Below are 45,270 nucleotides of genomic sequence, written 5' to 3'. Positions count from 1 at the left end.
CGCCCCCCCCCCTCCCCCCGCCCCCACCCCAACCCCCCCCCCACCCCCCCCCCCCCCCCCCCCCCCCCCCCCCCCCCCCCCCCCCACGGCGCTACTCTCGCCCCCGACACTGGGGGAGGGGTCATGTTCCTGGTCACCGGCGCCACCGGAAACGTCGGCGCGGAAGTGGTCTCGGCACTCGCGGGGGCGGGCGAGCCGGTCCGGGCGCTGGTGCGCCGGGCGGACGCTGTCCTGCCGGAGGGCGCCGAAGCCGTCGTCGGGGATCTCAACGATCCCGGCGGCCTCGACGACGCGCTCAAGGGTGTCGAAGGTGTTTTCCTGCTCGCCGGCTACAACGACATGCCTGGCATGCTGCAGAAGGCGCGCGACGCGGGCGTGCGGCGGATCGTGCTGCTCTCCGGTGGTTCGGCCGCGCTGGAAGACCTCGGCAACGCGGTTTCGCGGTACATGACGCTCGCCGAACGCGCGGTGCGCGCGTCCGGGCTCGGCTGGACGTTCCTGCGGCCGCGCGCGTTCATGTCCAACGCGCTGCGCTGGCTGCCGCAGCTGCGCGAGGGTGACACCGTGCGCGCGCAGTTCCCCGAGGTGGCGGCCGCGAGTGTCGACCCGGCCGACATCGCGGCGGTCGCGGCCCGCGCGCTCGCGGGCGGGCACGAAGGACGCGCCTACGACCTGACCGGCCCGGTCGCGTTGCGGCCCGCGGAGCAGGTCGCCGTGCTCGCCGAGGTGCTCGGCCGGGACCTGGAGTTCGTCGGCCTGACGAACGACGAGACACGCGCGGAGCTCGAGGCGAGCCTGCCGGCCGAGTACGTCGACGCGTTCTGGAACTTCTACGTCGACGGCACGCTCGACGAGGCGACGGTCCACCCCGCCGTCCCCGAGGTGACGGGACGGCCGGCGCGCACGTTCGCCGAGTGGGCGGCCGCGCACGCGGACCTCTTCCGCTGAGTCGGGTCGTGACCGAGCGGACGCGCACCGACCTTTCCGCCGTGCTGGGGGTCGTCCTGGCCGTGCCGGTCGTCGCCAGCAGCCTGTTCGTGCTGGCGCTGCTCGGGAAGCTCGTCTGGCCGCCGTACTTCTGGGTGCTGCCGGCCGGGTGGGTGGTGGCCGGGGCGATCACGTTCGTGCCTGCCTTCGAGCACTTCCTGCTGCCGCTGCTGTTCGGCATGCGGTCGCCGACGGCGCGGGAGCTCGAGCGGCTCGGCCCGTGCTGGCGAGCCGTCTGCGAGGCGGCGGAGGTCGACGGCGGCAAGTACCGGCTGTGGGTCGAGCGGTCGCGCGAGCTGAACGCCTTCGCCGCGGGCGGGCACACCGTCGCGGTGACGCGGACCGCGCTCGAGCTCCCGCAGGCCGGTCTGGAGGCGATCCTGGCGCACGAGCTCGGCCACCACCTGTCCGGGCACACGCGCATCTCGCTCTACGTCTGGTGGCTGGAGCTGCCGGCCCGGGTCCTGACGCTCGTGGTCCGGCTGCTCGCGCTGGCCGTGCCGCACATCGGCCGCGCGTTCGCCGCCTTCGGCCGGTCGGTGGCGGTGCTCGTCACCGTGCTGCTGACGCTGGGCATCCTCACCGCGCTCGCGTTCCTCGACCCGTGGCTGCTGCTGGCGCCGCTGCTCGGCCCGGTGCTCGCCTGGTCGAAACGGCTCGGCGAGTACCGGGCCGACCTGATGGCGGCGCGGCTGGGGTACGGCCCGGAGCTGATCACGCTGTTCCGCGAGTGGATCCGGGTCAACGGCGGTGACGAGCGGCGGCTGTGGTCGCGCCTGCTGGCCGGGCACCCGGCCCACATCGACCGGATCAAGCACCTGAAGGACCGCGGGTTCAGAGCGTGAGGACGACCTTGCCCGCCGCGTGCCCCGCGTGGACGTGGGCGATCGCGGCGACGGCGTCGGCGAGCGGGTAGGTCCGGTCGAGCAGCGGCGTGAGCTGCCCGGCCTCGATCCTTTCGCGCAGGGCTTCGAGGTCCGCGCGGCGGACACTCGAGATGAGCCCGCGCAGCTGCTGCCGCACGAACGGGTTCAGCAGTGCCGCGCGGAACACGCGCTGGATCCCGCCCAGCCACCGGCCGCCTTCCCCGCCGACGATCACGAGCGTGCCGCGCGGGGTCAGCGCCCGGCGCAGGTGGTGCAGCGAGCGCAGGCCCGCGGTGTCCACGACCAGGTCGTACCGCCCGGTCGTGAAGTCTTCGCGGGTGTAGTCGACGACGTCGTCGGCGCCGAGCGTGCGGACGAGGTCCGTCTTCGCCGTGCTGCACACCGCCGTGACGTGCGCGCCGGCGGTCTTGGCCAGCTGCACCGTGAACGACCCGACCCCGCCCGCCGCGCCGATCACCAGGACGCGCTGTCCGGTCTCGACGTCGTGCAGCGCCTGGAGAGCGGTGCAGCCGGAGACCGCGACGGCCGCCGCCTGCTCGAACGAGAGGCGGGTGGGCTTCGCCACCACGAGGTCCTCTTTGGCGACGGCGTGTTCGGCGAACGCGCCTTCGCAGGTGCCGAACACTTCGTCACCCGGCCGGAAGCGCCGGACGCCGTCGCCGGCTTCCTCGACGGTGCCGGCAAAATCGAGGCCGCGCACCGGTTGCTTCGGCCGGCGCAGCCCGAAACCCAGCAGCCGCAGCAGGTACGGCTGCCCGGTGGTGAGGTGCCGGACGCCCGGGTCGACGCCGGCCGCGTGCACCCGCACGAGGACCTCGCCGGCTCCGGGCGCCGGTCTGTCGAGGTCGCGGAACACGAGCGTTTCGGGCGGGCCGTAGCGGTCTTGGACCAGGGCTTTCACGAGGACTCCTCCGGGTACTGGAACACTTCTTCGAGCGGGACGCCGAACACGTGCGCGAGCTGGAACGCCATTTCGAGCGACGGTGAGTAGCGGCCCTGCTCGATCGCGATGACGGTCTGGCGGGTGACGCCGATCCGGGTGGCGAGCTCGGCCTGGGTCATCTGGCCGTGCGCGAACCGGAGGGCGCGGAGCGAGTTGGTGACGCGGGTCGGTTTCACCACGGCTGGAAACCCCGGCGGTAGGCGAAGATCCGGGCGACCGACCCGAGGATCGCCGAGAGCGTGAACGCCAGGTACACGGCGTTGGCGATCCAGAAGTGCGGCGCCTCGGCCATCGCCAGCAGCAGCGCGGCGACGGCGCCGATGACGACGAACGAGTGGCCGACGTACTCGCCGAACCGGCCGATCTCGCGGTCGCGCTGGTCCTTGCCGCCGTCCTTCGAGATCACCGCGGCGAGGATGCTCGCCACGATCGTCGCGGCGATGGACGCGCCGACCGTCCACAGCAGCGTCCCGGCGTACGGGACGTCGGCCAGCGGTCGTCCGCCGGCCCGGCCGAGCACCACCACCAGGTACACCGCGTAGCTCACCATCGCGGCGATCCCGAGGATCCAGGCGCGCTTCTCTTCGTGGGTCACCTCCTCAAAGTAAAACAAACCAGACACCATGTCAAAGTTTCTTGACATGAGAAAATCTTCGGCGAGGGTGTCCAAGGCGGCGTCTGCCGTTCGTAGTCACCGCGTACGGCAACCGAGCCACAGGAGGATCCCCATGCAGTACCTGATGCTGATCAACGCTTCGCTCAACGCCGACGGCGAGCCCACCGGCTGCAGCACGCCCGAGGACTGGATGCTGTTCGACAAGGCGATGAAGGACGCCGGTGTCCACGTCGGCGGCAACTCGCTCGCCGACTTCACGACGGCCGCCGCGGTCCGCGTCACCGAAGGCGGCGAGCGGGTCGTCACCGACGGGCCGTTCGCGGAGTCCCGCGAGGTGCTCGGCGGTTACTTCGTCATCGACGTGCCGGACTTCGACGTCGCGCTCGACTGGGCGGCGCGCTGCCCGGGCGCCCGCGACGGCGGGCACATCATGGTCCGGCCGCTCGCGTCCTACGGGGGCTGACGGGTGCCGGGGCGGGCCGCGGTCGAGGCCGTGTTCCGGGAGGAGCGCGGGCTGGTGCTGGCCGCGCTCGTCCGCCGGTTCGGCGACCTCGACCTGGCCGAGGAGGTGACGTCGGAGGCGATCGAGGCCGCGCTGGTGCACTGGCCGGCCGACGGCGTGCCGCCGAAACCGGGCGCCTGGCTGATGACGACGGCCCGGCGCAAGGCCGTCGACCGGCTGCGCCGCGACCAGGCCTACGCGGCCCGGCTCGCGGTGCTGCGGGTCGAGGCCGAGCGCGCGCCCGCCCCGCCGCCGGACGCCGGCGGCGACCTGCCGGACGAGCGGCTGCAGCTGTTCTTCACCTGCGCCCACCCCGCCCTGTCGGCCGAGGACCGGACGGCGTTGACCCTGCGCTGCCTCGCCGGCCTGACCACGCCGGAGGTGGCGCGCGCGTTCCTGGTGCCCGGCGCGACGATGGGGAAGCGGATCGTGCGGGCGAAGAACCGGATCCGCACGTTGCGCATCCCGTTCCGGGTGCCGGACGCCGCCGAGCTGCCCGCGCGGCTGCCAGGGGTGCTCCAGGTCGTCTACTCGATCTTCACCGAGGGGTACGCGGCCAGCTCCGGGCCGGACCTGCAGCGGCTCGACCTGGCGGAGGAGGCGATCCGGCTGGCCCGGATCCTGCGCCGGCTGCTGCCGGGGGAGCGCGAGGTGGCCGGGCTGCTGGCCCTGATGCTGCTGATCCACGCGCGCCGCGACGCCCGCACCGGCCCGGACGGCGACCTGGTGCTGCTCGACGACCAGGACCGCGCCCGCTGGGACCGCGAGATGATCGACGAAGGGGCGTCGCTGGTTCTCGTGGCGCTCACGGGCGGGCCACCGGGGCTGTACGGCGTCCAGGCGGCGATCGCGGCCCTGCACGACGAAGCGGCGGACGTGGCGAGCACGGACTGGCCGCAGATCGTGGGGTTGTACGAGGTGCTGCGCGGGCTGGCGCCGTCCCCGGTGGTGGAGCTGAACCGCGCGGTGGCGGTGGCGATGCGCGACGGCCCGTCGGCGGGCCTGGCCCTGCTCGACGACCTGGCGGGCGACCCGCGGCTGAGCGCGTACAGCCCGTTCCCGGCCGCGCGCGGAGACCTCCTCGGCCGCCTCGGCCGCGACGTCGAAGCGGCGGCCGCCTACCGGGAAGCGTTGGAGCTGGCCGGAACCGAGCCGGAGCGCGCCCACCTGCGCCGTCGGCTGGCGGCGGTCGCAGGTCCGTGACGGCGACCTCGGGGTGGCCGTCACGGACGCGTCCGGAACTGTCGGTGGCCGCCGGTAAGCTGGAAACCGGGGGCCGGAGGCCTACGCAGGCGTCCGCAGCGCCGCGATCGCCGGGGCGAACATCGTCGCCTTGATCGCCCCCAGCGTCCCGCGATCCTTGCCCGCCAACACTTCGACCCGCTCCGAAGCGACCTGGACCACGGCGGACTCGGCCGCGATCTCGTCGACGAGGCCGAAGGAAAGCGCGTCCGCCCCACCGAACCGGCGTCCCGTGGTCATCGACGCGATCGCCGCCGACGGCGTCAGCTTCCCCTGGATCAGCGCCGCCATCCCCGGGGTGAACGGGATGTTGATGTCGGCCTCCGGAAAGCAGAAGTACCCGCGGTCCGAACGCATCACGCGGAAGTCGTGCGCCATCGCGAGCATCGCGCCCGCGCCGAACGCGTGGCCGTTGATCGCCGCCACCGTCGGGACCGGCAGCGTCAGCACGCGCGCGAACAGCTCCTGCACGTCGGCGACGTACTCGGAAGCCTTGTCCCCGTTGGCCATCAGCCAGTCGAGGTCGAGGCCGTTCGAGTAGAACTTGCCGCTCCCGGTCGTCACCAGCGCATCGGAGACACCGTCCAAAAAGGAATGCGCGCGCTGCAGCCAGTCGGGGGAGAAGCGGTTTTCGTCGTCGCCCAGGTCGAACACGGAGACGGTCACGGTCGGTCCTTTTCTCGAGGGGGCACGGTCAGCACGGCCCGCACGGCGGCGGCGAGCCGTTCCCGCACCAGGGGATCGGTGATGTCCCGCCGGAAGAACGCGGTCGGCAGGTCGACGACGCAGGTGGTGATCACCTCGACGGCCAGGCCGTCACCGCGGTCCCACACCAGGCGCGCGAGCCGCACGAGCAGCGCGACCAGGCGTTTGTCCAGCGCGTGCAGGGCGTCGGCCAGCTCCTCGGGCAGCTCGGGCCCGAAGAGCCGGTCGCCGCGGACCCGCAGCAGCATCCGTGCCCCGTCGGGACGCAGGGAAGCGAACACCGCCGGGGTGTCCGCCGCCGCGACGACGGCCTCCACCGGGGAGAACGCCGCGTCCACGTGCGCGGTCTGCAGGTCGAGGAACGCCGTCGCCGCGCGCAGCCAGACCCGGGCCAGCAGCGCGCTGAGCGAGCCGAACGCGTGGTAGATCGTCCCGTTCGGCACACCCGCGGCGGCGGCCAGCTCCCGCACGGTGACCTCGCCGGACGACGCCACGAGCCGCTCGGCGACGTCGAGGAGCTCGTCGAGGTCGTGGACGCGGGGGCGGGGCATGCCGTGACCGTAACAGAACGCGTGCTCCAAAACCAGCGCGGTAAGCTGCCGCCGTGGAGATCTGGGTCAACCCGGCGTGCGCGAAGTGCCGGTCCGCCGTGTCCCTGCTGGACGAGGCCGGCGCGGAGTACACCGTGCGCCGCTACCTCGACGACCCGCCGTCCGCGGCGGAGCTCGAGGCCGTCCTCGAGCGCCTCGGCCTCGAACCGTGGGACATCGCGCGCACCACCGAGGCGGTCGCGAAGGAGCTCGGCCTCAAGACGTGGGGCCGCACCCCGGACGACCGCTCACGCTGGATCGACGCGCTGGCCGAGTACCCGAAGCTGATCCAGCGGCCGATCATCACGGCCGACGACGGCACGACGGTCGTGGCGCGGACGCCCGAAGCGGTGCGTTCGGTCCTGCCTTAGGCTCGCAGGCATGCCGGACACGCAGTACGAAGACCTGCTCCGCCACGTGCTCGACACGGGCGCCCGAAAAGCGGACCGCACCGGGACGGGCACCCGCTCGATCTTCGGGCACCAGCTGCGTTACCGGCTCTCCGACGGCTTCCCGCTGGTCACGACGAAGAAAGTCCACTTCCGCTCGATCGCCTTCGAGCTGCTGTGGTTCCTCCGCGGCGACTCGAACGTCTCGTGGCTGCAGGAGAACGGCGTCTCCATCTGGGACGAATGGGCGTCCCCCGAGGGTGAGCTCGGCCCGGTCTACGGCGTGCAGTGGCGCTCGTGGCCGACCCCGGACGGCGGGCACGTCGACCAGATCTCCGAGGTGCTGCGTACGCTGCGGGAGAACCCCGATTCGCGGCGGATCATCGTCTCGGCGTGGAACGTCGCCGACATCCCGCGGATGGCGCTGCCGCCGTGCCATGCGTTCTTCCAGTTCTACGTCGCCGACGGCGAGCTGTCCTGCCAGCTCTACCAGCGCAGCGCGGACCTGTTCCTCGGTGTGCCGTTCAACATCGCGAGCTACGCGCTGCTGACGCACATGATCGCCGAGCAGGTCGGCCTGCGGGCCGGCGACTTCGTCTGGACCGGTGGTGACTGCCACGTCTACGACAACCACGTCGAGCAGGTCCGCACGCAGCTCGCGCGCGCGGCGCGGCCGTTCCCGGCGCTGAGCCTCAAGCCGGCGGAGAGCCTCTTCGACTACACCTACGAGCACTTCGCGCTGGAGGGCTACGACCCGCATCCGGGCATCAAGGCGCCGGTGGCGGTGTGATCGGGCTCGTCTGGGCCCAGTCCTCGAACGGGGTCATCGGCCGTGACGGCACCCTCCCGTGGCACCTGCCGGAGGACCTGAAGCACTTCCGGTCGGTGACCGCCGGCGCGACCGTCCTCATGGGCCGCCGGACGTGGGAGTCGCTGCCGCCGCGGTTCCGGCCGCTGCCGGGCCGGCGCAACCTCGTGCTGTCACGCACGCCGCAGCAGGGCGTCGAGACGTTCCCCGACCTGCCGGAGGCGCTCGCCGCGGTGTCCGGTGACGGCTGGGTGATCGGCGGCGCGGCCGTCTACCGGGCGACCCTGCCGTTCGCCGACCGGATCGTCGTCACCGAGCTCCGGGAGACCTTCGACGGCGACACGCTCGCGCCGGACGTCGGGCGCCCGCCGGACGCCGTCAGCGAGTGGCTCGAGTCGTCAACCGGGCTGCACTACCGGTTCCTGACCTGGGGCTGAGGGATCTCACCGGTCTTCGCGAGCAGCGGGACGTCGAGCGGGACCGTCTCCGGGTACTTGATCCCGGCGCCGGTGTTGAGAACCACGACGTCTTCGTCGCCTTCGAGCCAGCCTGACTCGCGAAGGTGCCTCAACGCGGCGAAGCACGCTCCGCCTTCCGGACAGACGAAGGTGCCTTCGTGTTCGGTGAGCTCCCGTTGCGCCGCAAGCAGTTCGTCGTCGGTGACGGCGACCGCGGTGCCGCCGGTCGCGTACACGGCGTCGAGCACGAGGAAGTCGCCCAGGGCCTTCGGCACGGTGATGCCGAAGGCGACCGTCCGCGCGTCGGGGAAGGGCTCGCTCTCGCGGGCGCCCTGCTCGAACGCCGTCACGATCGGCGCGCAGCCGGTGGCCTGCACGGCGACGAGCCGGGGCAGGTCGCCGGACACCCAGCCCAGCTCCCGCATCTCCAGCAGCGCCTTGTAGATGCCGATGATCCCGACCCCGCCGCCGGTCGGGTAGAGGATGACGTCGGGCAGCCGCCAGCCGAACTGCTCGGCGATCTCGTACCCCATCGTCTTCTTGCCCTCGATGCGGTAGGGCTCCTTCAGCGTCGAGACGTCCTGGACGCCCGGGCGACGCGGAACCGCCGCGGCGACGAGCTTTCCCGCGTCGCCGATCAGACCGTCCACGCGGTACAGCTCGGCGCCCGCGGCGACGCATTCGCGCATGGTGATCTGCGGCGCGTCGTCCGGCATGGCGATCAGGCTCGTCATCCCCGCGCGGGCCGCGTACAACGCCCACGCGGCGCCCGCGTTGCCGTTGGTCGGCATCGCGATCCCGCGCACACCCAGCTCGGCCGCCCGTGAGACGCCGACCGCGGCGCCCCGGGCCTTGAACGTGCCCGTCGGGACCAGGCCTTCGTCCTTCATCCACAGCCGCGACAGCCCCAGCTCACGGCCGTAGCGCGGCAGGCGCAGCAACGGCGTCATACCTTCGCCGAGGCTGACGACGTTCTCGGCCGCACGCACCGGCAGCACCTCGTGGTAGCGCCACAGCGTCGGCTCCCGCCCGGCGATGTCCTTCGGCGTCACGGCCTCGCGGACACCGTCGAGGTCGTACCGCGCGAGCAGCGGCGCGCCGGCCGGCGACAGGCCCTGGACGACGTCGGCGTCGAAGCGCTCGCCGGTCCGGGAGCAGTCGAGGTGGCTGAGGAACGAGTGCGGCACGGCGCCTCCGGGTCAGAAACGGCGGGTGAACGGCAGCGGCCTGCGCATCCGGACCAGCAGCAGGAGCGGGACCAGGACGTACGGCAGGTTGAAGGCGAGGAACTTCGCGGGGTTGCCGGTGCGCGTCGCCGGGTCGCCGAAGAACTCGACACCGAACACGACGACCCCGGTGAGCGTGACGATCATCGTCGCGTAGATCACCGACGGCAGCTGGATCCAGTTGCGGCCGGTCAGCAGCGCGAAGACGAGCACGACGTAGAACGGCATGTAGACGAACGCCGAGAGCCCGGTGACGATCCGCATCCAGTCCGGCGGGTGCATGAACAGCGGGTCGGCGTCGTGGGCGTACCAGTAGTTCGAGTTGACGAAGAAGTTGTCCGACGGCTTCGAGAAGTCGACCCCGACGGTCGGCAGCAGGTCGCTGATCAGCGACGTCACCGTGAAGGCCGAGAACAGCACCGCGAAGAAGACGTCGATCTTCCGGTCCCGCAGCGGCAGGTTCATGTGATCGATCCTAGGTCCTATTGTGAGGGGATGGACGCGCTGCGGGTCTGCCTGTACGTCTTCGCCGGGGTGACGCTCGGTACCTGGCTGATGTCGGTGCTGACCAGGGAGTACTCCTGGGTCGACCGGATCTGGTCGATCGTCCCGGTCGTCTACGTGGCGATCTTCGCCGGCGCGGCCGGGTTCGCCGACGCGCGGCTGGACGTGGTGTTCGCGCTGGTCACCCTGTGGGGGATCCGGCTGACGTTCAACTTCGCCCGGAAGGGTGGTTACGCCCGCGGCGGCGAGGACTACCGGTGGGCGGTGCTGCGCGAGCGGATGGCGCCGTGGCAGTTCCAGGTGTTCAACTTCTTCTTCATCTCGCTGTACCAGAACGCGATCCTGCTGCTGATCACGCTGCCCGCGTACACGGCTTTGCAGCACCAGGGTTCGTTCGGGGTGGCGGACGTCGTCGTGGCGGTGATCTTCGCCGGGTTCCTGGCCGGCGAGACGGTCGCGGACCAGCAGCAGTGGGAGTTCCACGGCGAGAAGCACGCGGGCCGGGCCTCGACGCGGTTCCTCCAGGAGGGGCTGTTCCGCTACTCGCGGCACCCGAACTTCTTCTTCGAGCAGGCCCAGTGGTGGGCGGTCGCGGCGTTCGGCGTTGTCGCCGCCGGTCTGCAGTGGACGGTCGTGGGCGCGGTCCTGCTGACGCTGCTGTTCGTCGGCTCGACGAAGTTCACCGAGAGCATCACGAAGTCGCGGTACCCGGAGTACGCGGACTACCAGCGGCGGACGTCCGCGGTGGTGCCGTGGTGGCCGCGACGCGAACCCGCCCGTTCGTGACGGTCGTCGCGGCACTCCAGGTCGGGACGGGCGTGCCGCTTTCCCGGATCCTGGAGTTCGAGGACGAGATCCGCGGCACGTCTCTGGTAGTCCTGCCGGAAGCCGTCCTCGGTGGCTACCCGCGCGGCGGGCCGTTCGTCGAGTACTTCGCCTCGTCGGTGACCGTGCCGGGCCCCGAGACGGCCGCGCTGGCCGGGCTCGCGGCGCGCACGGGCGCGAGCCTGGTCGTCGGCGTGATCGAACGCGACGGCTCCACGCTGTACAGCACGGTGGTGTTCCTCGACCCCGGCCTCGGCCTGGTGGCCAAGCACCGGAAGCTGGTGCCGACCGCCCGCGAACGGCTGGTCTGGGGCCGCGGCGACGGTTCGACGCTCCCGGCGGTGCCGACGGCGGCGGGCCTGGCCGGGGCGGCGATCTGCTGGGAGAACCACATGCCGCTGCTGCGCGCGGCGATGTACGCGAAGGGCGTGGAGATCTGGTGCGCCCCGACGGCGGACGACCGTGACGTCTGGCAGGCGTCGATGCGCCACATCGCCGACGAGGGCCGGTGTTTCGTGGTTTCGGCGTGCCCGTACGAAAGCGAGGGCGACGACCCGTTCCGCGGCGGAAGCGTGATCGTGGGTCCGCTCGGCGACGTCCTGGCCGGCCCGCTGCACGATCGCGAGGGCCTGCTCACCGCGGAGATCAACCTCGAGGACGTGGTGGCCGCGCGTCACAGCCTCGACGTCTCGGGGCATTACGCGCGGCCGGACGTCTTCGCGCTGACCGTGGACGAGCGGCCCCAGGACGGCGTCACCTTCCTCCGGTGACGCCGTCCGCAACGGCTCACACCGCCAGTCGGCCACCGTCCACCGGGAGGATCGCGCCCTGGACGAAGCTCGACTCTTCGCTCACCAGGAACACGATCGCCGCCGCGATCTCCTCTGGCGCGGCCACGCGACCGGCCGGGCCCGCCGCGGCCAGCTCGTCCAGGCCGTCGCCGAAGACCGCGGTGCCTTCGGTGCGGGTCGGGCCCGGGCTGATCGCGTTGACGCGGACCCCGGACGGCCCGAACTCCGCCGCCCACGCCTTGGTCATCAGCTCGACCGCCGCCTTCGACGAGCCGTAGAGCGCCATTCCCGCCATGCCGCGCGTCGCGACCATCGTGGACACGTTGACGATCGCGCCCTGCCCGCGCGAAGCCATCTCCGGCGCCAGTGAGGCGACGAGGAAGTACGGGATCTTCACGTTCGTCTCGTAGACGCGGTCGAAGTCGGCCTCGGCCGTGTCCGAAGTGGACCCCGTCGGGAAGATCCCGGCGTTGTTCACCAGCACGTCGATGGGCCCGCCCACCTCACGGGCCCGCGCGGCCAGCGAGCGCGCCGACGCGGCGTCCGTCAGGTCGGCCGCGACGAAGTCGGCCTTCCCGCCCGCCGCCCGGATCCGCGAGACGACCTCTTCGCCGCGGGTCGCGTCCCGGCCGGACAGCACGACGTGCGCGCCGAGCCCGGCCAGCGCGACCGCCGTCGCCCGCCCGATCCCGCTCGTTCCGCCGGTCACCAGCGCCGTCGACCCGGAAAGTTCCGAACTCATCACTCAACTCCTCGTACCCGTTGTCCTTCACCGGGTACAAGGACGAGCGCTCCGGCGGGCTTCCGGAGAGGCGTTCGGCGCTGCTTATGCCCGCGATTCGCCGGACCGATGGTCGTCGAGCGCCGCGACGAACTCCGCGACGTCCCGGCGGTGCGACGTCGCCGGCCACACGGCCCACGTCCGGCGCACGATCGGGTTGCCCGCCAGGGGCAGCCACCGCACGGTGTCCGGCATCGGGTACGGCCACTGCGGCGGCGCGAACGCGTACGCCCCACCGGAGCTGACCGCCGGGATCTTCAGCTCGACGATCAGCCGCTGCTCCTCGGGCACCTCGGGCCCGACGTCGAGGCCGTGGCTGCGCAGGATCGCGGCCAGCTCGTCGTACCAGGCCGGGCTGCCCGCCCGGGCGAACGCGAACCACTCCAGCCCGGCCAGCTCCTCCAGCCGGACCGGGGAGCCCAGCTTCTCCGCCAGGTCCGCCGCCAGCAGGACGCCGACGTTCTCCGCCACCGCGAGCACCGCGTCCAGGTCGGGGCCGGGCGGGCGTTCGCGGACCAGCCCGACGTCCAGCTCCCCGGCCCGCAACGCCGCCACCTGCGCGACCGACGACAGGTGCCGGGCCTGCACCCGCGTGTCCGGGAACGCCTCCGCCAGCCGTGCGAGCGCCGACGGCAGCAGGTCCGGCGGCAGCTCCAGGGGGATGCCGACCCGCAGGACGTCGGTCGTCGTGTGCCGCGCCAGCGCGGCGAGGGCCTGTTCGTGACGCGCCAGCACCGCGCGCGCTTCGCCCAGCAACGTCGTCCCGGCGTCGGTCGTCTGGACGCCGGTGCTGGTGCGGACCAGCAGCTGGACACCGAGCCGCCGTTCGAGCGCGGTCATCGTCTGCGACAGCGCGGGCTGGCTCACGTGCAGCTGCCGCGCCGCTTTCGACATCGCGCCCGCCTCGACCACCGCGACGAACGCCCGCATCTCCCGGATCTCCATCAGCGGCGCCACCGGATCGGCAGGGACTTCAGGCCGTTCTGGAAGTTCGACCGCAGCCGCACCGGCTCGCCGGCGAGCTCGGCTTCGCCCAGCAGGTCGAGGACGGCGGTGAACATCGCCCGCAGCTGGACGCGCGCGAGCTGGGCGCCGAGGCAGAAGTGCGGGCCGTGGCCGAAGGTCAGGTGGTCGTTCGGGGTCCGGGTGAGGTCGAACGCGTCCGGATCGGCGAAGACCGAAGGGTCGCGGTTGGCCGCGGAGAACCAGACCACCACCTTGTCCCCGGCCCGGATGTCCACATCGGACAGTCGCGTGTCCGCGGTCGCCGTGCGGCGGAAGTGCATCACCGGCGTCCACCAGCGGAGCATCTCTTCGACGGCGGCGGGCAGCAGCGACCGGTCGGCCAGCAGCCGCCGGTACTGCGCCGGGTGGGACAGCAGCGCCAGCATCCCGCCGGGCAGGCCGTTGCGGAGAGTTTCGTTGCCCGCCACGGAAAACAGCCAGAAGAGGTTCTCGAACTCGGCGAGCGAGACGCGTCCGCCGTCGTCGGCGACGTGCTGCATGAGGGTGCTCATGACGTCGTCGCCCGGGTGCTCGCGCTTGTGCTCGCCGAGGGCGTTCGCGTACGCGTAGAGGTCCGGCATCCCCGCTCGTGTGCGCGGGTCCGGCATCACCCCGTCCGGGCCCGGGGCCGGGCGGACGGCGAGCGCGGCCCGCGCCAGGTCGGTCACGTCCGCCTCGGCGACGGTGGCGCTGACCGCGTAGTCGGCGTCCTGGTAGCCGATGACGCGGTTGCTCCAGTCGTACATCAGCCGCCGGTCCTGCTCCGGCACGCCGAACACCGCGGCCAGCGTCAGCAGCGGCAGGTCCGCGGCCAGCGCGGCGAAGTCGCACTCGCCCCGGCCGGCGACCGCGGTGACGAGGGCACGCGCGTGCGTCTCGATCCGCTCGGTCAGCTTCGCGATCGCCCGCGGGGTGAACGCCTTCGTGAGCAGCCCGCGCAGCCGGCCGTGCTCCGGCGGGTCCATGTTGAGCATCATCCGGCGCACGTAGGCCAGGTCCGAAGCTGACGCCGGGTCGCGGATCTGCGTGCCGCCGAGCTGCGAGGAGAACAGGCCGGGATCACGCAGCACCGTGCGCACGTCGGCGTGCCGCAGCACCGCCCAGAAGTCGTCGACGCGCACCACCGGCGAGCCGCGCCGCAGCCGCGCCAGCTCGTCGTACGGGACACCCCGCACGTAGGTGTCCGGATCCGTGATCCCCACGAGCCGACCCTAGCCGCGAACGCCGTCGTCGGGCAGGCTGCTGCGGATGGACACGCTCAACATGCGCACCGGCGGCGAGGGCGAGCCGGCCGTTCTCCTCCTGCACGGCCTGGGCGCGACCGGCGCCGCGTGGGCCCACTTCCCCGAGCTGCTCGCCCGGCGCGTCCTGGTGCCCGACCTGCCCGGCCACGGCCGGTCGGCGCCGCTGCCGCACTACAGCTTCCGGACGATCGCCGCCGCGGTCGCGCGGGCGCTGCCGGACCGGCGTCCGCTCGTCGTCGTCGGCCACTCCCTCGGCGGGGTGATCGCGCTCGAGCTGGCGTCCGGCGAGTACGACGTCGAGGTCGCCGGGGTGCTGGCGGTCGGGGTGAAGGTCGAGTGGAGCCAGGACGACCTCGGGCGCGCGGCGAGCTTCGCGGCGCGGCCGGCGCGGGTGTTCGAGACCCGGGAAGACGCCGAGCAGGCGTACCTGAAGGTGTCGGGGCTGCTGGGGATCGCGCCCGCCGACCCGGCCGGGCTTCGCGAGACCGAGGGAGGTTACCGCCTCGCGATGGACCCGGCCGCGTTCGGCGTCGGCGCGCCGGACATGCCGGCGCTCCTGACCGCGGCGCGGTGCCCGGTCGTGCTGGCGGCGGGGGAGACCGACCCGATGAGCCGGCCCGAGCAGCTGCGGGCGCTCGACCCGGACGCGGTCGTCCTCACCGGCCTCGGGCACAACGCCCACGTCGAGGACCCAGCCGCCGTGCGGGCCCTCTTGGCACGCTTCGACGTCTAGGAGGCTCGGGTGCAGCCGTCGTACCCCACGCGACGGCTGCTCCGAACCCCTCGCCACCACCGGACCCCCAAAGCCTAGGAACCCGTGGTGGACGAGCGCCTGTACTCGCGGGATACGCCGTTGTCACCGTCGGTACCTGCGGAAACGGTTATCTTCGCCGTTCGGTGGTACTCGGGGAGCGGCACGATCGTGATGCTTGAGGGGTACGTTCCGCTCGGGGCACGCGGGAGAGGACACCAGTGGACGAAGGCCTGTCGTTCGCCGGCTGGCTGCGGGAACGCCGGGTGCTCGCCGGGCTCACCCAGGCCCAGCTGGCCGAGCGCGCCGGCGTGAGCCTGCGCGCGGTGCGCAACGCCGAGCTCGGCACCGTCCGGCGGCCCCGGCCGGGGACCGAACGGCGGTTGCGGGAAGCGCTTGCCGAGGCCCCGCCGGAGCCGGTGCGGATCGGCGTGCTGGGCCCGCTCGTGGTGCGGCGCGGGGAGACGCCGGTCGAGATCGGCGCGGAGAAGCAGCGGCTGCTGCTGGCGATGCTGGCCCTGCAGCCGAACCGGACCGTGCGGCGCGAGGACCTCGTCGACGTCATCTGGGCCGAGCCGCCGCCGTCGTGCCTGGACCTGCTCCACACCTACGTCGCGCGGCTGCGGCGGGCGCTGCGGCCCGCCGACCTCATCACCACGGACAAGGGTGGCTACCGGCTGTCCGCGGACGAGGACGTCCTCGACCTCCTGCGTTTCGAAGCGCTCACCGACCGAGGTGCCCACCGCGAGGCCCTGGAGCTCTGGCGCGGTCCGGTGCTCGCCGACGTCGAACGCCTCCGGCAGTACCCGGCTCGGCTGGGGCTGGCCATGAAGCGCGCGAAGACGGTGATGGCCTACGCCGACGTCGCGGATCCGGAGGACGCGGCGGTGCAGCTGCGCGGGCTGACCGCCGAGGAGCCCCTGAACGAGTCCGCGCACGCGCGGTTGATGCTCGCGCTCGCCGCGTCCGGACGCCAGGCCGGCGCCCTGGCCCTGTTCGAAGAGGTCCGGCACCGGCTCGACGGTGAGCTGGGCATCGAGCCCGGTCCGGAGCTGCGCGCGGCCCAGCAGCAGGTGCTCCGGCAGGACTTCGCCGGCCGGGAGCTGCCCTCCCGCGGTCCCGCGCAGCTGCCCGCGGACGTCGCCGGCTTCCGCGGCCGCGCCACCCAGCTCGCCGAGCTGGACGACCTCCTGAACCGCGACGGCACCGGCGCCCGCATCGCCGTCCTGTCCGGCACCGGCGGGGTCGGCAAGACCGCGCTCGCCGTCCACTGGGCCCAGCGTTCGCGGGCGGAGTTCCCGGACGGCCAGCTCTACCTCGACCTGCACGGCTACGGCACGGTCCGGCCGGTCGAGCCGGGCGACGCGCTGTCCGGGTTCCTGCGCGCGCTCGGGGTCGACGGCGCGGACATCCCCGCCGAGCAGGACGAACGCGCGGCGAAGTTCCGCACCGCGCTGGCGGGCCGGCGGATGGTGCTCGTGCTGGACAACGCCGGGTCGGTCGGGCAGGTCCGCCCGCTGCTCCCGGGTTCGGCGTCGTGCCTGGTGCTGGTGACCAGCCGGGACGCGCTGCCCGGGCTGGTCGCCCGGCACGGCGCCCGCCGGGTGCTCGTCGACCTGCTCACCGATGCCGAAGCCCGGGACCTGCTGCGGACGCTGCTGGGCCGGCGCGCCGACGACGAACCGGACGCGACCGCGGCGCTGATCGGCTACTCCGCCCGGCTGCCGCTGGCCCTGCGGCTCGTCGCGGAGCTGGCGCTGAGCCGGCCGGGGGAGCGGCTCGCCGCCCTCGCGGCCGAGCTGGCCGACGAACGCAGGCGGCTCGACCTGCTCGACGGCGGCGGTGACCCGCTGACCGCGGTCCGCGCCGTGTTCTCGTGGTCCTACCGGCACCTGGCGGCCGACGCCGCGCGCGTGTTCCGGCTCTGCGGCCTGCACCCGGGCCGCGACCTGACCCCCGCCGCGATCGCCGCGCTCGCCCACGTCCCGCTGCCGGAGGCGGAACGGCTGACCGGCGCCCTGGTGCGCGCCCACCTCGCGCAGGAGACCGGCGACGACCGCGTCCAGCTGCACGACCTGCTGCGGGTCTACGCCGCCGAGCTCGCGGCCGAATCGGCCGGGGAAAGCCACGAGGCGCAGGAGCGGTTGTTCGACTTCTACGTCCGGTCGGCCGCGCAGGCGATGGACGTCGTCCTGCCGCAGGAACGGCACCTGCGCCCGGAGGTGCCGGACCCCGACGTCAAGGTGATCGACGCGCAGGCGTGGCTGGAGGCCGAGCGCCGCAACCTGCTGGCGGTCGCCGCGCACGCGACGCGGCACGGCTGGGCCGACCACCTGCGGCTGCTGTCCGGGATCCTGTGGCACTACCTCGACGTCGGCGGTTACCACGAGGAATCGCTGGTGCTGCACTCGCACGCGTCGGCGCTGGCCCACGACGCCGGCGACCGGGTGGCCGAAGGCGAGCGGCTGACGCTCATCGGGCTGGGGCACTGGCGTGTCGGCCGGTCCCGGGAGGCGCGGCGGTACCTCGAAGAGGCGCTCGTCCTCGTCCGCGAGACCGGTGACCGCCGGACCGAGATCCACGTGCTCAACACGCTCGGCCTGGTCTGCCGGGCGCTCGGCCGGTTCGCCGAAGCGATCACGTACTCGACCGAAGCGCTGGCGCTGGCCCGCAAGAACGGCGACCGCACCAGCGAAGGCCTGGTCCTGGTGGTGCTCGGCTGTTCGTGCCGCGGCATCGGCCGGTACGGCGAAGCGATCGGCCACCACGAGGACGCGCTCGCTCTCGCGCGGGAGATCGCCGACCGCACGAGCGAGGGATACGCCCTGGTCAACCGGGGTGACGCGCTCTCGGCACTCGGCCGTCACGACGAAGCCGCGTGTTCGCTGGCCGAGGGGATGGAGCACTTCCGCGCGATGGGGGTGCGGGTGAGCGAGGGCTACGCGCTGGGCATCCTCGGCGACGTCGAACACGCGCGAGGCCGCGACACCGAGGCCGCGGCGCATCTGGAGCGCGCGCTGGAAATCGCCCAGGAGACCGGAAGCCCGACGAACCGGAGTGTCGCGTTAAAGCACCTGGGCGACGTCCGGCTGGCGCAGGGCAAGCACGCGGAGGCGGCCCAGCACCTCGAAGAAGCGCTGGGACTCGCCCGCGAATGCGGGGACCGCGGGGTGGAGTCCCGGGTCCTCAACAGCCTCGGCGCTCTGTCCGCCGCGCGCGGGATGGCTTCGGACGCACTCACGTACCACCGCGAAGCCTTGGCCGCGGCCAAGGAGACGGGCTGCCGTCCCGAGCAGGGCCGCGCCCACTGCGGGCTCGGTGAAGTCCACTGTGGACTCGGGGAGCCGGAAGCCGCGCGGGAGCACTGGGAACGCGCGATGGCCTGTTACGCCGGGGAGTGGGTGCCCGGGGCGAGCCGCGTCCAGGACCACCTGCTGGCGCTGGACCGCGTCGCCGGGTAGTGACGTTCGAGAGCGACGAGGTCGTTTTCGACGCGTTGGCGGTCGCGGTCGACGAAGTTCGTGCTGCCCGCGAGACGGCGGGTGCGGCGCCAGGTGATCACGATGTCCCTCCGGTGGCCTTGAAGAACGTGTAGTGGAAGGTGCCGTCCTCGGTGCGGCGCAGGTCCGCGACCCCGCGGGCCCAGGCGGCCTCGGTGCTGAGCCCGCTCGCGACGGCCGTCTCGCCGACGCCTTCGACCATCGCGGTGAAGGTGTCGCGGGTGAATCCAGTGACCAGCTCCGGCCGCGACCGGTCGACGTAGACCGTGCGGGGTTCGACCACGACGTCGCCGAACCCGGCGCCGTCGAGGAGCGGGAAGAGCCGGCGGCCGATGAGCGCGTCGCCGCCGGCGTCGGCCTGCAGGCGGACGAGGCAGTCGATCGCGGCCTGGGCGTGCTCGCTGCGCGGGTGGAAGAAGGCCGAGCCGTGGTCACCCTCGATCACGGTGATCGTGCCGCCCGGCCGCAGCAGCGTCCTCAGGTGCGACAGCGCTTTCTCCGGCTCCGGCAGGTGTTCCAGGACGAAGCAGACGAAGACGTGGTCGTAGCTGCCGTCGAGGTCGAACAGGTCGGCCTGGCGGAAGTCGACGCCCGGCACTCTCCGTCTCGCCTGGGCGAGGGAGTCCGCGGAGACGTCGACCGCGGTCAGCTGCGCGTCCGGGCTGCGGGCGGCGAGGTGGACGGTCTGCGCGCCGACGCCGCAGCCGACCTCCAGCACGCGGCTCCCGGCCGGGTAGGCCGTGCCGGCGTGGAGCAGTTCGGCGAGGGTGTCGGCCTGGTCGCCCAGGCGGCGGGCCTCGGGGCGGGTGTATCCGTGCACGTAGGTGGTGTCCATGAGTCCAGCGTGCTGCGACAATGGCCTGATGGACAGGGCCAAAACTTCGCTTCCGGAGGGGTCCATAGGCTCGGACTTCCTGCAGCTCGACGTCCGCGAGGCGCCGCCGGGCGGGCTCGCGGACTGGCTGGCCGGGCAGCTGCGCGCCGCGGTCGCCGACGGCCGCCTCCCGGTGGGCGGCCGGCTGCCCGCGTCCCGGGTGCTGGCCGCCGAGCTGCGTGTGTCGCGAGGTGTGGTCACCGAGGCCTACCAGCGGCTGATCGACGACGGCCACGCGGCGGGCCGCGGGCGGGCGGGCACCGTGGTGGTCGCCGCGCCGGTGAGCGCCCCAGAGCCTGCGCGCGTCCGGCCGCCGTCGAAGGTGATCACGCCGCTGCCGGGCGTCGAGGTCTTCGACGAGGTCCGCGCGGCCCCGGCCCGCATCGACCTCACCCCCGGCGTCCCGGACCTGACGGCGTTCCCGCGAGCGGCGTGGCTGAAGGCGGAACGCGCGGTGCTCGACGAGCTCGAGCCGGCCCACTTCGGCTACGGCGACCCACGCGGGGCGCCGGCGATGCGGCTGGCGGTGTCGCGCTGGCTGGCGCGCAGCCGCGGCATCCGCGCCGACCCGGGCGAGATCATCGTGGTCGCCGGCGTCGCGCAGGCGTTGACGCTGGTCGGGGCGGTGCTCCGGCAGCACGGGATCACCGAGATCGCGGTGGAGGACCCGAGCTCACTCGGCGCGCGCCAGCACCTGCACCACTGCGGCCTGGCGACCCCGCCGGTCCCGGTGGACGACGACGGCCTGCGCGTGGCGGAGCTCAACGCCCCGGCGGTGCTGCTGACCCCGGCCCACCAGTTCCCGATGGGCGTGGTCCTAGGAGGTGAGCGCCGTCGCGCCCTGATGCGCTGGGCGCACGACGGCGGCGTGATCGTCGAGGACGACTACGACGCCGAGCACCGGTACGACCGCGCGCCGGTGCCTGCGGTCCGGTCGATGGTGCCCGAAGTCTGTTACACGGGAAGCGTTTCGAAGCTGCTGGCCCCGGCGTTGCGCGTCGGCTGGCTGGTGGCGCCGCCCCGCTTCCGCGACGATCTGGTGGCCGCGAAGCGGTTCGCGGACCTGGGCAACGCGGTGCTGGCCCAGCTGGTCCTGGCCCGGCTCATGGAGTCCGGCGAGCTGGAGCGGCAGCTGAGGGTGGTCCGCGGGAGACACCGCCGCCGCCGCGACGCGATGATCCGCGCGTTGACATCGGACGTGCCTTCGGCGGTCGTCCACGGCGCGGCGGCGGGGTTGCACCTGACGATCACGTTCTCGTCGGAGGTGGATGACGTCACCCTGGCGGCGGCTGCGCTGGAGGAGGGGGTGAAGGTGCAGCCGCTGTCCTGGCATCGCCAGCGGCCGGGGAGGCCGGGGTTGGTGCTCGGGTATGCGGCCCGGACGGCGACGGAGATCGAGGAGGGGGTGGCGGTGCTGGGCCGGCTGCTGCGGTGACGGCGGCCCCGGGCCACTCCCACCGTGCGGTCTTGAGTAAAGACTCCACAAAGGACAGTCAAGCGACTGTGATCATGCTCTCCCAGGCAAATCCGGAACTTGGTTGCCATACGCAAGCAAGTTGCTTAGCCTAGCTAAGGGACTGATGAGCGGAAGGGTTGCACAGTGGCGGAACGCCGGACGTATTCGATCGCGGAACTGGGGCCGCGGTACAAGTGGATCGCGCTGTCCAACACGACGCTGGGCATGCTGATCGCCACGATCAACTCCTCGATCGTGCTGATCGCGCTGCCCGACATCTTCAAGGGCATCGGCATCAACCCCCTGGAACCGGCCAACACGAGCTACCTGCTCTGGATGATCATGGGCTTCCTCGTGGTCACCGCGGTGCTGGTGGTGAGCTTCGGCCGGCTCGGCGACATGTACGGCCGCGCGAGGATGTACAACCTCGGCTTCGCCGTCTTCACCGTTTCTTCCATCATGCTCGCCATCACCTGGTTCGACGGTGACGCCGCCGCGTTGTGGCTCATCGGCTGGCGGATCGTGCAGGGTGTCGGCGGCGCCTTCCTGATGGCGAACTCCTCGGCGATCCTCACCGACGCCTTCCCGGCCAACCAGCGCGGCCTCGCGCTCGGCATGAACGGCGTCGCGGCCATCGCCGGCTCTTTCCTCGGCCTGGTCGTCGGCGGGGTGCTCGCGCCGGTCGACTGGAACCTCATCTTCCTGGTCTCGGTGCCCTTCGGCGTCATCGGCACGATCTGGGCGTACCTCAAGCTGCACGACACCGGCGTCCGCAAGCACGCGCGGATGGACTGGTGGGGCAACATCACCTTCGCTGTCGGCCTGATCGCGGTCCTGGTCGGCATCACCTACGGCATCCAGCCCTACGGCTCCTCGCCGACCGGCTGGGGCAGCCCGATGGTCCTCTCCTGCCTGATCGGCGGCGTCGCGGTGCTGGTCGCGTTCGTGGTCATCGAGACGAAGGTCGACAACCCGCTGTTCCGCCTGTCGCTGTTCAAGATCCGCTCATTCACCTGGGGCAACGTCGCGAACCTGACGGCGTCGCTCGGCCGCGGCGGGCTGCAGTTCATCCTGATCATCTGGCTGCAGGGCATCTGGCTGCCGCAGCACGGCTACACCTTCGAGCAGACGCCGTTGTGGGCGGGCATCTACATGCTCCCGATGACCGTCGGCTTCCTGGTCGCCGCGCCGACGTCGGGCATCCTCGCCGACCGGATCGGCAGCCGCCTGCTCGCCTCCAGCGGCCTGCTGATCACGGCGATCACGTTCCTGCTGCTGATCATCCTGCCGGTGAACTTCGACTACTGGGCGTTCGCGGCGATCCTGCTGGTCAACGGCATCGGCATGGGCATGTTCTCCTCGCCGAACCGCGCCGAGGTGATGAACAGCCTGCCGGCGGACTCGCGCGGCTCCGGCGCGGGCATGATGACGACGTTCCAAAACGCGGCGATGGTGCTCTCGATCGGCTTCTTCTTCAGCCTGATCATCGCGGGCCTGTCGAGCAGCCTCCCGTCGACGATGCACGCGGGCCTGATCGCCCACGGCGTCCCCGACGCGGCGGCCACCCAGGTGGCGAACCTGCCGGCGGTGGCGGTGCTGTTCGCGGCGTTCCTCGGGTACAACCCGATCCAGCAGCTGCTGGGCGGCCAGCTCACGTCGCTGCCGCCGGACCAGGCTTCGTTCCTGACCGGACGCAGCTTCTTCCCGAACCTGATCTCGGGCCCGTTCCAGTCCGGCCTCGCGGTGGCGTTCGGCTTCGCGATCGCGGTCTGCCTGATCGGCGCGGTGGCGTCCCTGCTGACGAAGGACGCGCGCCCGAAGAACGGCGAATCGGTGGGCGAAGAGCTGGCGGCGGTCGCCGGAGAGTCCGGTGGCGGCCCGAGCGAATTGGTGTCGCCCGCGAGCGAACGCTGACGGTAGTTTCGAAACCGGGTGCCGCACCGCGCGGCACCCGGTTTCTCTTGTCCTGGGGGAGTGGTGGCGCGCGTCTACCGAGTTCTGTGCGGCCGGGAACCGGAGCTGCCGGTGCTGGCCCGGCTGGCGACGCCGGTGCTGCGTGAACTGACCGGCGCGGACGACGAAGTCGTGGCCGGAGCGCGGGAGTTCCGCTTCGGTCGTGCCTCCGTCCGGACCGGCGGAGGCACCCGGCTGGAGATGACTGCCGAACGTCCCGAGGACGAGTCCCTCGCGCTCGTGACGGCGGTCGTCGCGACCGTCGCCTACGACGGCTACTTCGTTGATGACCTGCGCCGCGAGGAGCGGCCTCTTGCCCACCGCACGTTCCGGTCGGGCAACGGCCCGAAGCTGACCGTCGAGCACCTCGGCCGGGTGCTGGCCGAGGCGGGCACCCAAGCGAGCGCTCTCGCCGCCGAGGCGCTGAGGGCCGGTATCGCGCCCGGCTGGCCCGAAAGCACCTGGCCGGTGTGGCTGGCGCGCTCGCGCTACGGCCTCCGGGAACGCCGCAGCCGCCAGGGCGGGCAGGGTTCCGTCGACTTCGAAACGGCGCTGCGGGCGCTGGGCGCGTACCCGGGTGTCGCACTCGCGCACGCGCAGATCGACGACCGCGCACGGGAGCGCTACTTCTTCGAGGTGTTCCTGACGCCGGACCTCGGCCGTGTTGTCGCCTGCTTCGGCGTCGCACGGCGGAGCGAGTCCCGGGCGCCGGACGCGCCGCCGTGGACGCGGCTCGAGGAGATCGTGCTCAGGCCCCTTCCGGAGGCCGCCGAGAAGGTCGCGCAGCTGCGCGAGGAGGGCGTCCCGGACGTGGCCGCCGGGCTCGTCGCCGGGCTGGAGAAGTACCTCGCGACCCGGCACTGGTCGAGCTTCGGGAAGTACGCCGAACTGGTGCCCGCGTTCCCGTCGCCCGAGGCCGCGCGCCACCTCACGGCCGCGCTGGACGATCCCTGGGTCGGCGACGGCCTGCTCGCGGTGGTGGAGAACGCCCTGGCGGCGGTGCGGGTCAGGCCGTGACGAGCGCGGGCTCGGTGACCTCGGCCGCCGGCGTCGCCTTCTTCGCGCGGCGCCGGGTGATGATCCGGCGGCCGACCTCGATCATGGGGAGCTCGACCCAGCGGTAGAGCAGGTCGGCGGCCATCAGCCCGACGATCGTCACGGCGACGGCCGTGAGCGTCCGGTGCGGGGCGAACTGCGGGATCGCGCCCGCGAGCCCGACCGCGACGACGATCTGGATCAGGTACAGCGAGTACGAGCGTTCGCCGATGAAGCGCATCGGACGCAGCGACAGCACCCAGGCGAGCGGCCCGCGGCCGGCGACCAGGGACGGCACCAGCAGCGCCACGAGCAGCACGTAGACCGTGCCGGTGATCGAGCCGCCCTCGTCGTTCAGCACCTGGGCGATCTCGCCGAACATGGTCTGGACCGTGACCAGAGCGGCGGCGACCACGAGCCCGACGACGGGGTGGGTGAACCCGCGCAGCACGGCGAAACCCTTGCGGTGGTGCAGGACGATCGCCAGCGTGCAGCCGATGAGGATCGGCGAGTACGCGCCCGCGTAGGGCATGAAGGGGATCAAGGCGAGCATGATGGCGACGAGGCCGACGGCGAGGCTCAGGCGCTTCACGAAGCCGAGCGCGCCGAGGCCGAACGCGAGCAGCGGCCACACGAGGTAGAACTTCTGCTCGACGCCGAGCGTCCAGGCCTGGCCGAACAGGGCCATCTGGTGGTACTCGCCGACGAAGGCGACGTTCCACGGCAGCGCCGTGACGATGCCGCTGTGCCGCAGGCCCATGCCGCGGAAGTAGGCGAAGACGACGACCACGCCGATGACGACGTAGTAGACGGGAAGGATCCGGAACGCGCGGCGGATGTAGAACTCGGCGAGGGAGACTCGGCCCGAGCGGTCCTCTTCGCGCAGCGCCAGCGTGGTGATGAGGTAACCGGAGAGCACGAAGAACAGGTGCACGCCGATCCAGCCGTTGGCCCGCTCCCAGGTGGGGCCCCCGTAGTGGAAGACGACGACGAGCACGGCGGCGATGGCGCGGACGCCGTCCAGAGCCGGGAATCTTCGGGTCGCCAGGTACTGGTCATGCGTCATCATCACGTGATTCCCCCACGAGGTGCTGCCGGCTGAACTCGCCCAATGTAATCGGACGATCCCGCCATTCACTCGGTGGGGTGACGTATCGGGTGGGCTACCAGCCGAGCGAGGCCCGCTGGATCTTCACCGGGTGCGCCGGTGCGCCGTCGAGGGGGCCGTTCGGGTCGGTCGGGATGATCCCGTCCGCCACCATGTGGTCGATCGCCGACATGCCGCGCACGACGGTTCCCAGCACCGAGTAGCTGGCCGGGATGTTCGCGAAGGAATGCACGATGAAGAACTCGGACCCGTTCGTCCCCGGCCCCTGGTTCCCCATGGCCACGGTGCCGCGCGGGTAGGTCTCCGCACCGGTGACCTCGTCCGGGAACTTGTAGCCCGGGCCGCCCTTCTCGACTTCGTAGATGTCGCCGCACTGCAGGACGCCGAGGCGGGCGGAGTTCGACAGCCGCCAGCACTGCGAGCGGTCGTAGAACCGCTGGGCGATCAGCGAAACCATGTTGTGCACCGCGCAGGGCGCCGCCCCGGCGCGGTTCAGCCGCACCGTCACCGGGCCGTAGTTGAAGCGGAACGTCACGTCGACGGTCCCGCGCGTCAGCGCGAACGGCAGCGGGCGCACGACCGGCCGGGCGGCGGGGTTGTCGGGTGTCGGGGTGAACGAACACCGGGTCACCACCGGAGACGCCGATGCCGTGGCCGGGGCCACCAGCAACGCACCCAGCACACCGACGAGGGCCAGACCCCAGCGCAGCTTCATGCCCCGGGACGTTAGCCGTTCACCGACTACTTGCGCCAGGCCGTGCGCTGCTTGCGGATGTCCAGCACGAGCAGCAGGATCAGGAACAGCGAGAGGCCGACGAGCCAGACGTTCTCGGTGTTGTTCTCGTGGTTGCCCTTGATCATCACGAGCAGGATGATCGCGCTGAGCCAGCCGGCGATCCGGGTGGCCTTCGGGAACGACCCGTGCCAGCCCCAGGCGGCGGACGGTTCGTCGCGGGGGTCGACCTCGGGCCGCTTCTCGACCGCCTTGCCTGCCACGATGAACTCCTCAAGACCCTTGAACCACGGACGCCCAGATGATCCCACACCTCCGGGCGCGCCGCGGACACGGCCCGCGTGGTGGTGGCCACTTGTGAGAGCCCGCGGATCGGGTGCCGCGGAGCGCTGAGGACTCCGGCCCGCTCGAGGCGCGCCGGGGGATGCCCCCGCGTGGTGGCGGCCAGCCACGAGAGCCGCAGACCGGGCGCGGGCGGGGTGTCGCTGACCGAGCGGAGACGGCCCTCCGCTGGCGTCGGCGATCCAGGCCCACCCGAGGGAACTCCGGGCGCACCGCGGACGCGGACGGGGTGCCGCGGACCGCGCCGAGGAGCGCCGAGGACCCCGGCCCACCCGAGGGCAACCTCCGGGTGCGCCACAGACACGCCCCGCGCGACAATGACCCGCGATGACTACCTCGCGAAGCGTTCTCGTGCTCGGCTCGACCGGGTCCATCGGTGTGCAGGCCCTCGACGTCGCCGCGCGCAACCCGCATCTCTTCCGGGTGGCCGGGATCGCCGCGGGTGGGGCCGATCCGGCCGCGCTCGCCGCGCAGGCGCTCGCCCATGGTGTCGAAGCCGTCGCCGTGACCAAGGCCACCGCCGCCGAGGACGTTCAGCTCGCGCTCTACGCCGAAGCGCAGAAGCGCGGCTACAACCAAGGCGACTTCAAGCTCCCGCGGCTCTTCGCGGGCTCCGACGCCGTCACCGACCTCATCGACGCCGTGCCCGTCGACACCGTCCTCAACGCCCTGCCCGGCTCGCGGGGCCTCGAGCCGACGCTCAAGGCGCTCGCCACCGGCGCCACCCTCGCGCTCGCGAACAAGGAGTCGCTCATCGCCGGCGGGCCGCTGGTGCTCGCCGCCGCGAAGCCCGGGCAGCTCGTGCCGGTCGACTCCGAGCACTCGGCGATCGCGCAGGCGCTACGAGCGGGGCACAAAACCGAGGTCGCCCGGCTCGTGCTCACCGCTTCGGGCGGCCCGTTCCGCGGCCGCAAGCGCGCCGAGCTCGCCGACGTCACCGTCGAGCAGGCCATGGCCCACCCGACCTGGTCGATGGGCCCGCTGATCACGATCAACTCGGCGACGCTGGTCAACAAGGGCCTGGAGCTGATCGAGGCGGCGCTGCTCTTCGACATCGCGCCGGAGAAGATCGACGTCACTGTGCACCCGCAGTCGATCGTGCACTCGATGGTGACCTTCACCGACGGCTCGACGATCGCCCAGGCCAGCCCGCCGGACATGCGGCTGCCGATCGCGCTCGCGCTGCACTGGCCCGACCGGGTGCCCGATGCCGCCCCCGCGTGCACCTGGGACAAGGCCGCGACCTGGACTTTCGAGCCGCTGGACGACGACGCCTTCCCGGCCGTCGAGCTCGCCCGGCACTGCGGCACCGTGGGCGGTTGCCTGCCCGCCGTCTACAACGCGGCGAACGAAGAGCTCGTCGCGGCGTTCCTGGCGCAGAACGCCCGCTTCACGTCGATAGTGGACACTGTTTCCGAGGTGGTGGGAGCCGCCGACGAATGGCGTCGCGAACCACGCGACGTCGAGGACGTTCTCGCGGCCGAGCGCTGGGCTCGCGCCCGGGCCGGTTCGATCATCGAGGGGAAGTAGCGGGTGCTCGCCTACATCATCGGTGTGGTGCTCTTCGCGCTGGGGATCTGCGTCTCCGTCGCACTGCACGAGGCCGGCCACATGGTCACCGCGAAGGCCTTCGGCATGAAGGTCCGCCGGTACTTCGTGGGCTTCGGCCCCACGGTGTTCTCGTGGCGCCGCGGGGAGACCGAATACGGCCTGAAGTGGATCCCGCTCGGCGGGTTCTGCGACATCGCCGGCATGACCGCGCTCGACGAGGTGACGCCGGACGAGGCGCCGCGCGCGATGTGGCGGTTCAAGACCTGGAAGCGCACGGTCGTCATGAGCGCCGGGTCGGTCACCCACTTCATCCTCGGCTTCGTCGTGCTCTACCTGATGGCCGTGACGATGGGGCTGCCGAACCTGGCGCCCGCCTCGACCGAGCCGATCCTGGCCTCGACGTCGTGCGCCCGGTCGACCACGACCGAGGAGCAGGCCAAGGACACCAGCTGCCCGGCGGGCGCGCCGACCCCGGCCAAGTCGGCGGGCCTGCTGCCCGGCGACAAGATCGTGTCCGTCGGCGGGAAGCCGATCGCGACCTGGGACGAGATGCTCGCCGCCGTGCAGGCCACCAGCGGCCCGACGCCGTTCCAGGTGCTGCGCAACGGCCAGACGCTGAACCTCACCGTCGACGTGCCCAAGGTGCAGCGCTGGACCAGCGCCGGCGTCAAGAGCGTCGGCATGATCGGCGCGTCGGCGCAGGCTCCGGCGCTGACCACGCAGTACGGCCCGGTCGCCGCGGTCGGCGCCACCTTCAGCTTCACCGGCACGATGTTCGCCGAGACGGCGCAGCGGCTCGTCGAGTTCCCCGAGCGCATCCCCGCCGTCGTCACGGCGATCTTCGGCGGCGAGCGCGACCCGAACACCCCGGTCAGCGTCGTCGGCGCGAGCCGGATCGGCGGTGAGGCCGTCGAGCGGGGCATCTGGGTGCTGTTCTTCTTCCTGCTGGCCAGCCTGAACTTCTTCATCGGCGTGTTCAACCTGCTGCCGCTGCTCCCGCTCGACGGCGGGCACATCGCGGTGGTCTGGTACGAGCGCATCCGCGACTGGATCCGCGCGCGCCGCGGCAAGGTGGCCGGCGGGCCCGTCGACTACACCAGGTTGTCCGGGATCACGATGGTCCTGGTGCTCATCGGCGGTGCGGTCACGCTACTCACGGTGACCGCGGACATCGTCAACCCGATTCGCTTGCAGTAGCGCCCCGCCACGGAGGGGTTCCGGCCCCTCTGTGGCGTGCCGCACACGCCGTAATGCTGCTCACCGTGACGGTTGACTTGGTGCGGGTGGCCCGGTCGGGGTAGGTACGCTGGAGGCCGTGACCGTCGCACTCGGTATGCCAGCCCTGCCCCCGCCCGTCCTGTCCGAGCGCCGCAAGACCCGCCAGCTCCAGGTGGGCCCGGTCGGTGTCGGCAGCGAGCACCCGATCTCCGTCCAGTCGATGACCACGACGCTCACCTCCGACGTCAACGCGACGCTGCAGCAGATCGCGGAGCTGACCGCGGCGGGCTGCGACGTCGTGCGGGTGGCGTGCCCGTCGGCCGATGACGCCGAGGCGTTGCCCGCGATCGCGCGCAAGTCGCAGATCCCGGTGATCGCCGACATCCACTTCCAGCCGAAGTACGTGTTCGCCGCGATCGAGGCGGGCTGCGCCGCGGTGCGGGTGAACCCGGGCAACATCCGCAAGTTCGACGACCAGGTCAAGGAAATCGCGCAGGCGGCGAAGGACCACGGGACGCCGATCCGGATCGGCGTCAACGCCGGTTCGCTGGACAAGCGGATCATGGACAAGTACGGCAAGGCGACCCCGGAAGCGCTGGCCGAGTCGGCGTTGTGGGAGGCGTCGTTGTTCGCCGAGCACGACTTCCACGACATCAAGATCTCGGTGAAGCACAACGACCCGGTGGTCATGGTCCGCGCGTACGAGATCCTCGCGGAGCAGTGCGACTACCCGCTGCACCTCGGCGTCACCGAGGCCGGTCCGGCGTTCCAGGGCACGATCAAGTCGGCAGTGGCGTTCGGCGCGCTGCTGCGCCAGGGCATCGGCGACACGATCCGCGTGTCGTTGTCGGCGCCGCCGGTCGAAGAGGTCAAGGTCGGCATCCAGATCCTGCAGTCGCTGAACTTGAAGCAGCGGAAGCTGGAGATCGTGTCGTGCCCGTCGTGCGGGCGCGCGCAGGTCGACGTCTACACCCTCGCCGAGCAGGTCACCGCCGGGCTGGAGGGGATGGAGATCCCGCTGCGGGTGGCTGTCATGGGCTGCGTTGTCAACGGCCCGGGCGAGGCCCGCGAGGCTGATCTGGGTGTCGCGTCCGGTAATGGCAAGGGCCAGATTTTCGTGAAGGGCGAGGTCATCAAGACCGTGCCGGAGCACGCGATCGTCGAGACGCTGATCGAAGAGGCCATGCGCATCGCCGAGGAGGCCGGGGAGTCCCTCGGCCAGGGCGAGCCCGTGGTCACCGCTGGCTGAGCTGCTGACGGACGACGCTCTGGAGGCGTCGTCCGTCGTCGCCAACCGCGCGATGAACCGCGAACGGCGGTTGGCCGGGCGCGACGGTTATTCGCGGGTCCTCGGGTTCGACATCCTGGGCCTGCCACCGGGCGCGCGCTGGCTGGATCTGTGCTGTGGCAGCGGGCGCGCGCTTCTGGACGCGGCCGCGGTCCGGCCCGACCTCGACATCACCGGCGTCGACCTGGTCGGGTACTTCGCGGCGGCCGGGCCGGTCCGGTTCGTGACGGCGTCGATCACGGCGTGGGAGCCCACCGCCCGGTTCGACCTCGTCACCTGCGTCCACGGGCTGCACTACGTCGGCGACAAGCTGGGCGCGCTGCTGCGGGCGGCGTCCTGGCTGAGCGAAGACGGCGTGTTCGTGGCGAACTTCGACGTCTCCGGCGTTCAGCTGGCCGGTGGCGCACGGCGGGTGCTGCCCGCCTTGCGAGAGGCGGGTTTCGCCTACGACTCGCGGACCCGCCGGATCCGGCGCACCGGCCCGTTCACCGGGACCCTGCCCTTCCGCTACCTCGGCGCGGACGACCGGGCCGGCCCCAACTACACGGGCCAGCCGGCCGTCCGCTCCCACTACTCAGCCCTGTAGGTGGTGCTGGGCGGCGTCGCGGATCTGCAGCCGGACGTTCTCCAGCGCGGCCGCGACCTCGTCGATCTGCTGGGAGGCCAGCTGGATCGAGCCTTGGATCGCGGTCGCGGTCGACGTCTCCCCGAGCAGGCCCATCACCTGGGCCTGCAGGTCTTCGAGGTCGCTCTTCGTGGCGAGCGCGATGCCGGTGGGCACCTGGTCGGCGAGCAGCTCCAGCTGCTGCGCCTGCTCCTGGATCGTCATCGGGGGTTCCTTCCGCGGGGGGACGCACCTTCCGTGTTAGCAGAAACCCGAACTGTCGGTGGTGACGTTTACGCTGGTTTCGTGAGCGTGACCTGGGCCGTCCGGCAGCCGCACCCGGTGGTGCGGCCCCTGGTCACGCGCTATGTCGGGTATGCGCAGGACGACGTGACGCTGCCGGTGCACCGCGGGCTGCCGTCCCGGCACGTGACGCTGGTCATCAGCCTGGCCGGGCCGGTGCGGATGGCCGGGCGCAGCCTGCAGGCGCTGGTCGGCGGGCTGCACACCCGCGCGGTGCTGATCCGGCAGGACCGCGTGCAGGAGGGGCTGCAGCTGGAGCTCGACCCGCTGGGCGTGCGCACGCTGTTCGGTGTCACCGCGGCGGAGCTGAGCGGCGAGGTGGCCGACCTCGCCGACTTCGGCCTCGGCTCGCTGGCGGCGCGGCTGGCCGAGCTGCCTACGTGGGCCGAGCGGTTCACGCTGCTCGACGACGTCCTGGCCGCCCGGGCCGTCGAGCCGGTGGCCGCGCCGCCCGAGCTGGGGGAGGCGTGGCGCCGGATGCGCGGCGCCGACGGGCAGGTGCGCGTCGCCGACCTCGCCGGCGAGGTCGGCTGGAGCCGCCGTCACCTCGGTGAGCGCTTCCGCACGGAGCTGGGCCTGGCGCCGAAGCAGGCGGCGCGGGTGCTGCGGTTCGAGCGGGCCACGCGGCTGCTGCGGCAAGGGCAGAGCGACCTGGCCGCGCTGGCCGTCGAGTGCGGGTTCTACGACCAGGCGCACCTGAGCAACGAGTGGCGCGCGCTGGCCGGCTGCACGCCGGGCACGTGGATCGCCGAGGAGCTCCCGTTCCTCCAAGACGAGGAGGTGGGCGCGGGACAAGACTCCCGGGTATGACTCCTGAACCGAACGTCTGGCCCGCCCTGCGTTACGACGACGCCCCGGCGGCCGTCCGCTTCCTCGTCGACGTCCTGGGCTTCACCGAAACGCTGGTGGTGCCCGAGGGCGACCTGATCGCGCACGCCGAGCTGCGCTGGCCCGAGGGCGGCGCGGTGATGCTGGGCAGCGTCCGCGGCCCGGACGGCGTCCACGACGCGATGAAGCCCGGCACGGGCGCGGTGTACGTCGTGTCGGACAAGGTCGACGAGATCCACGACCGCGTCAAGCGGTCCGGTGCGGAGATCACGGCGCCGCTGACGGACACCGACTACGGCTCCCACACGTTCAGCCTCCGCGACCCGGAGGGCAACGCGTGGACGATCGGCAGCTACCGCGGCGCCTGACCGGCCCCGCTACTGCACCGGCCGCTCGAAGGTGACCAGCAGTCCGTCGACGCCACCGGGTCCGACGCGGCCCTTCACCTCCGCCGAAGTGATGGCCTTCAGCTGCCAGCCGTCCTCCGCGTGGTCGTTGAGCAGTTTCTCGAGCTTGTCGCCCGACATCTTGCCGCCGAGGAGCTTTTCCCGGACCTCGACGACCTTGTACGTGTAGCGCTGCATGCCTCCGATTCTGCCCGCGCGACGCGGCGCCGGCCGTTCATCTGAGCGTGTCCGGGGCCTCGCGTTCCGTTTCGGCTGTTCATCTGGCACCCTGGACCCCGTGTTGCGGCTTGCAGGTGCACGGCTGCTCGATGATCGGGACTATCCGGCGGTCCGTGCCGCGCTCGCCGCCGACCCGGTGGGCAGCTGCATGGTCAGCGCCCGGGTCGAGGCCGCGGGCCTCGACCCGTGGCGGCTCGGTGGTGAGCTCTGGGCCGCCGACAGCCGTCCGGTCCGGGCCGGACGGCTCCAAGGGCTGTGCTTCGCCGGCCCGAACCTCATCCCGCTGCGCGGTAACGCGCCCGCGTTGCGCTCCTTCGCCGATCGCGCGCTGCGCCGGCAGCGGACCTGCTCTTCGCTGGTCGGGCCGGCCGAGCAGGTGCTCGGGCTGTGGGACGAGCTGGCCGACGAGTGGGGCCCGGCGCGCGAGATCCGGGGTGACCAGCCGCTGATGGCGCTGGACAGCACCCCGCTGGTCGCCGCCGATCCGCAGGTCCGCGCGGTGCGCCCGGACGAGCTCGAGCGCTACCTGCCCGCGGCCGTCGCCATGTTCATCGAAGAGGTCGGTGTCGACCCGCGCAGCGGGGACGGCGGGGCCAGCTACCGCGCGCGGGTCACCGAGCTGATCGGCGCCGGGCGCGCGTTCGCCCGGTTCGAGAACGGCGAGGTCGTGTTCAAGGCCGAGATCGGCGCGATGTCGGCGACCGTCGGGCAGATCCAGGGTGTCTGGGTGCACCCCGAACGCCGGGGTGGCGGTGTCGGCACCGCCGGCACGGCCGCGGTGGTGAACCGGCTGGTCCGCGGCCTGGGCCGGACCGCCAGCCTCTACGTCAACGCCTTCAACACCCCCGCCCTCGCGGCCTACCGCAAGATCGGGTTCCAGCAGGTCGGCCAGTACGCGACGGTGCTGTTCTAGCACTCTTCCGTGGCGGCGTTTCGGGGCTGGGACACCCCCGCTGACCAGGCATCATCCGGCCATGAGTGCACGTCGACGCCGCGGTGTGCTCGCGGTGCTGCTGCTCGTCGCCGCGACCACGGCCGGCTGCTCGGGCGACAGTCCCGAGGACGCCCTCTCCGCCTTCCTGGACGCCGTCGCGTCCGGGGACGTCGCCGCCGCGGCCGCCGGCACCGACTCGCCGGACGCGGCCAGGACCGTGCTGTCCCAGGTCCGCGCCGTGCTCGAGCCGGAGTCCCTCGACGTCGACGACGAAGAGGTGAAGGAGCCGGCGAACGGCGACACCGTCACCGCCGGCTACCAGCTCACCTGGCACCTGCCGCACGAGCGCACCTGGACCTACCGCGCCGACGCCCAGCTGCGCGCGGCCGAGACCGGCTGGCAGGTGCACTGGCAGCCGACCGTCGTGCACCCGCAGCTGGCCGTCGGCCAGACCCTCGGCCTGCTGCCGCAGCTGCCCGAGACCGCGCCGGTCCTCGACCGCGACGGCGTGCCGCTGATGCGCCCGCAGACCGTGGTGGGTGTGGTCGTCGACCCGCAGAAGACGGGGGACTCGACCGCCGTCGCGGGGTCGCTCGCGAAGGCGCTGCACCGGTTCGAGCCGTCGGTCACCGGCCGGTCGGTGCTCGACGGGATGAACAAGACCAAGCCCGGGGACGCCTACCCGGTGATCACCCTGCGCGCGGGCGACTACCAGCGCGTCAAGCCGGTGATCTACGACCTGCCCGGCGTCCGGTTCGCCAGCCAGGAGCGGCTGCTGCCGGTCACCCGCGGGTCCGGGCAGCAGGTGCTGCCGGGCATCCGGGCGCTGGTCGAGCAGGAGCTGGCCGGGGCGGCGGGCTGGCGGATCGTCACCCGGGACGTCACCGGCGGCGAGGCCGCCGAGCTGCGGGCCGAGCCGCCGCGGCCGGCGCCCGCGGTCACCAGCACGCTCAGCGCGAAGATCCAGGACGCCGCCGAGAAGGCCCTCGCCACCGAGGACTACCCGGCCGCGCTGGTGGCGATCCAGCCTTCGAGCGGGGACATCCTCGCCGTGGCGCAGAACACCGCGGCCGACGAGGAGGGTTCGCTGGCGCTGTCCGGCCGGTACCCGCCGGGGTCGACGTTCAAGATCGTCACGGCGGCGGCGGCGCTCTCGACCGGCGACGTGGACGCGGGCAGCCCGGTCGACTGCCCGGGCACCACGACGATCGAAAACCGCGTCATCCCCAACGAAGGCCGCTTCGACCTCGGCCGCGTGCCGCTGAAGACGGCGTTCGCGCGCTCGTGCAACACGACCTTCGCGCGCCTCGCCGCCGGTCTCCCGGCTTCGGCCCTCACCGACGCCGCCCGCTCCTTCGGCCTCGGCGCGGACTTCGTCGTCCCCGGTCTGACGACGGTCACCGGCGCGGTCCCGGCCAGCGACTCGGCCGTCCAGCGCGCGGAGAACGGCTTCGGCCAGGGCACCGTGGTGACCAGCCCGTTCGGCATGGCGCTGGTCGCGGCGGCCGTGCAGGCGGGGAAGGTGCCGACGCCGTCGATCGTCAAGGGGATGCCCGCGACCACGAACAACGTCGGCGACGCGCCGTCGGACGAGGTGCTCGGGGCGCTGCGCGGGATGATGCGCGAGGTCGTCACCGCGGGCACCGCGACCGGGCTGCGGGACATCTCGGACGTCGCGGGCAAGACCGGCACCGCCCAGTTCGGCGACGGCTCCCGCTCGCACGGCTGGTTCGTCGGCTACCGCGGCGACCTGGCGTTCGCGGTGCTGCTGACCGAGGCCGGGTCGTCCAAACCGGCGGTGCAGGCTGCGCACCGGTTCCTGGCGGCGATCGGCTGAGCGGCCCGTCGTAAGGTGGGGGCATGTCCGTTCGTGCCCCGCTGGTGCCCGGCGTCCAGACGCCGCGCCGTGACGTCCCCACTTCCATCGCCCGTCCCGAGTACGTGGACAAGCCGGCGCCGAAGCGGGACACCGGCAACGGCGTGCGCACGCCCGAGGTGATCGAGGCGATGCGGATCGCGAGCCGGATCGCGGCGCAGGCGCTGGAGGAGGGCGGCAAGGCCGTCAAGCCGGGCGCCACCACCGACGACATCGACAAGGTGGTGCACGAGTTCCTGCTCGACCACCACGCCTACCCCTCGACGCTGGGCTACCGCCGGTTCCCGAAGTCGTGCTGCACCTCGCTCAACGAGGTGATCTGCCACGGCATCCCGGACTCGACGCCCATCGAGGACGGCGACATCTGCAACATCGACGTCACGGCCTACATCGGCGGTGTCCACGGCGACACGAACGCGACGTTCCTGGCCGGCGACGTCTCCGAGGAGGCCCGCCTGCTGGTGGAGCGCACCCGCGAGGCGACGATGCGGGCGATCAAGGCTGTCCGCCCGGGCCGTCAGCTCAACGTGATCGGCCGGGTCATCGAGGCGTACGCGAAGCGCTTCGGCTACGGCGTGGTCCGCGACTTCACCGGCCACGGGGTCGGCCCGGCGTTCCACACGCCCCCGACGGTCCTGCACTACGAAGAGCCCTCCGTCGACACGGTGATCGAGGAGGGCATGACCTTCACGATCGAGCCGATGATCACGCTGGGCACGATCGACTACGACATCTGGTCCGACGACTGGACCGTCACCACGAAGGACAAGAAGTGGACGGCCCAGTTCGAGCACACCCTCGTGGTGACGGCCGACGGCAGCGAGATCCTCACGCTGCCGTGAGTCAGTGGCTGGTCGCCTTCTTGTAGCAGCGCACCGAAAGCGGCACGAAGACCGCCAGCAGCACCGCGATCCACAGCACCGACGCCAGCACCGCGTGCTGCATCGGCCAGACGTCGTGCACCGGCATCGCCGCGCTCGTGTTGCCGAACAGCTCGCGCGCCGCCTGCGTGATCGCCGAGACCGGGTTCCAGTCCGCGATCACCCTCAGCGGGGTGGGCAGCCGGCCGCTGTCGACGAACGTGTTGGCCAGGAACGTCAGCGGGAAGATCGCCACGCTCGAGACGTTGTTGAACACCTCGGGCTTGCGCACGGCGAGCCCGAGTGTCCCCATCACCCACGACAGCGCGTACGCGAAGGCCAGCAGCAGAAGCACTCCGCCCAGCGCTTCGAAGACGCCGGTGTGGATGCGCCAGCCGACGAGCAGGCCCACCAGTCCCATGATGAGCAGGCTCGTCACGTTGAGGATGAGGTCGGCGGTGGTCCGCCCGATCAGCACCGCCGCCGGGGACATCGGCAGCGACCGGAACCGGTCGATGAGGCCCTTCTGCAGGTCGTCGGTCAGCCCGTAGCCGGTGACGATGCTGCCCATCGCCACCGCGAGCGTGAAGATCCCCGGCAGCATGAACTCGCGGTACGACATGCCCGGGATGTCGATCACGCTGCCGAACACGTACCCGAACAGCAGCACGAACATCACCGGCATGAACACGATGGACCCGAGCAGGTCCAGCGACCGGAGGATCTTGATCGAGTTGCGCTTGGCCACGGTCACGCCGTCGGTCACGGCCATCTGCACTGCGTTCATCACACGGCCTCCAATTCGGTCTCGGTCACGTCGTGGCCGGTGAGGGTGAGGAAAACGTCGTCGAGGGTGGGGCGGCGGACACCGACGTCGCGGACGTCGACGCCTTCCACGGCGAGCAGGGCCAGCGCTTCGGTAAGCGCTTTCGCGCCGTGACTCACGGGCACGGTGAGCCGGAAGCCCTCGGCCTGCGACTCGCCGCTGGCCAGCCGGGCGAGCGTCCGCTGCGCCACGACGACGTCGTCGTGCGTGCCGACGACCAGCTCGATCCGCTCGCCGCCGACGAGGTCCTTGAGCTCGTCGGCCGTGCCGCGCGCGATGACGCGGCCGTGGTCGACGACGGCGATGCTGTCGGCCAGCCGGTCGGCCTCTTCGAGGTACTGCGTGGTCAGCAGCAGGGTCGTGCCGCCCGCGACCAGCTCGGTGATGACCTCCCAGAGGTCGGTGCGGGCGCGCGGGTCGAGCCCGGTCGTGGGCTCGTCGAGGAACAGCACCGGCGGGTTCGCGACGAGCGCGCCGGCCAGGTCGAGCCGGCGTCGCATGCCGCCGGAATACCCCTTCACCGGGCGGTCGGCGGCCTCCTCCAGGCCGAACCGGGCCAGCAGCTCCCGGCCGCGGGCCTTGGCCCGCCTGGTGCCCAGGTGGTAGAGCCGCCCGACCATCTCGAGGTTCTCGGCCCCGGTCAGCTCCTGGTCGACCGCGGCGTACTGGCCCGACGCGCCGATGTGCGAACGCAGCTCGTGCGCGTCCCGCAAGACGTCGAACCCGGCGACCGTCGCGTGGCCCGCGTCCGGCTTCTGCAGGGTGGTGAGGATCTGGACGGTGGTGGTCTTCCCGGCGCCGTTCGGCCCGAGCACCCCCAGCACGGTGCCTTCGGGCACCGCGAGCGACATCCCGTCGAGCGCGGTGACGCTCCCGTACTTCTTGACGAGCCCTTCGGCCACGATGGCGTCTGGCATCGGACTTCCTTTCTGGGTAAGGGAAACTTCAGGCGCGGCGGATGACGACGTCGCCGGTGTAGGTGTGGGCCTTGACCTGGACCGTCTCGCTGGTCCCGCCGGGACCGTCGGACGGGGTGAGCGAGTTGTGCACGGTGCCGGTCAGCGAGTTGAGCTCGAGCCAGGCGGCGCTGCCCTCGCGGATGCCGACCTCGATCTCGCCGACCGCGGTCTCGAGGACGACGGTGTCGCGGATGACCTCGCCGATCCGGATGTCGCCGGCGGCGGTCTTGGCGTGCACGCCCGCGTGGGCGTGGTCGACGACGATGTCGCCGTTCGCGGTGCTGACCCGCAGGTCGCCGGTGACCTCGCCGACGCGGGTCTCGCCGTTGGAGTTCTTCAGCTCGGCGGTGCCGTCGATCTCGCGGATCCGCAGCTCGCCGGAGGCGGTGCCGACCTCGGCGTGCCCGGTGACCCGCTCGATGGTGACGTCGCCGGTCGACGTGCTCGCCTCGAGCCGGGCCACCTCGTCGAGGTGGATGTTGCCGACGGAGGTCTTGATGCGGCTCTCGCCGACGCGGCCGCTGACCCGGACGTCCCCCAGCGCGGCCGACGTCTTGACCCGCGAGCCGGCCGGCAGCTCGACCGAGATGTGCAGGGCGCCGCCCTTGCCCCACAGCTTGGTGGTGTACTTCGGGCCCTTGACCAGCAGCTGGCCGTCGGCGAACTCGACGCGGGTCTTCGCGACGGCCTTGAGGTCTTCGTTGTCGGACGGGTCGGCGGGTTCGACCTCGACGGTGGTTTCCGCGCGCTCCCCGGCGACGATCCGGACGTCCGCGATGCTGACGTCGATCGTGGCCGTGATCGGCTCGGGGGTGGCGAAAAACGGCATGGCTGCGCCCTCCTGGGGTGCTCGGATGGCGTCTCCGCAGGTCGGAGACGTGACGGGAAAGGGAAAGGGTTACTGGACCCAGCCGGTGTACTTCTCACCGAACATCGACCGGCGGTGGGTGCTCTGGCTCCGGCCGGGGCCGAGCGCGGCGTTCGCGGCCCGGACGAGCCAGGCGTTGATCGAGAGCTGGTCGCGGTTCGCGGCCTCCTCGACGCGCTGCTTGAGCTGCTCGGGCAGCCGCAGGTTGATCCGGGAGACGGCGCCGTCGTCGGCCTCGGGCGGGGGCGCCGGCGCTTCTTCCGGCGCCGGCTCGGGCTGGGCCGGCAGCGCGACCGCGAACTCGGCTTCGCGGCGGCGCAGGCGCACCTCGACGGAGCCGGGCGCGAGGTCGCGGGTGATCTCGTCGGCCGCCGCCGAAAGCGCGTCGAGCAGGGTCAGCCGGATCGCCGACTCGAGCGGCGCGGTGAGCCGCTCGGCGAGGGCGACGGCTTCCTCACCCGCCGCCTCGGCGGCGACCGCGAGCTCCCGGCGGAGTTCGTCCACGAAGGGCGTCAGGTCCATGGCACTACTGTGGCACCGCGATGGCACCACGGCAACCCTGAATTGGCACCCTTAGGGGTTCAGAGTGGTGCCAAGCACGTGCCGGGCAACGCCTGGGACAGCGTCCGCGCGCGACCGCGGCTCCAGGTGGCGTCGTCGACGTCGAGCGCTTTGCGGAAGACGGCAGGAGGTTCCAGGCGGGGAACAGGTCGCAGGCCGGGTCGCCGACACCCGTGCAGCCGAAATCGATGACGGCGCTCAGCCGGCCGCCGTCGACCAGCAGGTTGCCCGGCATGAGGTCGGCGTGCAGCCAGACCGGCGGGCCCTCCCAGTCCGGGCCGCGCAGCGCTTCTTCCCAGACGGCGGCCGCGGCGTCGCAGTCGACGTTCTCCTGCGGGATCCCGCGCAGGGCTTCGATCGCCGCGCGGGTCGGCGCGTCGAGCATGGCGAGCGGACCGCCGCGGTGGGCCCGGGGCGCGCCGGGCAGGGTGATGCTCCGCATCGCCGTCACGAAACTCGGCCAGGTCCTCGGCGAGCCGCACCGGGTCGCTCGGCACACCGGGTTCTCGCCCGGCAGCCACCGTTACACCGACCACGGATACCCCCGGCGCCCACCATCTCGGGGATCGCGAAGGGCAGCCGCGGCGCGAGCCGGGGCAGCTACTCCCGTTCCAGCGCGACGTCCTGGGCGCCGCCGGCCACCAGAGGCAGCCGTGCGACCAGGGTGCCCCCGGACGCTGGTGCCGCACCGGCAGGCCGGCCCAGCGCGGGAACTGGGCGGCGACCAGGCGCCGGACGAGGTCGTCGTCGATCGGGTGCTGACCCGGGTGCATGGTCATTCGCGTTCGAGGCGCTCCAGGAGCTCGTCCAGGAACCCGCAGGCCTCGGCGGTGGCCCGCTTGGGGTCGCGCTTGGCGATGGCGTCGGCCAGCCCTTCGTGCCCGATCTCGGGCAGGTGGTCGGTGCCCGGCGTGATGTTCGCCGTCGCCGCGACGCTCGCCGTGATGACCTCGGTCAGCCCGCGGTAGAGCTCGGTGAGCAGCTGGTTGTGCCCGCTGCGGACGACCGCGCAGTGGAACTCGGCGTCCGTGCGGGCGAAGTCCTCCCAGCGTCCTTCGTTCAGCTCGAGCTCACGGCGGGCGAGGATCGACCACAGCTCGGCGACCTCCTCCTGCGTCCGCTCGGTGGCGGCGAGCCGGGCGCCCTCGACCTCGAGGGTGCGGCGCACCTGGAGGACTTCACGCAGCTCGGAGCCGCAGAGCCGGCGGATCGCGCCGGACACCTCGCTGGTGGCGCGCACGTAGGTGCCGTCACCTTGGCGGACTTCGAGGATGCCCGTGTGCGCGAGCGCGCGGACGGCCTCGCGGACGGTGTTGCGCCCGACGCCGAGCTGGTCGACGAGCTCCGCTTCGGTCGGGATGCGCTCGCCGATGGGCCATTCGCCCTGCGTGACCGCGGTCCGCAGCTGCTCGATGACCTGGTCGACGAGGCCGGCCCGGCGGGTGGTGGCCAGAGGCACAGCTGTTATCCCTTCATCCAATCATCCTACGTATGCGATAGTAGCGGTCATGCCCGTCGAACACCGTGAATCCGCCCTCGAACCCGAGCTGGACGGCGCCGTGGAGCTGCGCACACCGGGCGTGGTCGCCGCCGGCGCGCTGCTCGCGGTCGCGGTGGTGCTCACCGCCCTCAACCTGCGCCCGGCCATCACGGGCGTCGGCCCGATGCTCGCCGAAATGCGCGCCGACCTGGGCACGTCCGGGGTCTGGGCCGGGGTGCTCACGACGTTGCCGACGCTCTGCTTCGCCGGCGCCGGGCTGGCCGCGCCGCTGCTCGCCCGCCGCGCCGGGATCGGCGCCGCCATCGCGATCGCGCTGATCGCGCTCGGCGCCGGGCTCGTGCTGCGCGTGCTCGACGGCCCGGCCGTGGTGCTCGGCGGGACCCTCGTCGCCACCGCGGGGATCGCCCTGGTCAACGTACTCATCCCGGTGGTCATCAAGGGCTCCTTCCCGGCTCGCATCGGCCTGATGACCGGCGTCTACACCGCCGCCCTGCAGGGTGGCGGCGCGCTCGGGTCGGCGGTGACCCCGCAGCTCGGCGACGCGTTCGGCGGCTGGCGGCCGGCCCTGGGCAGCTGGGCGGTGGTGGCCGTCGTCGCGTTGCTGGCGTGGATTCTCGCAGCCCGCGGCACCGGCCGGGTCCCGCGCCACTCCGACGCGGCCGAAGCCGGCCGGTCGCTGCTGGGCAACCGGCTGGCGTGGATCGTCACCGTCTTCTTCGGCCTGCAGGCCTTCTACGCCTACGCCGCGATGGGCTGGTTCCCGCAGGTGCTGATGGACGCCGGGGTGTCGCGCGGTGACGCCGGGCTGCTGTTCGGCCTGGTCGCGCTGATCGCCGTGCCGATCAGCCTGTTCGTCGCGCCGATGGCGGCCCGGCAGCGCGGGCAGGGCGGCTGGATCGTCGTGCTCGGGGTGTTCGGCTTCGCCGGCACGGCCGGGCTGATGCTGGCCCCGGCGTGGTCGCCGCTGCTCTGGAGCATCCTGATCGGCCTCGGGATGAGCGTGTTCTCCCTGGCCCTGACGGTGATCGCGCTGCGCGCCCGCACCGGCGCCGACACCGCGCGGCTCTCCGGCATGGCGCAGGGCTTCGGGTACCTCTTCGCGGCGCTGGGCCCGTTCCTGTTCGGCCTGCTGCACGACGTCGCGGGCGGCTGGCCGGTGCCGCTGGCCATGCTCCTGGTCCTGCTGCTGGTCCAGATGGTGTTCGGCGCGCTCGCCGGCCGTCACCGGTTTGTCTGACTCTTAACTGTTAACGGCTTTCGCCCGGGTCGGCGCGGCTTAAGATCACCGGATGGCCGTGCCGTCGCCGGACCTCGGGACGTTGCTGCGCGTGGGCCCGTTCGACGCCGCCCTGCGCGCGGCCATCCGCGCCCGCGGCCTGAGCCTCGACCGCCTGCGTGAGCACCTGCGCGCCCGCGGTGTCACGGTGACAACGGCGACGCTGAGCTACTGGCAGTCCGGCCGCAGCCGCCCCGAGCGGAGGGATTCGGTGCGTGGACTGGGGCAGCTCGAAGCCGTGCTCGAGGTGCCCGCGGGTTCGCTCGTCTCGCTGCTCGGGCCGCCGCGGGTGCGCCGGTCCGCGCCCGCCGAGCTCAGCCGGTTCTGGCCGGACGGGCGGCGCGTCGACGCCGCGGTGTCCGATGTGGACACCCGGTGGGACGAGCGGCTGACCCGGATCGGCCAGCACGACGTCGTCCTCGTCGGCGCCGGCCGCGAGGAGCTGGAGATCCGGTCGCGGCAGGTGCTGCGCGCCGAGGCCGACGGCCCCGACCGCTGGGTGGTGATCCTGCACCTCGACGAGCACGACCGGCCGCTGCCGGAGCTGCGCGGCCTGCGCGGCTGCCGCCCGGGCCGCAGTGTGCACCGGCCCGAGGACGGCCTCCTCGTTGTCGAACTGCTTTTCGCCCGGCCGCTCCTGCGCGGCGAAACGGTGCTCACCGAACACACGCTCGTGAATCGCGCGCCGCACCCGGTCGCGACGAACTACGAACGCAAGTTCCGCTTGCCGGTCCGCGAATACGTGCTCGAAATCCGGTTCTCGCCCGAAGCGGTCCCGGCGGTGTGCCGCCGGTTCGCCGAGCCCGGCGAACTCACCGACGTCGTCCCGGAATCCGGTGCGGTGCACGGGGTCGCGCTGAACTTCGGCCCCGGCCGGTACGGGTTCGAATGGGACTGGCCCGCCAGTTAACTGTTAAGGACTTCCGGATCTTCAATCCGGTGTTTGCCGCGTTCTACGGTCTGCGCACGCCACTCGCCGATTCGAGGAGAAACCGATGCGCAGAATCGTTTCCGTCACGAGCGTGGCCGCGTTGGCCGCGCTCGGGCTGGGCCTGACGCCCGCCGAAGCCGCGGCACCGGACCACCCGCCGGCCGAGATCGCCGGTGTCGCCGTGGCGTTCGGGCTCACCGCGGACCAGGCCCGCGCCCAGCTCACCGCCCAGGACGGCGCCCACCGGCTGGCCGCGGCCCTGCCCGCCGCGGTGCGCGCGAAGTCGGCCGGGCAGTGGTTCGACGCGGCCGCCGGGAAGCTGACTGTCGCCGTCACCACCGCCGAAGCCGCTGACCAAGCGCGTGAAGCGGGTGCCGCGGCGCAGGTCGTGGCGCGCGGCCAGGCCGAGCTGGACCGCACCGACGCGGCGGTCCGCGAGCTGGTCGGCGGCGGCGTGCCCGGTGTTTACGGCTGGGGTGTCGACGTCCGCGCCAACGACGTCGCCGTCGACGTCGACCGGACGAAGAAGACCGCGGCGACCGAGAGTTTCCTTTCCCGGGTGAAGGATCTCGGCGTCCGGATCACCGAGACGACGTCGTCGCCGCGCCAGCAGTCCGGCACGATCCAGACCGGCAACCCGTGGTGGCCGGGCAGCGAGTCGAACTGCTCGGTCGGCTTCCCGGTGACGGATTCCGCCGGTGCCAAGCACTTCCTCACCGCGGGCCACTGCACGAACGACGTCAACCAGGCCGCGTACGGCGCTTCGGGCCAGCAGAACAAGATCGGCACGTCGAACGTCGGCGGCACGCACAGCGTCAACGGCCGCGAAGGCGACATGGGCGTCGTCGCGGTGACGGAGGCGGGCTGGAACCTCTCGGCGTCGGTGAACACCTGGGGCCAGCCGGCGGTCACGCTCACCGGCGCGGCCGAGGCGATGGTCGGTGACCGCGTCTGCCACTCCGGCAACACTTCGCACTGGCAGTGCGGTGAAGTGAAGTACACGCACAAGTCCGCCGACTACGGCAACGGCCTGGTCATCGACGACCTGACCTGGACCACGGCGTGTTCGCTCGGCGGGGACTCCGGCGGCGGCTGGCTGCTCGGCGACAAGGCGACCGGCCTGCACGACGGCGGCCCGTCCCAGTGCGTCCAGAACCCGTCCGACGGCGACATGTCCCTGTTCCAGCCGGTGATCGAGGCGCTGAACAAGTGGCAGCTCACCCTGGTGACCAGCGGCGGCACCGGCGACACGACGGCGCCGAGCGCGCCCGGCAACCCGCGTTCCACCGGCACGACGTCGAACAGCGTCTCGCTCGCCTGGGACGCTTCGACGGACAACGTCGGTGTCACCGGTTACGACGTCTACAACGGCTCCGCGCTCGCCACGAGCGTCGCGGGGACCAGCGCGACGGTCAGCGGCCTCAACCCGGACACGGCGTACTCCTTCACGATCAAGGCGAAGGACGCGGCCGGGAACGCGTCGCCCGCGAGCGCGGCGGTGTCGGCCCGGACGCAGGCCGGTGGCGGTGGCAACCGCACGCTGACCAACGACACGGACTACGCGATCCGTGACTACCAGCAGGTGTTCAGCCCGATCGCCTCGACGCTCACCGGCAGCGCGGCCACCACGATCGGCGTCTCGCTGACCATCCGCCACACGTGCGCCGAAGACCTCGGCATCACGCTGCTCGACCCGCGAGGCAAGGCGTACGCGCTCAAGTACAGCGGCGGCAGCACCTGCACGCCGTGGAGCGGCGCGCGGACGTTCACCGTGCCGGCGACGGCGACCCCGGCGTCCGGCAAGTGGCAGCTGCGCGTGACCGACTACGGGCCCGGCGACACCGGCACCCTCGACACCTGGTCGATCACGCTCTAGGGACTCCCGCGGGCCGGGGGGTCACCCCGCCCGGCCCGCGGTGGATCCATCCCAGGGGAGGGTGGGGAAGGTGTTTTCCACCAGCTCCCGTATCTCCGGGTGGATCCCGCACCTGGCGTGGGACACCAA

At 72.2% G+C, this 45,270-nt stretch carries 48 protein-coding genes; 26 read left to right on the top strand and 22 right to left on the bottom strand.

The window, feature by feature from the left end:
- Nucleotides 1-123 precede the first annotated feature (123 nt).
- Together ACZ63J_RS41940 and ACZ63J_RS41935 are read left to right on the top strand one after the other, a co-directional pair.
- Nucleotides 124-948, top strand: coding sequence for an NAD(P)H-binding protein (locus ACZ63J_RS41940; protein WP_465401771.1), 825 nt, complete (start codon nt 124-126; stop codon nt 946-948).
- A gap of 8 nt (nt 949-956) precedes the next feature.
- Nucleotides 957-1,832: a M48 family metalloprotease gene (locus ACZ63J_RS41935; protein WP_465401772.1), complete on the top strand. Its 876-nt coding sequence runs from the start codon at nt 957-959 to the stop codon at nt 1,830-1,832.
- Here ACZ63J_RS41935 and ACZ63J_RS41930 read toward each other — a convergent pair.
- Genes ACZ63J_RS41930 through ACZ63J_RS41920 form a run of 3 tightly spaced genes read right to left on the bottom strand, consistent with a single transcriptional unit; the run spans nt 1,822 to nt 3,442 of the window.
- Nucleotides 1,822-2,775, bottom strand: a complete 954-nt coding sequence (locus tag ACZ63J_RS41930) for an NAD(P)-dependent alcohol dehydrogenase (protein WP_465401773.1) — start codon at nt 2,773-2,775, stop codon at nt 1,822-1,824. The genes ACZ63J_RS41935 and ACZ63J_RS41930 overlap by 11 nt on opposite strands.
- Nucleotides 2,772-2,996 (bottom strand): helix-turn-helix transcriptional regulator, encoded by a 225-nt coding sequence (locus ACZ63J_RS41925; protein WP_257921202.1) that lies wholly within the window; start codon nt 2,994-2,996, stop codon nt 2,772-2,774. The genes ACZ63J_RS41930 and ACZ63J_RS41925 overlap by 4 nt, the downstream gene beginning before the upstream one ends.
- Entirely contained in the window at nt 2,990-3,442 is a 453-nt protein-coding gene (locus ACZ63J_RS41920) for a hypothetical protein (protein ID WP_465401774.1), read from the bottom strand. The genes ACZ63J_RS41925 and ACZ63J_RS41920 overlap by 7 nt, the downstream gene beginning before the upstream one ends.
- Nucleotides 3,443-3,545: 103 nt before the next feature.
- Between ACZ63J_RS41920 and ACZ63J_RS41915 the strand changes: the two genes are divergently transcribed.
- Nucleotides 3,546-3,896, top strand: a complete 351-nt coding sequence (locus ACZ63J_RS41915; RefSeq protein WP_465401775.1) for a YciI family protein — start codon at nt 3,546-3,548, stop codon at nt 3,894-3,896.
- A 3-nt stretch (nt 3,897-3,899) separates the two neighbouring features.
- The gene (locus tag ACZ63J_RS41910; protein ID WP_465401776.1) at nt 3,900-5,138 is read left to right on the top strand and encodes an RNA polymerase sigma factor; all 1,239 of its coding nucleotides are present in this window, start codon (nt 3,900-3,902) and stop codon (nt 5,136-5,138) included.
- 81 nt (nt 5,139-5,219) lie between these two features.
- On the opposite strand, the gene ACZ63J_RS41905 is transcribed toward ACZ63J_RS41910, so the two are convergent.
- Both ACZ63J_RS41905 and ACZ63J_RS41900 read right to left on the bottom strand, forming a co-directional pair.
- Nucleotides 5,220-5,843, bottom strand: a complete 624-nt coding sequence (locus tag ACZ63J_RS41905) for an enoyl-CoA hydratase/isomerase family protein (protein WP_465401777.1) — start codon at nt 5,841-5,843, stop codon at nt 5,220-5,222.
- Nucleotides 5,840-6,433 carry a TetR/AcrR family transcriptional regulator gene (locus tag ACZ63J_RS41900; protein WP_465401778.1) on the bottom strand — a complete coding sequence of 198 codons (594 nt, stop codon included), beginning with the start codon at nt 6,431-6,433 and terminating at the stop codon, nt 5,840-5,842. The genes ACZ63J_RS41905 and ACZ63J_RS41900 overlap by 4 nt, the downstream gene beginning before the upstream one ends.
- Before the next feature lie 53 nt (nt 6,434-6,486).
- On the opposite strand from ACZ63J_RS41900, the gene ACZ63J_RS41895 reads away from it, so the two are divergent.
- The 3 genes from ACZ63J_RS41895 to ACZ63J_RS41885 are packed head-to-tail and all read left to right on the top strand — an operon-like array spanning nt 6,487 to nt 8,106.
- Nucleotides 6,487-6,843 (top strand): arsenate reductase family protein, encoded by a 357-nt coding sequence (locus ACZ63J_RS41895; RefSeq protein WP_465401779.1) that lies wholly within the window; start codon nt 6,487-6,489, stop codon nt 6,841-6,843.
- A 10-nt stretch (nt 6,844-6,853) separates the two neighbouring features.
- Nucleotides 6,854-7,651 carry a thymidylate synthase gene (locus tag ACZ63J_RS41890; protein ID WP_465401780.1) on the top strand — a complete coding sequence of 266 codons (798 nt, stop codon included), beginning with the start codon at nt 6,854-6,856 and terminating at the stop codon, nt 7,649-7,651.
- Nucleotides 7,648-8,106: a dihydrofolate reductase gene (locus ACZ63J_RS41885; RefSeq protein ID WP_465401781.1), complete on the top strand. Its 459-nt coding sequence runs from the start codon at nt 7,648-7,650 to the stop codon at nt 8,104-8,106. The genes ACZ63J_RS41890 and ACZ63J_RS41885 overlap by 4 nt, the downstream gene beginning before the upstream one ends.
- Here the strand turns inward: ACZ63J_RS41885 and ACZ63J_RS41880 are convergent.
- Together ACZ63J_RS41880 and ACZ63J_RS41875 are read right to left on the bottom strand one after the other, a co-directional pair.
- Nucleotides 8,082-9,314 (bottom strand): threonine synthase, encoded by a 1,233-nt coding sequence (locus ACZ63J_RS41880; RefSeq protein WP_465401782.1) that lies wholly within the window; start codon nt 9,312-9,314, stop codon nt 8,082-8,084. The two genes, ACZ63J_RS41885 and ACZ63J_RS41880, sit on opposite strands and share 25 nt — an antisense overlap.
- Nucleotides 9,315-9,326: 12 nt before the next feature.
- Entirely contained in the window at nt 9,327-9,818 is a 492-nt protein-coding gene (locus ACZ63J_RS41875) for an EXPERA domain-containing protein (RefSeq protein ID WP_465401783.1), read from the bottom strand.
- Nucleotides 9,819-9,848: 30 nt separating this feature from the next.
- Between ACZ63J_RS41875 and ACZ63J_RS41870 the strand changes: the two genes are divergently transcribed.
- Both ACZ63J_RS41870 and ACZ63J_RS41865 read left to right on the top strand, forming a co-directional pair.
- Nucleotides 9,849-10,643, top strand: a complete 795-nt coding sequence (locus tag ACZ63J_RS41870) for a DUF1295 domain-containing protein (protein ID WP_465401784.1) — start codon at nt 9,849-9,851, stop codon at nt 10,641-10,643.
- Nucleotides 10,613-11,452, top strand: coding sequence for a carbon-nitrogen hydrolase family protein (locus ACZ63J_RS41865; protein ID WP_465401785.1), 840 nt, complete (start codon nt 10,613-10,615; stop codon nt 11,450-11,452). Before ACZ63J_RS41870 ends, ACZ63J_RS41865 begins: the two co-directional genes overlap by 31 nt.
- A gap of 16 nt (nt 11,453-11,468) precedes the next feature.
- Here the strand turns inward: ACZ63J_RS41865 and ACZ63J_RS41860 are convergent, their stop codons facing one another.
- The 3 genes from ACZ63J_RS41860 to ACZ63J_RS41850 all read right to left on the bottom strand — a co-directional run bounded on the left by ACZ63J_RS41860 (nt 11,469) and on the right by ACZ63J_RS41850 (nt 14,461).
- Nucleotides 11,469-12,215: an SDR family NAD(P)-dependent oxidoreductase gene (locus tag ACZ63J_RS41860; protein ID WP_465401786.1), complete on the bottom strand. Its 747-nt coding sequence runs from the start codon at nt 12,213-12,215 to the stop codon at nt 11,469-11,471.
- Between the two features lie 84 nt (nt 12,216-12,299).
- A complete protein-coding gene (locus tag ACZ63J_RS41855; RefSeq protein WP_465401787.1) occupies nt 12,300-13,199 on the bottom strand; it encodes a LysR family transcriptional regulator in 900 nt (299 codons plus the stop codon).
- Nucleotides 13,199-14,461, bottom strand: coding sequence for a cytochrome P450 (locus tag ACZ63J_RS41850; RefSeq protein WP_465401788.1), 1,263 nt, complete (start codon nt 14,459-14,461; stop codon nt 13,199-13,201). The genes ACZ63J_RS41855 and ACZ63J_RS41850 overlap by 1 nt, the downstream gene beginning before the upstream one ends.
- A gap of 46 nt (nt 14,462-14,507) precedes the next feature.
- Between ACZ63J_RS41850 and ACZ63J_RS41845 the strand changes: the two genes are divergently transcribed.
- Together ACZ63J_RS41845 and ACZ63J_RS41840 are read left to right on the top strand one after the other, a co-directional pair.
- Complete coding sequence (locus ACZ63J_RS41845) at nt 14,508-15,236, top strand: alpha/beta fold hydrolase (protein ID WP_465401789.1); 729 nt, start codon at nt 14,508-14,510, stop codon at nt 15,234-15,236.
- 239 nt (nt 15,237-15,475) lie between these two features.
- Nucleotides 15,476-18,715: a tetratricopeptide repeat protein gene (locus ACZ63J_RS41840; RefSeq protein WP_465401790.1), complete on the top strand. Its 3,240-nt coding sequence runs from the start codon at nt 15,476-15,478 to the stop codon at nt 18,713-18,715.
- Between the two features lie 97 nt (nt 18,716-18,812).
- Here the strand turns inward: ACZ63J_RS41840 and ACZ63J_RS41835 are convergent, their stop codons facing one another.
- Nucleotides 18,813-19,589, bottom strand: coding sequence for an L-histidine N(alpha)-methyltransferase (locus ACZ63J_RS41835; RefSeq protein ID WP_465401791.1), 777 nt, complete (start codon nt 19,587-19,589; stop codon nt 18,813-18,815).
- 28 nt (nt 19,590-19,617) lie between these two features.
- Between ACZ63J_RS41835 and pdxR the strand changes: the two genes are divergently transcribed.
- The 3 genes from pdxR (at nt 19,618) to ACZ63J_RS41820 (ending at nt 24,054) form a co-directional block, all read left to right on the top strand.
- Nucleotides 19,618-21,063, top strand: a complete 1,446-nt coding sequence (gene pdxR, locus ACZ63J_RS41830) for a MocR-like pyridoxine biosynthesis transcription factor PdxR (RefSeq protein WP_465401792.1) — start codon at nt 19,618-19,620, stop codon at nt 21,061-21,063.
- Between the two features lie 165 nt (nt 21,064-21,228).
- Nucleotides 21,229-22,998: an MFS transporter gene (locus ACZ63J_RS41825; RefSeq protein WP_465310664.1), complete on the top strand. Its 1,770-nt coding sequence runs from the start codon at nt 21,229-21,231 to the stop codon at nt 22,996-22,998.
- Between the two features lie 63 nt (nt 22,999-23,061).
- Complete coding sequence (locus ACZ63J_RS41820; RefSeq protein ID WP_465401793.1) at nt 23,062-24,054, top strand: hypothetical protein; 993 nt, start codon at nt 23,062-23,064, stop codon at nt 24,052-24,054.
- Here the strand turns inward: ACZ63J_RS41820 and ACZ63J_RS41815 are convergent.
- From ACZ63J_RS41815 to ACZ63J_RS41805, 3 genes are all read right to left on the bottom strand, one after another.
- Complete coding sequence (locus ACZ63J_RS41815; protein ID WP_465401794.1) at nt 24,044-25,141, bottom strand: acyltransferase family protein; 1,098 nt, start codon at nt 25,139-25,141, stop codon at nt 24,044-24,046. The genes ACZ63J_RS41820 and ACZ63J_RS41815 overlap by 11 nt on opposite strands.
- Nucleotides 25,142-25,235: 94 nt before the next feature.
- Complete coding sequence (locus tag ACZ63J_RS41810; RefSeq protein WP_465340294.1) at nt 25,236-25,895, bottom strand: peptidylprolyl isomerase; 660 nt, start codon at nt 25,893-25,895, stop codon at nt 25,236-25,238.
- 26 nt (nt 25,896-25,921) lie between these two features.
- Nucleotides 25,922-26,176, bottom strand: a complete 255-nt coding sequence (locus tag ACZ63J_RS41805; protein ID WP_465310672.1) for a DUF2631 domain-containing protein — start codon at nt 26,174-26,176, stop codon at nt 25,922-25,924.
- Between the two features lie 406 nt (nt 26,177-26,582).
- On the opposite strand from ACZ63J_RS41805, the gene dxr reads away from it, so the two are divergent.
- The 4 genes from dxr (at nt 26,583) to ACZ63J_RS41785 (ending at nt 30,898) form a co-directional block, all read left to right on the top strand.
- The gene (dxr, locus tag ACZ63J_RS41800) at nt 26,583-27,785 is read left to right on the top strand and encodes a 1-deoxy-D-xylulose-5-phosphate reductoisomerase (RefSeq protein ID WP_465401795.1); all 1,203 of its coding nucleotides are present in this window, start codon (nt 26,583-26,585) and stop codon (nt 27,783-27,785) included.
- Nucleotides 27,786-27,788: 3 nt separating this feature from the next.
- On the top strand, nt 27,789-29,003 hold the full coding sequence (locus ACZ63J_RS41795) for a M50 family metallopeptidase (protein ID WP_465401796.1): 1,215 nt from the start codon (nt 27,789-27,791) through the stop codon (nt 29,001-29,003).
- Nucleotides 29,004-29,121: 118 nt separating this feature from the next.
- Nucleotides 29,122-30,273: a flavodoxin-dependent (E)-4-hydroxy-3-methylbut-2-enyl-diphosphate synthase gene (gene ispG, locus ACZ63J_RS41790; protein ID WP_465439912.1), complete on the top strand. Its 1,152-nt coding sequence runs from the start codon at nt 29,122-29,124 to the stop codon at nt 30,271-30,273.
- 52 nt (nt 30,274-30,325) lie between these two features.
- The gene (locus ACZ63J_RS41785; protein WP_465407488.1) at nt 30,326-30,898 is read left to right on the top strand and encodes a class I SAM-dependent methyltransferase; all 573 of its coding nucleotides are present in this window, start codon (nt 30,326-30,328) and stop codon (nt 30,896-30,898) included.
- Here ACZ63J_RS41785 and ACZ63J_RS41780 read toward each other — a convergent pair.
- Nucleotides 30,887-31,141, bottom strand: coding sequence for a hypothetical protein (locus ACZ63J_RS41780; protein ID WP_247062465.1), 255 nt, complete (start codon nt 31,139-31,141; stop codon nt 30,887-30,889). The genes ACZ63J_RS41785 and ACZ63J_RS41780 overlap by 12 nt on opposite strands.
- Before the next feature lie 81 nt (nt 31,142-31,222).
- On the opposite strand from ACZ63J_RS41780, the gene ACZ63J_RS41775 reads away from it, so the two are divergent.
- A complete protein-coding gene (locus ACZ63J_RS41775) occupies nt 31,223-32,029 on the top strand; it encodes a helix-turn-helix domain-containing protein (protein WP_465340298.1) in 807 nt (268 codons plus the stop codon).
- Complete coding sequence (locus tag ACZ63J_RS41770) at nt 32,026-32,415, top strand: VOC family protein (RefSeq protein WP_465310678.1); 390 nt, start codon at nt 32,026-32,028, stop codon at nt 32,413-32,415. Before ACZ63J_RS41775 ends, ACZ63J_RS41770 begins: the two co-directional genes overlap by 4 nt.
- 9 nt (nt 32,416-32,424) lie before the next feature.
- On the opposite strand, the gene ACZ63J_RS41765 is transcribed toward ACZ63J_RS41770, so the two are convergent.
- The gene (locus ACZ63J_RS41765) at nt 32,425-32,631 is read right to left on the bottom strand and encodes a DUF4177 domain-containing protein (RefSeq protein WP_013223931.1); all 207 of its coding nucleotides are present in this window, start codon (nt 32,629-32,631) and stop codon (nt 32,425-32,427) included.
- Nucleotides 32,632-32,731: 100 nt separating this feature from the next.
- Between ACZ63J_RS41765 and ACZ63J_RS41760 the strand changes: the two genes are divergently transcribed.
- The 3 genes from ACZ63J_RS41760 to map all read left to right on the top strand — a co-directional run bounded on the left by ACZ63J_RS41760 (nt 32,732) and on the right by map (nt 36,325).
- Complete coding sequence (locus ACZ63J_RS41760) at nt 32,732-33,586, top strand: GNAT family N-acetyltransferase (RefSeq protein WP_465310680.1); 855 nt, start codon at nt 32,732-32,734, stop codon at nt 33,584-33,586.
- Between the two features lie 61 nt (nt 33,587-33,647).
- On the top strand, nt 33,648-35,444 hold the full coding sequence (locus ACZ63J_RS41755; RefSeq protein ID WP_465407485.1) for a penicillin-binding transpeptidase domain-containing protein: 1,797 nt from the start codon (nt 33,648-33,650) through the stop codon (nt 35,442-35,444).
- Between the two features lie 23 nt (nt 35,445-35,467).
- Nucleotides 35,468-36,325, top strand: a complete 858-nt coding sequence (gene map / locus ACZ63J_RS41750; protein ID WP_465340301.1) for a type I methionyl aminopeptidase — start codon at nt 35,468-35,470, stop codon at nt 36,323-36,325.
- A gap of 1 nt (nt 36,326) precedes the next feature.
- Here map and ACZ63J_RS41745 read toward each other — a convergent pair whose 3' ends face one another.
- The 6 genes from ACZ63J_RS41745 to ACZ63J_RS41720 all read right to left on the bottom strand — a co-directional run bounded on the left by ACZ63J_RS41745 (nt 36,327) and on the right by ACZ63J_RS41720 (nt 41,016).
- Nucleotides 36,327-37,130, bottom strand: a complete 804-nt coding sequence (locus tag ACZ63J_RS41745) for an ABC transporter permease (RefSeq protein WP_465340302.1) — start codon at nt 37,128-37,130, stop codon at nt 36,327-36,329.
- Nucleotides 37,130-38,086 carry an ATP-binding cassette domain-containing protein gene (locus tag ACZ63J_RS41740; RefSeq protein WP_465407483.1) on the bottom strand — a complete coding sequence of 319 codons (957 nt, stop codon included), beginning with the start codon at nt 38,084-38,086 and terminating at the stop codon, nt 37,130-37,132. Before ACZ63J_RS41740 ends, ACZ63J_RS41745 begins: the two co-directional genes overlap by 1 nt.
- 28 nt (nt 38,087-38,114) lie before the next feature.
- Nucleotides 38,115-38,957 (bottom strand): DUF4097 family beta strand repeat-containing protein, encoded by an 843-nt coding sequence (locus tag ACZ63J_RS41735; RefSeq protein ID WP_465340304.1) that lies wholly within the window; start codon nt 38,955-38,957, stop codon nt 38,115-38,117.
- A 69-nt stretch (nt 38,958-39,026) separates the two neighbouring features.
- Nucleotides 39,027-39,518: a toxin-antitoxin system HicB family antitoxin gene (locus ACZ63J_RS41730; protein WP_465310686.1), complete on the bottom strand. Its 492-nt coding sequence runs from the start codon at nt 39,516-39,518 to the stop codon at nt 39,027-39,029.
- A 4-nt stretch (nt 39,519-39,522) separates the two neighbouring features.
- Nucleotides 39,523-39,999, bottom strand: coding sequence for a phosphotransferase (locus ACZ63J_RS41725; protein WP_465407481.1), 477 nt, complete (start codon nt 39,997-39,999; stop codon nt 39,523-39,525).
- Between the two features lie 333 nt (nt 40,000-40,332).
- Nucleotides 40,333-41,016 carry a FadR/GntR family transcriptional regulator gene (locus ACZ63J_RS41720; protein ID WP_465407479.1) on the bottom strand — a complete coding sequence of 228 codons (684 nt, stop codon included), beginning with the start codon at nt 41,014-41,016 and terminating at the stop codon, nt 40,333-40,335.
- Nucleotides 41,017-41,065: 49 nt separating this feature from the next.
- Between ACZ63J_RS41720 and ACZ63J_RS41715 the strand changes: the two genes are divergently transcribed.
- The 3 genes from ACZ63J_RS41715 (at nt 41,066) to ACZ63J_RS41705 (ending at nt 45,141) form a co-directional block, all read left to right on the top strand.
- Nucleotides 41,066-42,295 carry an MFS transporter gene (locus tag ACZ63J_RS41715; protein WP_465407477.1) on the top strand — a complete coding sequence of 410 codons (1,230 nt, stop codon included), beginning with the start codon at nt 41,066-41,068 and terminating at the stop codon, nt 42,293-42,295.
- Between the two features lie 52 nt (nt 42,296-42,347).
- Nucleotides 42,348-43,244, top strand: a complete 897-nt coding sequence (locus tag ACZ63J_RS41710; RefSeq protein ID WP_465407475.1) for an XRE family transcriptional regulator — start codon at nt 42,348-42,350, stop codon at nt 43,242-43,244.
- 85 nt (nt 43,245-43,329) lie between these two features.
- Nucleotides 43,330-45,141: a proprotein convertase P-domain-containing protein gene (locus ACZ63J_RS41705; RefSeq protein WP_465407473.1), complete on the top strand. Its 1,812-nt coding sequence runs from the start codon at nt 43,330-43,332 to the stop codon at nt 45,139-45,141.
- Nucleotides 45,142-45,270: the final 129 nt, after the last annotated feature.

Source organism: Amycolatopsis sp. NPDC104863, from assembly GCF_055582965.1.
Note: the sequence above shows the minus strand (reverse complement) of the source record. Positions and strands in the feature narration are given on the sequence as shown.

Bases quoted from the DNA above. Each gene is read 5' to 3' on its own strand.
- ACZ63J_RS41940 (WP_465401771.1), top strand. From the start codon at position 124: ATGTTCCTGGTCACCGGCGCCACCGGAAACGTCGGCGCGGAAGTGGTC.
- ACZ63J_RS41920 (WP_465401774.1), bottom strand. From the start codon at position 3,442: ATGGTGTCTGGTTTGTTTTACTTTGAGGAGGTGACCCACGAAGAGAAG.
- ACZ63J_RS41915 (WP_465401775.1), top strand. From the start codon at position 3,546: ATGCAGTACCTGATGCTGATCAACGCTTCGCTCAACGCCGACGGCGAG.
- ACZ63J_RS41900 (WP_465401778.1), bottom strand. From the start codon at position 6,433: ATGCCCCGCCCCCGCGTCCACGACCTCGACGAGCTCCTCGACGTCGCC.
- ACZ63J_RS41890 (WP_465401780.1), top strand. From the start codon at position 6,854: ATGCCGGACACGCAGTACGAAGACCTGCTCCGCCACGTGCTCGACACG.
- ACZ63J_RS41875 (WP_465401783.1), bottom strand. From the start codon at position 9,818: ATGAACCTGCCGCTGCGGGACCGGAAGATCGACGTCTTCTTCGCGGTG.
- ACZ63J_RS41870 (WP_465401784.1), top strand. From the start codon at position 9,849: ATGGACGCGCTGCGGGTCTGCCTGTACGTCTTCGCCGGGGTGACGCTC.
- ACZ63J_RS41860 (WP_465401786.1), bottom strand. From the start codon at position 12,215: ATGAGTTCGGAACTTTCCGGGTCGACGGCGCTGGTGACCGGCGGAACG.
- ACZ63J_RS41855 (WP_465401787.1), bottom strand. From the start codon at position 13,199: ATGGAGATCCGGGAGATGCGGGCGTTCGTCGCGGTGGTCGAGGCGGGC.
- ACZ63J_RS41845 (WP_465401789.1), top strand. From the start codon at position 14,508: ATGGACACGCTCAACATGCGCACCGGCGGCGAGGGCGAGCCGGCCGTT.
- ACZ63J_RS41835 (WP_465401791.1), bottom strand. From the start codon at position 19,589: ATGGACACCACCTACGTGCACGGATACACCCGCCCCGAGGCCCGCCGC.
- pdxR (WP_465401792.1), top strand. From the start codon at position 19,618: ATGGACAGGGCCAAAACTTCGCTTCCGGAGGGGTCCATAGGCTCGGAC.
- ACZ63J_RS41815 (WP_465401794.1), bottom strand. From the start codon at position 25,141: ATGATGACGCATGACCAGTACCTGGCGACCCGAAGATTCCCGGCTCTG.
- ACZ63J_RS41810 (WP_465340294.1), bottom strand. From the start codon at position 25,895: ATGAAGCTGCGCTGGGGTCTGGCCCTCGTCGGTGTGCTGGGTGCGTTG.
- dxr (WP_465401795.1), top strand. From the start codon at position 26,583: ATGACTACCTCGCGAAGCGTTCTCGTGCTCGGCTCGACCGGGTCCATC.
- ACZ63J_RS41785 (WP_465407488.1), top strand. From the start codon at position 30,326: ATGAACCGCGAACGGCGGTTGGCCGGGCGCGACGGTTATTCGCGGGTC.
- ACZ63J_RS41780 (WP_247062465.1), bottom strand. From the start codon at position 31,141: ATGACGATCCAGGAGCAGGCGCAGCAGCTGGAGCTGCTCGCCGACCAG.
- ACZ63J_RS41770 (WP_465310678.1), top strand. From the start codon at position 32,026: ATGACTCCTGAACCGAACGTCTGGCCCGCCCTGCGTTACGACGACGCC.
- ACZ63J_RS41765 (WP_013223931.1), bottom strand. From the start codon at position 32,631: ATGCAGCGCTACACGTACAAGGTCGTCGAGGTCCGGGAAAAGCTCCTC.
- ACZ63J_RS41755 (WP_465407485.1), top strand. From the start codon at position 33,648: ATGAGTGCACGTCGACGCCGCGGTGTGCTCGCGGTGCTGCTGCTCGTC.
- map (WP_465340301.1), top strand. From the start codon at position 35,468: ATGTCCGTTCGTGCCCCGCTGGTGCCCGGCGTCCAGACGCCGCGCCGT.
- ACZ63J_RS41745 (WP_465340302.1), bottom strand. From the start codon at position 37,130: ATGAACGCAGTGCAGATGGCCGTGACCGACGGCGTGACCGTGGCCAAG.
- ACZ63J_RS41740 (WP_465407483.1), bottom strand. From the start codon at position 38,086: ATGCCAGACGCCATCGTGGCCGAAGGGCTCGTCAAGAAGTACGGGAGC.
- ACZ63J_RS41735 (WP_465340304.1), bottom strand. From the start codon at position 38,957: ATGCCGTTTTTCGCCACCCCCGAGCCGATCACGGCCACGATCGACGTC.
- ACZ63J_RS41730 (WP_465310686.1), bottom strand. From the start codon at position 39,518: ATGGACCTGACGCCCTTCGTGGACGAACTCCGCCGGGAGCTCGCGGTC.
- ACZ63J_RS41725 (WP_465407481.1), bottom strand. From the start codon at position 39,999: ATGCGGAGCATCACCCTGCCCGGCGCGCCCCGGGCCCACCGCGGCGGT.
- ACZ63J_RS41715 (WP_465407477.1), top strand. From the start codon at position 41,066: ATGCCCGTCGAACACCGTGAATCCGCCCTCGAACCCGAGCTGGACGGC.
- ACZ63J_RS41710 (WP_465407475.1), top strand. From the start codon at position 42,348: ATGGCCGTGCCGTCGCCGGACCTCGGGACGTTGCTGCGCGTGGGCCCG.
- ACZ63J_RS41705 (WP_465407473.1), top strand. From the start codon at position 43,330: ATGCGCAGAATCGTTTCCGTCACGAGCGTGGCCGCGTTGGCCGCGCTC.